General features: G+C 71.6%; 97 protein-coding genes and 1 tRNA gene (1 of these 98 cut by a window edge). 93 read left to right on the top strand and 5 right to left on the bottom strand.

Annotated features, from left to right (window positions below):
• The first annotated feature begins 575 nt into the window (after positions 1 to 575).
• The 32 genes from PKA89_RS09670 (at position 576) to PKA89_RS09825 (ending at position 13263) form a co-directional block, all read left to right on the top strand.
• Complete coding sequence (locus tag PKA89_RS09670) at positions 576 to 980, top strand: hypothetical protein (protein ID WP_324418961.1); 405 nt, start codon at positions 576 to 578, stop codon at positions 978 to 980.
• Entirely contained in the window at positions 980 to 1198 is a 219-nt protein-coding gene (locus PKA89_RS09675; RefSeq protein WP_324418962.1) for a hypothetical protein, read from the top strand. Before PKA89_RS09670 ends, PKA89_RS09675 begins: the two co-directional genes overlap by 1 nt.
• 51 nt (positions 1199 to 1249) lie before the next feature.
• Positions 1250 to 1696 carry a hypothetical protein gene (locus tag PKA89_RS09680; protein WP_324418964.1) on the top strand — a complete coding sequence of 149 codons (447 nt, stop codon included), beginning with the start codon at positions 1250 to 1252 and terminating at the stop codon, positions 1694 to 1696.
• Positions 1693 to 2013: a hypothetical protein gene (locus PKA89_RS09685; protein ID WP_324418966.1), complete on the top strand. Its 321-nt coding sequence runs from the start codon at positions 1693 to 1695 to the stop codon at positions 2011 to 2013. Before PKA89_RS09680 ends, PKA89_RS09685 begins: the two co-directional genes overlap by 4 nt.
• Positions 2010 to 2279 (top strand): hypothetical protein, encoded by a 270-nt coding sequence (locus PKA89_RS09690; protein ID WP_324418968.1) that lies wholly within the window; start codon positions 2010 to 2012, stop codon positions 2277 to 2279. Before PKA89_RS09685 ends, PKA89_RS09690 begins: the two co-directional genes overlap by 4 nt.
• A complete protein-coding gene (locus PKA89_RS09695; protein ID WP_324418970.1) occupies positions 2276 to 2968 on the top strand; it encodes a hypothetical protein in 693 nt (230 codons plus the stop codon). Before PKA89_RS09690 ends, PKA89_RS09695 begins: the two co-directional genes overlap by 4 nt.
• Entirely contained in the window at positions 2965 to 3297 is a 333-nt protein-coding gene (locus PKA89_RS09700; protein WP_324418972.1) for a hypothetical protein, read from the top strand. Before PKA89_RS09695 ends, PKA89_RS09700 begins: the two co-directional genes overlap by 4 nt.
• Positions 3290 to 3787 (top strand): hypothetical protein, encoded by a 498-nt coding sequence (locus PKA89_RS09705; RefSeq protein WP_324418974.1) that lies wholly within the window; start codon positions 3290 to 3292, stop codon positions 3785 to 3787. The genes PKA89_RS09700 and PKA89_RS09705 overlap by 8 nt, the downstream gene beginning before the upstream one ends.
• On the top strand, positions 3784 to 4101 hold the full coding sequence (locus tag PKA89_RS09710; RefSeq protein ID WP_324418976.1) for a hypothetical protein: 318 nt from the start codon (positions 3784 to 3786) through the stop codon (positions 4099 to 4101). The genes PKA89_RS09705 and PKA89_RS09710 overlap by 4 nt, the downstream gene beginning before the upstream one ends.
• Positions 4098 to 4739 (top strand): hypothetical protein, encoded by a 642-nt coding sequence (locus tag PKA89_RS09715; protein ID WP_324418977.1) that lies wholly within the window; start codon positions 4098 to 4100, stop codon positions 4737 to 4739. The genes PKA89_RS09710 and PKA89_RS09715 overlap by 4 nt, the downstream gene beginning before the upstream one ends.
• A gap of 35 nt (positions 4740 to 4774) precedes the next feature.
• The gene (locus tag PKA89_RS09720; RefSeq protein ID WP_324418979.1) at positions 4775 to 5020 is read left to right on the top strand and encodes a hypothetical protein; all 246 of its coding nucleotides are present in this window, start codon (positions 4775 to 4777) and stop codon (positions 5018 to 5020) included.
• Positions 5017 to 5391 (top strand): hypothetical protein, encoded by a 375-nt coding sequence (locus PKA89_RS09725; RefSeq protein ID WP_324418981.1) that lies wholly within the window; start codon positions 5017 to 5019, stop codon positions 5389 to 5391. Before PKA89_RS09720 ends, PKA89_RS09725 begins: the two co-directional genes overlap by 4 nt.
• Positions 5392 to 5449: 58 nt before the next feature.
• On the top strand, positions 5450 to 6046 hold the full coding sequence (locus PKA89_RS09730) for a hypothetical protein (RefSeq protein ID WP_324418983.1): 597 nt from the start codon (positions 5450 to 5452) through the stop codon (positions 6044 to 6046).
• Between the two features lie 2 nt (positions 6047 to 6048).
• Positions 6049 to 6363 (top strand): hypothetical protein, encoded by a 315-nt coding sequence (locus PKA89_RS09735; RefSeq protein ID WP_324418985.1) that lies wholly within the window; start codon positions 6049 to 6051, stop codon positions 6361 to 6363.
• A gap of 93 nt (positions 6364 to 6456) precedes the next feature.
• On the top strand, positions 6457 to 6714 hold the full coding sequence (locus PKA89_RS09740) for a hypothetical protein (RefSeq protein WP_324418987.1): 258 nt from the start codon (positions 6457 to 6459) through the stop codon (positions 6712 to 6714).
• Between the two features lie 164 nt (positions 6715 to 6878).
• Complete coding sequence (locus PKA89_RS09745) at positions 6879 to 7136, top strand: hypothetical protein (protein ID WP_324418989.1); 258 nt, start codon at positions 6879 to 6881, stop codon at positions 7134 to 7136.
• Positions 7133 to 7528, top strand: coding sequence for a hypothetical protein (locus tag PKA89_RS09750; protein WP_324418991.1), 396 nt, complete (start codon positions 7133 to 7135; stop codon positions 7526 to 7528). Before PKA89_RS09745 ends, PKA89_RS09750 begins: the two co-directional genes overlap by 4 nt.
• A gap of 3 nt (positions 7529 to 7531) precedes the next feature.
• Entirely contained in the window at positions 7532 to 7801 is a 270-nt protein-coding gene (locus tag PKA89_RS09755) for a hypothetical protein (RefSeq protein ID WP_324418993.1), read from the top strand.
• Positions 7798 to 8151: a hypothetical protein gene (locus PKA89_RS09760; RefSeq protein WP_324418995.1), complete on the top strand. Its 354-nt coding sequence runs from the start codon at positions 7798 to 7800 to the stop codon at positions 8149 to 8151. The genes PKA89_RS09755 and PKA89_RS09760 overlap by 4 nt, the downstream gene beginning before the upstream one ends.
• The gene (locus tag PKA89_RS09765) at positions 8148 to 8525 is read left to right on the top strand and encodes a hypothetical protein (RefSeq protein ID WP_324418997.1); all 378 of its coding nucleotides are present in this window, start codon (positions 8148 to 8150) and stop codon (positions 8523 to 8525) included. The genes PKA89_RS09760 and PKA89_RS09765 overlap by 4 nt, the downstream gene beginning before the upstream one ends.
• Positions 8522 to 8833: a hypothetical protein gene (locus PKA89_RS09770; protein WP_324418999.1), complete on the top strand. Its 312-nt coding sequence runs from the start codon at positions 8522 to 8524 to the stop codon at positions 8831 to 8833. Before PKA89_RS09765 ends, PKA89_RS09770 begins: the two co-directional genes overlap by 4 nt.
• The gene (locus PKA89_RS09775; protein WP_324419001.1) at positions 8830 to 9288 is read left to right on the top strand and encodes a hypothetical protein; all 459 of its coding nucleotides are present in this window, start codon (positions 8830 to 8832) and stop codon (positions 9286 to 9288) included. The genes PKA89_RS09770 and PKA89_RS09775 overlap by 4 nt, the downstream gene beginning before the upstream one ends.
• On the top strand, positions 9285 to 9524 hold the full coding sequence (locus PKA89_RS09780) for a hypothetical protein (protein WP_324419003.1): 240 nt from the start codon (positions 9285 to 9287) through the stop codon (positions 9522 to 9524). The genes PKA89_RS09775 and PKA89_RS09780 overlap by 4 nt, the downstream gene beginning before the upstream one ends.
• The gene (locus PKA89_RS09785; protein ID WP_324419005.1) at positions 9524 to 9724 is read left to right on the top strand and encodes a hypothetical protein; all 201 of its coding nucleotides are present in this window, start codon (positions 9524 to 9526) and stop codon (positions 9722 to 9724) included. The genes PKA89_RS09780 and PKA89_RS09785 overlap by 1 nt, the downstream gene beginning before the upstream one ends.
• Positions 9721 to 10134, top strand: coding sequence for an HIT family protein (locus tag PKA89_RS09790; RefSeq protein ID WP_324419007.1), 414 nt, complete (start codon positions 9721 to 9723; stop codon positions 10132 to 10134). Before PKA89_RS09785 ends, PKA89_RS09790 begins: the two co-directional genes overlap by 4 nt.
• A complete protein-coding gene (locus PKA89_RS09795; protein WP_324419009.1) occupies positions 10131 to 10565 on the top strand; it encodes a hypothetical protein in 435 nt (144 codons plus the stop codon). Before PKA89_RS09790 ends, PKA89_RS09795 begins: the two co-directional genes overlap by 4 nt.
• Complete coding sequence (locus tag PKA89_RS09800; RefSeq protein WP_324419011.1) at positions 10562 to 11227, top strand: MazG-like family protein; 666 nt, start codon at positions 10562 to 10564, stop codon at positions 11225 to 11227. The genes PKA89_RS09795 and PKA89_RS09800 overlap by 4 nt, the downstream gene beginning before the upstream one ends.
• Complete coding sequence (locus tag PKA89_RS09805) at positions 11224 to 11772, top strand: DUF1643 domain-containing protein (protein WP_324419013.1); 549 nt, start codon at positions 11224 to 11226, stop codon at positions 11770 to 11772. Before PKA89_RS09800 ends, PKA89_RS09805 begins: the two co-directional genes overlap by 4 nt.
• On the top strand, positions 11769 to 12173 hold the full coding sequence (locus PKA89_RS09810) for a hypothetical protein (protein ID WP_324419015.1): 405 nt from the start codon (positions 11769 to 11771) through the stop codon (positions 12171 to 12173). Before PKA89_RS09805 ends, PKA89_RS09810 begins: the two co-directional genes overlap by 4 nt.
• Entirely contained in the window at positions 12170 to 12334 is a 165-nt protein-coding gene (locus PKA89_RS09815; RefSeq protein WP_324419017.1) for a hypothetical protein, read from the top strand. The genes PKA89_RS09810 and PKA89_RS09815 overlap by 4 nt, the downstream gene beginning before the upstream one ends.
• 184 nt (positions 12335 to 12518) lie before the next feature.
• Positions 12519 to 12857 carry a hypothetical protein gene (locus tag PKA89_RS09820; protein WP_324419019.1) on the top strand — a complete coding sequence of 113 codons (339 nt, stop codon included), beginning with the start codon at positions 12519 to 12521 and terminating at the stop codon, positions 12855 to 12857.
• Between the two features lie 160 nt (positions 12858 to 13017).
• A complete protein-coding gene (locus PKA89_RS09825) occupies positions 13018 to 13263 on the top strand; it encodes a hypothetical protein (protein WP_324419021.1) in 246 nt (81 codons plus the stop codon).
• On the opposite strand, the gene PKA89_RS09830 is transcribed toward PKA89_RS09825, so the two are convergent.
• From PKA89_RS09830 to PKA89_RS09845, 4 genes are read right to left on the bottom strand one after another with little or no spacing between them, the layout of a single operon-like run.
• Complete coding sequence (locus PKA89_RS09830; protein WP_324419023.1) at positions 13233 to 13589, bottom strand: hypothetical protein; 357 nt, start codon at positions 13587 to 13589, stop codon at positions 13233 to 13235. The two genes, PKA89_RS09825 and PKA89_RS09830, sit on opposite strands and share 31 nt — an antisense overlap.
• Positions 13589 to 13852 (bottom strand): hypothetical protein, encoded by a 264-nt coding sequence (locus tag PKA89_RS09835; RefSeq protein WP_324419025.1) that lies wholly within the window; start codon positions 13850 to 13852, stop codon positions 13589 to 13591. The genes PKA89_RS09830 and PKA89_RS09835 overlap by 1 nt, the downstream gene beginning before the upstream one ends.
• On the bottom strand, positions 13846 to 14067 hold the full coding sequence (locus PKA89_RS09840) for a hypothetical protein (protein WP_324419027.1): 222 nt from the start codon (positions 14065 to 14067) through the stop codon (positions 13846 to 13848). Before PKA89_RS09840 ends, PKA89_RS09835 begins: the two co-directional genes overlap by 7 nt.
• Positions 14064 to 14393 (bottom strand): hypothetical protein, encoded by a 330-nt coding sequence (locus PKA89_RS09845; protein ID WP_324419029.1) that lies wholly within the window; start codon positions 14391 to 14393, stop codon positions 14064 to 14066. The genes PKA89_RS09840 and PKA89_RS09845 overlap by 4 nt, the downstream gene beginning before the upstream one ends.
• Before the next feature lie 129 nt (positions 14394 to 14522).
• Here PKA89_RS09845 and PKA89_RS09850 point away from each other — a divergent pair, with 129 nt between their 5' ends.
• From PKA89_RS09850 to PKA89_RS10010, 33 genes are all read left to right on the top strand, one after another.
• Positions 14523 to 16109 (top strand): hypothetical protein, encoded by a 1587-nt coding sequence (locus PKA89_RS09850; RefSeq protein ID WP_324419031.1) that lies wholly within the window; start codon positions 14523 to 14525, stop codon positions 16107 to 16109.
• 73 nt (positions 16110 to 16182) lie between these two features.
• On the top strand, positions 16183 to 16797 hold the full coding sequence (locus tag PKA89_RS09855; RefSeq protein WP_324419033.1) for a hypothetical protein: 615 nt from the start codon (positions 16183 to 16185) through the stop codon (positions 16795 to 16797).
• Positions 16794 to 16946 (top strand): hypothetical protein, encoded by a 153-nt coding sequence (locus PKA89_RS09860; RefSeq protein WP_324419035.1) that lies wholly within the window; start codon positions 16794 to 16796, stop codon positions 16944 to 16946. The genes PKA89_RS09855 and PKA89_RS09860 overlap by 4 nt, the downstream gene beginning before the upstream one ends.
• On the top strand, positions 16940 to 17104 hold the full coding sequence (locus PKA89_RS09865; RefSeq protein WP_324419037.1) for a hypothetical protein: 165 nt from the start codon (positions 16940 to 16942) through the stop codon (positions 17102 to 17104). Before PKA89_RS09860 ends, PKA89_RS09865 begins: the two co-directional genes overlap by 7 nt.
• 3 nt (positions 17105 to 17107) lie before the next feature.
• On the top strand, positions 17108 to 17563 hold the full coding sequence (locus PKA89_RS09870) for a hypothetical protein (protein ID WP_324419039.1): 456 nt from the start codon (positions 17108 to 17110) through the stop codon (positions 17561 to 17563).
• Positions 17560 to 17760: a hypothetical protein gene (locus PKA89_RS09875; protein ID WP_324419040.1), complete on the top strand. Its 201-nt coding sequence runs from the start codon at positions 17560 to 17562 to the stop codon at positions 17758 to 17760. The genes PKA89_RS09870 and PKA89_RS09875 overlap by 4 nt, the downstream gene beginning before the upstream one ends.
• Entirely contained in the window at positions 17753 to 18271 is a 519-nt protein-coding gene (locus PKA89_RS09880) for a hypothetical protein (protein WP_324419042.1), read from the top strand. Before PKA89_RS09875 ends, PKA89_RS09880 begins: the two co-directional genes overlap by 8 nt.
• A 164-nt stretch (positions 18272 to 18435) precedes the next feature.
• Positions 18436 to 18603, top strand: a complete 168-nt coding sequence (locus PKA89_RS09885; protein ID WP_324419043.1) for a hypothetical protein — start codon at positions 18436 to 18438, stop codon at positions 18601 to 18603.
• 29 nt (positions 18604 to 18632) lie between these two features.
• A complete protein-coding gene (locus PKA89_RS09890) occupies positions 18633 to 19085 on the top strand; it encodes a hypothetical protein (protein WP_324419045.1) in 453 nt (150 codons plus the stop codon).
• Positions 19082 to 19396 carry a hypothetical protein gene (locus tag PKA89_RS09895; RefSeq protein WP_324419047.1) on the top strand — a complete coding sequence of 105 codons (315 nt, stop codon included), beginning with the start codon at positions 19082 to 19084 and terminating at the stop codon, positions 19394 to 19396. Before PKA89_RS09890 ends, PKA89_RS09895 begins: the two co-directional genes overlap by 4 nt.
• A complete protein-coding gene (locus PKA89_RS09900) occupies positions 19389 to 19706 on the top strand; it encodes a hypothetical protein (protein ID WP_324419049.1) in 318 nt (105 codons plus the stop codon). Before PKA89_RS09895 ends, PKA89_RS09900 begins: the two co-directional genes overlap by 8 nt.
• The gene (locus PKA89_RS09905) at positions 19699 to 20739 is read left to right on the top strand and encodes a phage Gp37/Gp68 family protein (protein ID WP_324419051.1); all 1041 of its coding nucleotides are present in this window, start codon (positions 19699 to 19701) and stop codon (positions 20737 to 20739) included. Before PKA89_RS09900 ends, PKA89_RS09905 begins: the two co-directional genes overlap by 8 nt.
• Entirely contained in the window at positions 20736 to 21107 is a 372-nt protein-coding gene (locus PKA89_RS09910) for a hypothetical protein (protein ID WP_324419053.1), read from the top strand. The genes PKA89_RS09905 and PKA89_RS09910 overlap by 4 nt, the downstream gene beginning before the upstream one ends.
• Entirely contained in the window at positions 21104 to 21283 is a 180-nt protein-coding gene (locus PKA89_RS09915) for a DUF1508 domain-containing protein (protein ID WP_324419054.1), read from the top strand. The genes PKA89_RS09910 and PKA89_RS09915 overlap by 4 nt, the downstream gene beginning before the upstream one ends.
• 63 nt (positions 21284 to 21346) lie before the next feature.
• A complete protein-coding gene (locus tag PKA89_RS09920) occupies positions 21347 to 21763 on the top strand; it encodes a hypothetical protein (RefSeq protein ID WP_324419056.1) in 417 nt (138 codons plus the stop codon).
• 2 nt (positions 21764 to 21765) lie between these two features.
• Positions 21766 to 22017, top strand: coding sequence for a hypothetical protein (locus PKA89_RS09925; RefSeq protein ID WP_324419058.1), 252 nt, complete (start codon positions 21766 to 21768; stop codon positions 22015 to 22017).
• A 125-nt stretch (positions 22018 to 22142) separates the two neighbouring features.
• Positions 22143 to 22655 (top strand): hypothetical protein, encoded by a 513-nt coding sequence (locus PKA89_RS09930; protein WP_324419060.1) that lies wholly within the window; start codon positions 22143 to 22145, stop codon positions 22653 to 22655.
• An 80-nt stretch (positions 22656 to 22735) separates the two neighbouring features.
• Positions 22736 to 23023: a hypothetical protein gene (locus PKA89_RS09935; protein ID WP_324419062.1), complete on the top strand. Its 288-nt coding sequence runs from the start codon at positions 22736 to 22738 to the stop codon at positions 23021 to 23023.
• 49 nt (positions 23024 to 23072) lie between these two features.
• Positions 23073 to 23525 (top strand): HD domain-containing protein, encoded by a 453-nt coding sequence (locus tag PKA89_RS09940; protein WP_324419064.1) that lies wholly within the window; start codon positions 23073 to 23075, stop codon positions 23523 to 23525.
• Positions 23526 to 23534: 9 nt separating this feature from the next.
• Positions 23535 to 23608 (top strand) — tRNA-Met (locus PKA89_RS09945).
• A gap of 258 nt (positions 23609 to 23866) precedes the next feature.
• Positions 23867 to 24190: a hypothetical protein gene (locus PKA89_RS09950; RefSeq protein ID WP_324419066.1), complete on the top strand. Its 324-nt coding sequence runs from the start codon at positions 23867 to 23869 to the stop codon at positions 24188 to 24190.
• Complete coding sequence (locus PKA89_RS09955) at positions 24190 to 24408, top strand: hypothetical protein (protein WP_324419069.1); 219 nt, start codon at positions 24190 to 24192, stop codon at positions 24406 to 24408. The genes PKA89_RS09950 and PKA89_RS09955 overlap by 1 nt, the downstream gene beginning before the upstream one ends.
• Positions 24405 to 24707: a hypothetical protein gene (locus PKA89_RS09960; RefSeq protein ID WP_324419070.1), complete on the top strand. Its 303-nt coding sequence runs from the start codon at positions 24405 to 24407 to the stop codon at positions 24705 to 24707. Before PKA89_RS09955 ends, PKA89_RS09960 begins: the two co-directional genes overlap by 4 nt.
• Entirely contained in the window at positions 24700 to 25089 is a 390-nt protein-coding gene (locus PKA89_RS09965; protein ID WP_324419072.1) for a hypothetical protein, read from the top strand. The genes PKA89_RS09960 and PKA89_RS09965 overlap by 8 nt, the downstream gene beginning before the upstream one ends.
• Positions 25090 to 25106: 17 nt before the next feature.
• Positions 25107 to 25859, top strand: coding sequence for a hypothetical protein (locus tag PKA89_RS09970; RefSeq protein WP_324419074.1), 753 nt, complete (start codon positions 25107 to 25109; stop codon positions 25857 to 25859).
• Positions 25852 to 26103, top strand: a complete 252-nt coding sequence (locus PKA89_RS09975) for a hypothetical protein (RefSeq protein WP_324419076.1) — start codon at positions 25852 to 25854, stop codon at positions 26101 to 26103. Before PKA89_RS09970 ends, PKA89_RS09975 begins: the two co-directional genes overlap by 8 nt.
• 54 nt (positions 26104 to 26157) lie before the next feature.
• Entirely contained in the window at positions 26158 to 26583 is a 426-nt protein-coding gene (locus PKA89_RS09980) for a hypothetical protein (RefSeq protein ID WP_324419078.1), read from the top strand.
• 76 nt (positions 26584 to 26659) lie between these two features.
• Positions 26660 to 27184 (top strand): hypothetical protein, encoded by a 525-nt coding sequence (locus PKA89_RS09985; protein ID WP_324419080.1) that lies wholly within the window; start codon positions 26660 to 26662, stop codon positions 27182 to 27184.
• Complete coding sequence (locus tag PKA89_RS09990; RefSeq protein ID WP_324419082.1) at positions 27181 to 27645, top strand: hypothetical protein; 465 nt, start codon at positions 27181 to 27183, stop codon at positions 27643 to 27645. The genes PKA89_RS09985 and PKA89_RS09990 overlap by 4 nt, the downstream gene beginning before the upstream one ends.
• 2 nt (positions 27646 to 27647) lie before the next feature.
• Positions 27648 to 28112, top strand: a complete 465-nt coding sequence (locus tag PKA89_RS09995; RefSeq protein ID WP_324419083.1) for a hypothetical protein — start codon at positions 27648 to 27650, stop codon at positions 28110 to 28112.
• Entirely contained in the window at positions 28109 to 28570 is a 462-nt protein-coding gene (locus tag PKA89_RS10000) for a hypothetical protein (RefSeq protein ID WP_324419085.1), read from the top strand. Before PKA89_RS09995 ends, PKA89_RS10000 begins: the two co-directional genes overlap by 4 nt.
• Positions 28567 to 28848, top strand: coding sequence for a helix-turn-helix domain-containing protein (locus tag PKA89_RS10005; protein ID WP_324419087.1), 282 nt, complete (start codon positions 28567 to 28569; stop codon positions 28846 to 28848). Before PKA89_RS10000 ends, PKA89_RS10005 begins: the two co-directional genes overlap by 4 nt.
• Positions 28838 to 29044 (top strand): hypothetical protein, encoded by a 207-nt coding sequence (locus tag PKA89_RS10010; RefSeq protein WP_324419088.1) that lies wholly within the window; start codon positions 28838 to 28840, stop codon positions 29042 to 29044. The genes PKA89_RS10005 and PKA89_RS10010 overlap by 11 nt, the downstream gene beginning before the upstream one ends.
• A 217-nt stretch (positions 29045 to 29261) precedes the next feature.
• Here the strand turns inward: PKA89_RS10010 and PKA89_RS10015 are convergent, their stop codons facing one another.
• Positions 29262 to 29447 carry a hypothetical protein gene (locus PKA89_RS10015; protein ID WP_324419090.1) on the bottom strand — a complete coding sequence of 62 codons (186 nt, stop codon included), beginning with the start codon at positions 29445 to 29447 and terminating at the stop codon, positions 29262 to 29264.
• 195 nt (positions 29448 to 29642) lie between these two features.
• Between PKA89_RS10015 and PKA89_RS10020 the strand changes: the two genes are divergently transcribed.
• The 28 genes from PKA89_RS10020 to PKA89_RS10155 all read left to right on the top strand — a co-directional run.
• Positions 29643 to 30668, top strand: a complete 1026-nt coding sequence (locus PKA89_RS10020) for a hypothetical protein (protein ID WP_324419092.1) — start codon at positions 29643 to 29645, stop codon at positions 30666 to 30668.
• Positions 30669 to 30875: 207 nt separating this feature from the next.
• A complete protein-coding gene (locus tag PKA89_RS10025; RefSeq protein ID WP_324419094.1) occupies positions 30876 to 31169 on the top strand; it encodes a hypothetical protein in 294 nt (97 codons plus the stop codon).
• Positions 31166 to 31669, top strand: coding sequence for a hypothetical protein (locus tag PKA89_RS10030; protein ID WP_324419096.1), 504 nt, complete (start codon positions 31166 to 31168; stop codon positions 31667 to 31669). The genes PKA89_RS10025 and PKA89_RS10030 overlap by 4 nt, the downstream gene beginning before the upstream one ends.
• Positions 31666 to 31800: a hypothetical protein gene (locus PKA89_RS10035; RefSeq protein ID WP_324419098.1), complete on the top strand. Its 135-nt coding sequence runs from the start codon at positions 31666 to 31668 to the stop codon at positions 31798 to 31800. The genes PKA89_RS10030 and PKA89_RS10035 overlap by 4 nt, the downstream gene beginning before the upstream one ends.
• Positions 31797 to 32111, top strand: a complete 315-nt coding sequence (locus PKA89_RS10040; protein ID WP_324419099.1) for a hypothetical protein — start codon at positions 31797 to 31799, stop codon at positions 32109 to 32111. Before PKA89_RS10035 ends, PKA89_RS10040 begins: the two co-directional genes overlap by 4 nt.
• Positions 32111 to 32509: a hypothetical protein gene (locus PKA89_RS10045; RefSeq protein WP_324419101.1), complete on the top strand. Its 399-nt coding sequence runs from the start codon at positions 32111 to 32113 to the stop codon at positions 32507 to 32509. The genes PKA89_RS10040 and PKA89_RS10045 overlap by 1 nt, the downstream gene beginning before the upstream one ends.
• The gene (locus tag PKA89_RS10050; RefSeq protein ID WP_324419103.1) at positions 32506 to 32739 is read left to right on the top strand and encodes a hypothetical protein; all 234 of its coding nucleotides are present in this window, start codon (positions 32506 to 32508) and stop codon (positions 32737 to 32739) included. Before PKA89_RS10045 ends, PKA89_RS10050 begins: the two co-directional genes overlap by 4 nt.
• Positions 32736 to 32951: a hypothetical protein gene (locus PKA89_RS10055; protein ID WP_324419105.1), complete on the top strand. Its 216-nt coding sequence runs from the start codon at positions 32736 to 32738 to the stop codon at positions 32949 to 32951. Before PKA89_RS10050 ends, PKA89_RS10055 begins: the two co-directional genes overlap by 4 nt.
• A gap of 23 nt (positions 32952 to 32974) precedes the next feature.
• Positions 32975 to 33721 (top strand): hypothetical protein, encoded by a 747-nt coding sequence (locus PKA89_RS10060; RefSeq protein WP_324419107.1) that lies wholly within the window; start codon positions 32975 to 32977, stop codon positions 33719 to 33721.
• 3 nt (positions 33722 to 33724) lie between these two features.
• The gene (locus tag PKA89_RS10065) at positions 33725 to 33985 is read left to right on the top strand and encodes a hypothetical protein (protein ID WP_324419109.1); all 261 of its coding nucleotides are present in this window, start codon (positions 33725 to 33727) and stop codon (positions 33983 to 33985) included.
• Complete coding sequence (locus PKA89_RS10070) at positions 33982 to 34659, top strand: hypothetical protein (RefSeq protein ID WP_324419111.1); 678 nt, start codon at positions 33982 to 33984, stop codon at positions 34657 to 34659. Before PKA89_RS10065 ends, PKA89_RS10070 begins: the two co-directional genes overlap by 4 nt.
• 82 nt (positions 34660 to 34741) lie before the next feature.
• Positions 34742 to 35014: a hypothetical protein gene (locus PKA89_RS10075; RefSeq protein ID WP_324419113.1), complete on the top strand. Its 273-nt coding sequence runs from the start codon at positions 34742 to 34744 to the stop codon at positions 35012 to 35014.
• On the top strand, positions 35011 to 35313 hold the full coding sequence (locus PKA89_RS10080) for a hypothetical protein (RefSeq protein WP_324419115.1): 303 nt from the start codon (positions 35011 to 35013) through the stop codon (positions 35311 to 35313). The genes PKA89_RS10075 and PKA89_RS10080 overlap by 4 nt, the downstream gene beginning before the upstream one ends.
• Before the next feature lie 5 nt (positions 35314 to 35318).
• On the top strand, positions 35319 to 35780 hold the full coding sequence (locus PKA89_RS10085; protein ID WP_324419117.1) for a hypothetical protein: 462 nt from the start codon (positions 35319 to 35321) through the stop codon (positions 35778 to 35780).
• A 22-nt stretch (positions 35781 to 35802) separates the two neighbouring features.
• The gene (locus tag PKA89_RS10090; RefSeq protein WP_324419119.1) at positions 35803 to 36018 is read left to right on the top strand and encodes a hypothetical protein; all 216 of its coding nucleotides are present in this window, start codon (positions 35803 to 35805) and stop codon (positions 36016 to 36018) included.
• Entirely contained in the window at positions 36015 to 36671 is a 657-nt protein-coding gene (locus PKA89_RS10095; RefSeq protein ID WP_324419121.1) for a hypothetical protein, read from the top strand. Before PKA89_RS10090 ends, PKA89_RS10095 begins: the two co-directional genes overlap by 4 nt.
• On the top strand, positions 36668 to 37147 hold the full coding sequence (locus tag PKA89_RS10100) for a hypothetical protein (RefSeq protein WP_324419123.1): 480 nt from the start codon (positions 36668 to 36670) through the stop codon (positions 37145 to 37147). Before PKA89_RS10095 ends, PKA89_RS10100 begins: the two co-directional genes overlap by 4 nt.
• 58 nt (positions 37148 to 37205) lie before the next feature.
• Complete coding sequence (locus PKA89_RS10105; RefSeq protein WP_324419125.1) at positions 37206 to 37544, top strand: hypothetical protein; 339 nt, start codon at positions 37206 to 37208, stop codon at positions 37542 to 37544.
• A gap of 3 nt (positions 37545 to 37547) precedes the next feature.
• Positions 37548 to 38000: a hypothetical protein gene (locus PKA89_RS10110; protein WP_324419126.1), complete on the top strand. Its 453-nt coding sequence runs from the start codon at positions 37548 to 37550 to the stop codon at positions 37998 to 38000.
• An 84-nt stretch (positions 38001 to 38084) separates the two neighbouring features.
• Positions 38085 to 38318, top strand: coding sequence for a hypothetical protein (locus tag PKA89_RS10115; protein ID WP_324419127.1), 234 nt, complete (start codon positions 38085 to 38087; stop codon positions 38316 to 38318).
• Positions 38315 to 38707, top strand: coding sequence for a VRR-NUC domain-containing protein (locus PKA89_RS10120; RefSeq protein WP_324419128.1), 393 nt, complete (start codon positions 38315 to 38317; stop codon positions 38705 to 38707). The genes PKA89_RS10115 and PKA89_RS10120 overlap by 4 nt, the downstream gene beginning before the upstream one ends.
• Positions 38708 to 38772: 65 nt before the next feature.
• Positions 38773 to 40539 (top strand): hypothetical protein, encoded by a 1767-nt coding sequence (locus PKA89_RS10125; RefSeq protein ID WP_324419129.1) that lies wholly within the window; start codon positions 38773 to 38775, stop codon positions 40537 to 40539.
• Positions 40540 to 40892: 353 nt separating this feature from the next.
• Entirely contained in the window at positions 40893 to 41441 is a 549-nt protein-coding gene (locus tag PKA89_RS10130) for a hypothetical protein (RefSeq protein WP_324419130.1), read from the top strand.
• Complete coding sequence (locus tag PKA89_RS10135) at positions 41438 to 41683, top strand: hypothetical protein (protein ID WP_324419131.1); 246 nt, start codon at positions 41438 to 41440, stop codon at positions 41681 to 41683. The genes PKA89_RS10130 and PKA89_RS10135 overlap by 4 nt, the downstream gene beginning before the upstream one ends.
• A 233-nt stretch (positions 41684 to 41916) precedes the next feature.
• Entirely contained in the window at positions 41917 to 42324 is a 408-nt protein-coding gene (locus tag PKA89_RS10140; protein WP_324419132.1) for a hypothetical protein, read from the top strand.
• 72 nt (positions 42325 to 42396) lie between these two features.
• Positions 42397 to 42657 carry a hypothetical protein gene (locus PKA89_RS10145; RefSeq protein ID WP_324419133.1) on the top strand — a complete coding sequence of 87 codons (261 nt, stop codon included), beginning with the start codon at positions 42397 to 42399 and terminating at the stop codon, positions 42655 to 42657.
• Positions 42657 to 45011: a phage portal protein gene (locus PKA89_RS10150; RefSeq protein ID WP_324419134.1), complete on the top strand. Its 2355-nt coding sequence runs from the start codon at positions 42657 to 42659 to the stop codon at positions 45009 to 45011. Before PKA89_RS10145 ends, PKA89_RS10150 begins: the two co-directional genes overlap by 1 nt.
• Before the next feature lie 106 nt (positions 45012 to 45117).
• On the top strand, positions 45118 to 49373 hold the 5' portion of the coding sequence (locus PKA89_RS10155; RefSeq protein ID WP_324419135.1) for a hypothetical protein. It continues 2275 nt past the right edge of the window; 4256 of the gene's 6531 nt are visible here — the first part of the coding sequence; its start codon is at positions 45118 to 45120; its stop codon lies beyond the right edge, outside the window.

Here is a 49373-nt window from a genome sequence, read left to right on the forward strand (position 1 = left end):
CCCCCACCAACGGGCCCCCCCCCCCCCCCCTCCCCTTCCAGCCCCGCCCCCCGCCACACCGGCCTCCCCCCCAAGCCCATCGGCGCCGCAGCTACCCTCATCACAGCCGTCGGGATCTACCGCCTCACCCACCGACCCGACCGCTGACCCGGGAGGAACCCCATGGCACAGGGCAAGCGCGGCACCGCACAACCAACCGAGCGCCGCACAGGCAACCGAGCACACGACCGCGCCGCCAAACCCAAGACCCGCGCCCGCGACGAAACCCCCGAAGACCTCGCCGCCCCCTGCCCCCGCTGCAACGCCCAAACCGCCAACCGCTGCCCCACCCCCAACAAAAACCCCCACCCCCCCCCCACACCCCCCACGACCCCCTCCTCGTCACCAACCCCGACATCGCCCAACCCATCCTCGACGCCCTCGCCCTCGGCACCCCCATCAACATCGCCGCCGCCACCGTCGGCATCACCCCCACCACCATCTACCGCTGGCTCACCCAAGGCGAATCCGAACACCCCGACGACGCCCCGTACCGCGAGTTCCGCGAGGCGGCGACACGTGCGCGCGCCCGCGGGATGGCGTTCCACGTCGGGAACGTCACGCGGGTCGCGAAGGGCGGGATGCTGAAGAAGCACGTCGTGCGGACGCTGCGGGACGGGACGATCGAGGAGGAGAAGGAGTGGGCGCTGCCGGACTGGCGTGCGTCGGCGTTCCTTCTGGAGCGTCAGGCTCCGGCGGAGTTCGGGAAGCGGCAGACGCTCGCGCTCAGTGCGTCGGACTCGATCGAGCCGACGGTGGAGGGTGCTCGGGCGGCTGGTGGCGACGTGGGTGGGGCTCTGGGTCAGTCGGGGATCGAGCGGCTGGTGACGAACCTTCAGGCGTGGGCTGCGTCGCGGCCGGAGCCAGCGGAGCTGGAGGCCGGGCCGGATGACGGGTCGGCGCCGGTGGACGCTGAGGTCATGGATGAGGACGCCGGGTGATGCGCCGGGTGCTGGGTTGGTTGCGGAAGCCGGTCGTGCACGAGCGGTGGGCGGTGTTCGTGCTGGGCGTGCTGGCGTTCTCGCGGCCGGAGCGGTGGGTGCTGATCGTGCTCGCGCCGGTGGTGCTCTACCTCGTGCTGCCGTGGTCGCGGGCGCTGTCGTGGTTGCTGGTCCCGCCGGGCCCGGGGGAGGCATCCCCGTTCCGCCGGGATGGGTAGTAGCGTGAGCGGCGCTCAGGAACCCGAGCGCAACGAAGGAGCGAACCCCAGATGACCGCCATCACGCAGGTCGTGCTCACCGTCGTCCTCGACGACGGGTCTCGGCACGAGCTCGTCCGTCACCGCCCGCAGCCGACCGGCGGGAACCCGGCGTTCCTCGCCCGGCAGGTCGCGACCGGCGTGCGCGAGCTGTACGTCGAGGCCGCGGGGATCCTCACCGCGGTCCACGGCGACCAGTACCCCCCGGACGACCAGCCCGTCAGCAGCTCGCACTCCGACGTGGAGGTGCTGTACACCATCCCCGCCGGGGTGGACACGTGCACCTACGTCATCCGCGACAGCGACCGCCCGGTGAGCGTCACCGACCTCCACGTCGTCAGGCCCGACGGCAGCCCCTCGGTCCTGCCCCGGCACACCATCGAGGTCAGCGACGACACCGTCACCGTCACCTTCAGCTCGCTGACCTTCCGCGACCTGAACCTCGTGAGGACCCGATGAGCGCCGACCGGTACAGCGTGTGCCCCGCCTGCGTGGCCGGGCTCGCAACCAAGATCGCCGAGCTGAAGACCGAGCTCGCCGCCGCCTACGGGAAGGTCCCCGTCGACCTCTACGAGGCGAAGCGCGACCTCATCACCGAGCTCCAGAACCAGCTCGACACCGTCGGCAACGCCCAGCACACCCGCACGTTCCGCGAGGACTGGGAGTTCGAGACCCCTGACCTCGACAGCGTCGCGTGGTCCTACACCGGCGCGTGCACCCGCTGCGGCGCCACCGCGTCCGGGCGCGGCGAGGTCAAGCTGGAGCGCCCCGCATGACCATCCACCGGTTCACCTACGCCGCCCCGATCGGGTCCGTCTTCGCGCCCGGAGCGTTCGACTCCCAGCGAGGGAAGACCGTCCCCCTGACCCTGCCCGACGGGAGCGGCGGCAAGCGCGAGATCGGCACCGCCACCGTCCTCGACATCGACGACGAGACCGGCGACACCGTCACGCTCACCATCGACGTCGCCTCCGACGAAGCCGACGACGTCGTCTCCGCCGCCTGCGTCTGGTGGCCCGCCCCCGGGAGAGGACCCCGATGACCCCCCGTACCTTCCGCGTCACGCTGGAGCCGATCACCCACCGGCCGTTCACCCCGGCCACCGTCGAGGACCTCGGGAAGCGCAACCAACCCAAGCTCCTCATCGCGCACGACTGGTCCCAGCCGATCGGGAGGGTCGTCAGTGTCGTCACTGCCGAGCTCCGCCCAGACGGCCGGATCGACGCCGAGCTGACCGCGACCTTCAACCCACGCCTCGACGCCGAGCAGGTCGAGGAGTACATCGAGCTCCTCACCGCGCGCCCCGCCGAGTGGGGCGGACACCGCGAGTCCTCCCCTGACCGCCACATCCGGATCGTCGAGATCTGCCCCGCCACCGAGCCACCCGCCTCCCCCGTGGCGGGCCCCACGCTGTCCGGGACGGAGACACCCCCTCCGGTCGCCGTCCCGGACAGCCCCCGCCACTACGCCCAGCGCGACTTCATCCCCATCGCCATCTGGCGCGACGACCCCGCCGCCCTCGACGCGTTCCTCACGATGTCCGAGCGCCAGATCCTCAACGACGGCGTCCAGCTCGACGGCCTCACCCGCCAAGTCGCCACGTTCCTCCGCTACGAGCCGCCCGCCGACAACGACGGGCCCGCCAGCCGCTTCGTCTCGTGCCGACAGGAGGACGCGACCCTCGTCGCGCTCCACCGCGAGTGGCGCCTCGCCCCCGGGAGCCCCCCGTGAGGACGATCCACCTCTGCCAGCACGTCACCACCCACCCCAACCTCGTCGCGTCGGCCACCGTCGCCGGACACCGCCGCGCCGGGACCCTCGCGACCCTGTTCCGGTCCGTCTGGTTCATCTACCGCTACCGCGGGCAGGAGTTCGCCACCCGCGAGTTCACCCTCATCGACGACGGCGGCGCCCGCTGCCGCCGCGACGCCGTCATCGAGATCCTCGGTGCCGCCCCCGACGACATCGTCTACGCGTGCGAGCTGCACTCCGTGAAGATGGTCCACGCCGAAGCGACCGTCATCCGCCCCGTCACCCGAGGAGACCGCCTCGATGCCTGAGAACCTCCGCAACAGCGGCCACGGCCACATCTTCCCCCGCCCAGACAAGGTCGTCGCCCGCTGCGGCGGGCCCGCCCTCTGCGGCGACTGCCGAGCCGACCACGAGGCGAAGGCACGCGCCGAGGTCCTCACCCTGTCCGCCGGAGCCGACCCGATGGTCACCGAAGCCGCGCGCGTCCTCCACGCCCGCGACTGCGCCTGCGGGGTCTCGATCCTGACCCGCTGCCCCGCCGGAGCCCGAGCGATCGTCGCCGCGGCCGACCCCGCAACCAACCCGCCCGACCTGATCGACTGGCTCGCCTACCAGCTCGATGAGGGCATCGCCGACGTCGCGGTCGAGCTGCGGTGGGCGATCGCCGAGCTGATCCAGCTCGTGCGGGCTACCCGGCAGGCCGGGAGCCTGCCCGAGCAGCGCACCGCCGACGCCGCGCTCCGCGTCGTCGCGACCGCGTTCAACCGCCGCCCCGGCTACCGACAGGAGTGGTCATGAGCACCGACCAGACGCCCACCACCGGGCACGACCACACCACCTGTACCTGCCAGATGACCCCGCCCGAGACGTGGCTGTCGGGCGCGTCGTACGGCCACGGCGGCGGCATCGAGCCCAACTCACTGTGGGATCGCGACCCCGGATGCCCGGAGCATGGCGACGGCTCATCCGTCTGCCCCGAGTGTTGTGCCCCGCAGACCGTCGAGGAGGAGTTCGACCACCAGATCGGGTTCGAGGAGCAGGCCCGACCCGTCCACGTCGTGCGGCTCGCGTGCGGTCACGAGATCGTCACGCCCGGGCGGTGGGACCGATGACCGCCGCTGACCGGTCCACGCGCCAGCCCGCCCCCGACGTGGACGCGGCCACCCTCGACGCGATCGAGGCGCGGGCGCGGAAGTTCGACATCATCCGCGCGCTGGCCGAGGCGCTCGGGTTCTGCACCTGCTCGCGTGCGCAGACGAACCGTGCCGGTCACCACGACCTCTGCCCGTGGGTCGAGGGCGGCAAGATCGACCGGCTGGCCATGCGCCTGTCCGAGACGACGATCACCCCGCAGGAGACGTTCGCCCTCGTCGCGCTGGCTCGTGCCGGGCTGCGCGTCCCCGACCTGGAGGCCGAGAACGAGCGGCTGCGGGAGGGCTACCTCGAACAAACGCGACTACTCGACGACACGGCCGAGGCACTCGACCAGTCCGACGCCCGGATCGAAGCGGCAGAGCGTGGCGAGGTTGAGGCCGAGCGCGACGCAAGCCACCGGCAGGCCGAGGCTGCGGAGGCCCGCGCTGACGCCCTCCAGCGGCAGGTCGCCACAGCGTGGGACGAGGGTGCGCAGGCGATGAAGGTCGCCCGGCTGGTGCAGGGCGAGTCCCTGCCCGAGAACCCCTACCGCGCCCTCGACGCCGCTGTCCCGTCCGCGCCCACGGACACCGACACGGACGAGGCAGGTGCGTGATGGGCGAAACCTGCTACCGCTGCGGCGGGTCACTGGTGAAGCACCACGAGCGGACCGACTGGGCCTTCCTCGGGGCGCTCATCCGGTCCGTCACCGAGACGGCCATCGCCACCCGCCTCCTCGTCGGTGTGACCACCATCCGCTACGCCAAGCGCGCGGAACCGAACCCGATGTGGTCCGAGGTCAAGCTGTGCTTCGACTGCCACGGCGCGGTCATGGCGTTCATCGGCGTCGGGAAGCGACCCGAGGACCGGATGCCGAAGGAGCTGGAGACGCCATGAGCACCGCCGAAGACCGCGCATGGGACGCCGAGCGCGACGCTCGCACCCCCTGCCCCGACTGCGCCGCTGAAGGGTTCGCCACCAGCGACGCCGACTGCCCCGGCCACGCCGAGCGGGAGGTCCGGGCCGCGATCTTCCTCGACGGACGCCGCGTCGAGCTCGCCGACGTCCCCACCGTCGAGGGCACCCTGATCGACGTCGTCGTCGACGTCGGCGACGGCATGTTCAGCTACGTCGGCCGGGTCGAGGACGACGGCACCGTCACCGCGATCGCGTCCGGCGACCTCCGCACCCTCGCCCGGACATCAGAGGTCACCCGCGAGCAGCTCGACGAGCTGCGGGCCGAGTGGGACATCCCCGCCGAGCCCTGACCGCAGCTACCGTGGCGCGTGTCGCGCGTCGCGATACCAACCCCCGAGGAGCCCCACCTTGTCCAGCACCGAGAGCCAGAGCGAACCCCCGGCAGCCCTCCCCAAGGTCGACGGCGACCCGGCGCCCGGCGCCGCCCGGCCGACGACTGCCGTGTGCGTCGAGTGCGGCGGCGAGTACCCCTTCCCGGTCGAGCTGCACCACGACGAGGAGGAGTGCCTGACCGAGCGTGCGAAGCGGGCACCGGACTGGCACGGCGGCATCGACGTGAAGAGCGACTGCCGCCTTGGGCCCGGGCAAATCCTGATCCGCCGTCCCGGCGCGAAGGTCTGGAGCACGTTCCCCCCCGGCGATGGGGCTGGACACTCGTGCACCGCTGAGGCGCCGTGCGACGCCCGCCTCGAAGAGGAAGAGGACGCCCGCGAGGCCGAGGACACCGCCCGCAAGGAGTACATCGACCGCGTCTTCACGTACCACCCGCCCACCGGCGAGCAGGTCACCCAGTACGAGGAGATCCGTCGCATGGGGCGCCTCCTCGCCGACGCGATCCTCCGCCACGCCCCGGCAGGCCCGGACCGCGGCCGGGCGTGCGATGCCGTCCGTGAGGCCGTGATGTGGGCCAACGCTGCGATCGCAACCAAGCCCCCGGAGAGCTGACGATGCGCAGGGCCTCCGTGGTCTCCGACGCGTTCGGCCGGGCCGTGCCCGCCCAGCCGCGGCGCCCCCGGGTCGGGCCCGAGCGGTGGCGCCGGTACCGCGACCGCACCACGCCGCTCGTGCGGACCTTCCACCGCGACGACCTCTACGCCGACCCCGAGCTGCCGCAGCGGCACATGCGCCGCGCGATCGACGGCCACGCGAGTCGCTGGCGCCTCCTCCACGTCACCAGCGTCGACGCCGAGGTCAACGACTGGCACGCCGACCTCGTGACCCTCACCCTGACCCCCCGAAGCGACCGGCCCGTCGTACCCTGATCGTGGTCGGGTTGGACATGACCGTCCCCTCGCAGCCACCACGTCATAGGTGCACCGCACGGTGTCACCCCCCAACCGAATCTGGAGACGATGATGGCTGTCCGAGCGAAGTTCTACGTTGCGCAGTCCACCCGCTACGCCCACGGCACGAGCCGCCCCGGCTACGCAGACCCCGCCCCGTTCGGGGAGGTGATCCTCCGCCCCGTCACCCGCGGCGAGGACAACAAGGAGTGGGCCTCCTCCACCCCGTCCGGCGAGATCAAGATGACCGTGAACGGGCCCGCGCTGCCGTGGTTCGAGCAGCGTCTCGGGGCCGAGGTCGCGATCACGTTCGACGACGTCGCCGAGTAAGGTTCCACCCCGGGAGCTGTCGAGCCAGCCGCCCCCGGTCGAGGCCGGGTCCCCTTCTCGCCGTCGGGGGCCCGGCCTCCCGCGTGCTCAGGACACCCATCCCCGCTCACCCACCCGAGCGGGCATGATGGGCCGCGGAACCCAGCACGAAGGAGCGACCCACCATGGACGGACCCGCCCACTACCGCCGCGCCGACGAGATCATGGCGCAGATCGCCGAGCTCGCCGACAGGGCCGGGAGCATGACCCCGGTCGGGATGTTCGACGCGATGCTCGCGCAGGCCGCGGTCCACGCGCAGCTCGCCACCGCCGCAGCCACGATCGACGCCGCGACCTTCGACCGCACGACGTGGACCGACCGCGACGGCCGAGACTGGACCGGCGCCGAGCTCCCCGAGAGCTGGAGGACGGTGCTCCAGTGAGGGCCATCGAGGACGTCCTCCACGACGCCGAGCAGGGCTACCGGATCCCCACGGTGGAGCTTCAGTGGCTCGCCGCGCAGGCACGCACCACCGCCGCTCTCCGCCAGCGGCTTCGGGACCTGCCGCAGCGATGGGAGACCACCATCGAGGACCGGCTCGGGCAGCACCGCACCCCCGGCACCGTGACCGCCCGAGCCTTCGCCGAGGGATGCGCTAGCGACCTGCGAGACGCGCTCGACGCGACGGACGTGGTCGGCTGGCTCGACCGCCACAACGACATCTGGCGCGAGGGCGACGACGGGCTCATGCACAGTCACGAGACCCGCCCGTTCCCCCGCGAGCACGTCGAGAAGAAGTGGGGCCCCCTCCGGCCGCTACGCGCGGAGGGCTGACCCATGGCCCCGACGTCTCGCCACCGGCTCGTCCGGCTCACCCACACCCGCACCCTCGTGCCCGTGCTGGAGCTCCAGACCCCCGCCGGTCGCGTCACCGAGATCCGCCTCACCGAGTCCCAGCTCCTCGACCTCATCGCCGCCGCCGCGCACACCCTCGCCCTGCGCCGGACCGCGCAGCAGGCGAAACGCGAGACCGACGACGACATCGCCCGCTGGCTCGGAGAAGGCCGCGACGGCGACCCGCGCCTCCCCTCGGAAGGACGACCGTGACCCTCGCCGCAGCCGCCGCCCGCGCGCTCCACGACCAGACCTGCCCCGAAGGCCCCGAGTGCCGCGACCGCGAGCTGCACGCCGCGCCCAGCCTCCACGCGTGGTTCGACGGGCCCCGGTTCCTGCGCGACCTCCTCGCCGACCCCGCCGCGCGCAACGAAGTCGCCGAGCAGCTCTGGGGCGGCGACGCGCCCCACGAGGAGTGGCGGTGGCGCAACCCGAACAGCGCAGGCGTCTACGGCACCAGCGGCTTCGGCGTGCCCCAGCGTGACCGGTCCACCGTGCAGCTCTTCGACGACGACACGCTCCAGCGTCGCCTCACCACCGAATGGAAGGACGTCCCCCGATGACCCAGAACCGACCGCTCGTCTTCGATGAGCACCTGAAGCGGTGGGTGCCCGCCGAGCCCATCGGCTGGCAGGAGGAACACGGCCCCCTCGCGCGGCTCGTGCTCCGCGCCCTCGGGCGCCCCCACTGCGGCAAGCCCGGCCGCGACGGCAGGTACGCCCCCGGCGAGGCCCCGGCAGGCTCCGTCCCGCTCGTCTCCTACGAGCGCGCCGTGCACGAGCTCACCGAGGCGATCCGGCACACCGTCGAGTACGTCGGCGTCGAGGGCCTGCCGCCGATCGACGGGTGGTCGTGGTACGACGCGATGCGCAAGTACGCGCCCGACACCGCGGCCGAGTTCCTGCGCGAGTGGCAGAGCCGGAAGCCCGCGTCGTGACCCGCTGGCGCGCCCGGTTCGTCTTCGAGCCGAGAGACCTCTGGGTCGGCCTGTTCTGGGACCGCCGCCCGGACGGCTTCCACCTCTACGTGTGCCTCCTGCCCGTCCTCGTCATCCACGCCGTCCGGGGCCCAGCCCAGCCCCGCAGCGACCGCAGGAAGCGGATGCTCTTCGAGACCCTCCACCGGGTCTGGTGCATCGTCACCTTCCGGCACCGCGGCCATGTCAACCACGACGACGTCGGCGTCTACTGGGGCTGCGAGGGCTGGTGCCGCCAGCGGCTCTACGGACGGAAGTGGGACCAGTGACTTTCACCCATGCGGACGGCACGCGCACGACCACCGCCGCGGCGACCGAGCTCTACGCCCTGATCCTCGGGATGCACGAGAACGCTCAGGCCGGGTGGCGCGACTACCTGCGCCAGCTCGGGATCAAGCTCGCGCACCCCGACGACGGATGGGTCCACGAGCCCGGCCGGGTCTGGGGCCGCGTCGGCGACGGCCCCGGGTACCTCAGCGTGTCGTGGTACCCGCTCTTCGACGACCATCCCGAGCCCGGCGACCTCATCGCCCTCGGCTACCCGAGCAACCCCTACCTGCGGGTCGGGCGCCGCCACCGCGCGAACTACCGCCTCGTGCGCGTCACCAAGGTCGAGCGCCACCGCGGGCTGATCCCCGCCACCCACGTCCACTACGAGCCCACCGGCGCCGTCCTGCCCCCCGTCCCGCCGCCGTGGTGGCGGCGCGTCTGGAGGTCCTCGTGAGCGACGCCCACGTCCGTGAGCTGATCGCCGAGCTCCGCGCAACCAACCCCGGCGGGATCCTCTCCCGCACCCGGGCCGCGGACCTGATCGAGGCCGCGCTCGACCGGCCGTCCGAGCGCGTCACCGGTGGCCGGGCGCTGCCTGTCCCCGGTGGCGGGGCGGTCATCGCGAACATCGTCATCACCGAGCCGCCGCCGCGGGTCGTGTACGTGCCCGTCCCCCGCCGGGGGTGGTGATGGCCCGCCTCGCGATGTACCTCACCGGGTGCGCCCTGCCCGACTGCGACGCCATGATCCGCCCCGGCGACCCGATCGTCATGACCGACGACGGCGCCATCCACGACGGCTGCCCCGTCGCCCGCGACCCGCTCGCCGCCGCGCACCCCGTGTGCACGACGTGCTGGCTCACCCACCCCGAAGGAGCCTGTGACCGATGAGGAAGCCCCTCGGAGCCGATGCTCCGCCCCCGGTCGATGCTGCGCGCGCGGCGTGCGTGTTCTGCCGCATCGTCGACGGCGCCGAGCTCGCCGACGTCGTGTTCCGCGGCACCCGAGCGATCGCGTTCGTCCCCCACGGGCCGCACGCGCCCGGGCACCTCCTCGTCGTCCCCAAGGTCCACGTCGACGACGCCACCACCGACCCCAAGGTCACCGCTGACACCATGTGGTACGCCTCGACCATCGCCGACCAGCTCTCCCCCGGCGCCGCGAACATCCTCACCTCGATCGGGAAGCCCGCAACCCAGTCCGTCAAGCACCTCCACATCCACGTCATCCCACGCGGCCCCGACGATGGGCTACCGTCGCGGTGGCCGTGGCTCCCCACACCCGAAGGAGGCCCGTCGTGAGCGAGACGACGACCGCAACCAAGCCCGAGCTGAAGATCGTCCAGACCTTGTCCGGGCTCCTCGTCCTCGGCACCGACGACTACCAGCTCGCCGCCGCGCACATCCGCGCCGAGCTCCACGTCGACCGGTGGGGCGGCTCGTTCGGCGGGCAGTACGTCCGCCGGTACCGCGACGGGAAGGCGACGTGGACTGCCCGCTACAGCGACCCGCGCGCCGGGATCCACCTGCCCAAGGACGCCCAGCTCGGCGTGCTGTTCACGTCGCCGTGGTACGTCGCCCGCCGGGAGCCGTTCCCCGGCGACGACGGGCGCGAGTGGCTCCGCGCCCACTGCAACCGCGGCCACCACGAGGATCAGCCGAACACCGGCATCGGCCGCGCCACGCTGGCCGCGTGGGAGTCGCGCCACCAGCACACCCGGGGCAACGCATGAGCAGCGACTTCGTTGCGGACCTGCCGTGCCCGGAGTGCCGCGCCGGGAAGCACGGCAACTGCGACGGAACGTCGATGGACTCCGGCGAGGACGCGATCGGCGCGTGCCCCTGCGCGACCAGCGGCCACGCCACGCGAACGGACGACCCGCGCGACCTCGTCGGAGCTCTCGGTCGCGCGATCGACGCCGCCCGCGCCGCCGCAGGCCGGGTCGAGCTCCCCCACACCTCCCCCGCCGAGCCGGTACCTTCCCCGATCGGTGAGGACGCGGGGTCCGAGGGCACCGTTGAGCCGGGCGTAGGGGCGGTCACCTCCACGCCCGGCTCCGGTCGCCCCACACCGGGCGAGCTGATCGCGCGCCTGTCCCAGTACATCGACGACAGTTACCCGATCGACCTGTCCCCCGAGGCCGCGGACTGGCGCCGCATCGCCAAGGTCGGGGAGGAGTTCGGCGAGGTCATCGGCGCGTTCGGCGGCTCGATCGGGGAGAACCCCCGCAAGGGCGTCACCCACCAGCCCGGCGACGTCGACTACGAGCTCCTCGACGTCGCGCTCTGCGCGCTCGGGGCGTGGGAGCACCGCCACGGCAACGCCGGGATGGCGCTGCCCGCCCTCCACGACCACATCGCGCACGTCGCGCGCCGAGCCGGGATCACCCCGTGAGCGACCTCCTGCCCATCGAGGTGCCCGACCGCGGCGACGGGATCGAGCGCGGCGCCGTGTTCGGCGACGAAGGCAACCCGCCGCTGCACCGGTACCGCCTCACCCGCCGGTGGGGCCCCGGCGCGCCCGTCGTGTTCGTGATGCTCAACCCCTCGATCGCCGACCACCGGCAGGACGACCCCACGATCCGCCGCTGCATCGGGTACGCCCGCGGCTGGGGCTTCAGCGCCATGCACGTCGTCAACCTCTACGCCTACCGCGCAACCAAGCCGCCGTCGATGTGGGCAGCCGAGACCCTCGGCTACGACATCGTCGGCCCCGGCAACGACGACGCGATCCGCGACGAGGTCGAGCACGCCGGGCTCGTCGTCGCCGCGTGGGGCGTCCACGCCCGCCTCGACCGCGTCCGCCGCTTCTTCGAGCTCGCCGACGGCGACGTCGTCACCGCCCTGTCCGTTACCGCCGTCGGCGCGCCCGGTCACCCGCTGTACCTGCGCGCCGACCTCCAGCCCGAGCCGTACCGCCCGAAGGGGATCTTCCAGTGAGCCGCGACTACTCCGCCCTGACCCGAGCCCAGCTTGAAGCCCGCCTGAACGCGGCTGAGGACGTCGTCGTCCTCTGGTCGTGGTCCGCGGCCCGGTCCGAGACCGAGCGCGAGCGCGCCACGTTCGCGCTCTGGGAGCACTGGCTCGGGATCGGCGGCTCGTCCGACCCGAAGGCGAACCCGCACCTGACTGACGGCCTGATCGGTGAGCTCGCCCGCCGCCGCGCCGCCGCTGAGGAGCAGGCTCGGATGGCGCTGGCCGACCTCGTCGCCGACGTCACCGTCCACGCCTGCCCGCCCGACGGCGAGTTCGTCACCCCGTGCTGCGGCCGGTCCCCGTTCGAGCTGCCCATGACCGACCGGATGACCGTCGACGACACCGTCACGTGCACCGGGCCGTGACGTACACCACCGTCACCCAGCACCGCACCGGCGGCTGGATGTTCATGTGCTCGTGCGGCGTCGAGGGCGAGCACCGCGGCAGCGATCGCTCGCAGGCCTACCGCGACCGGGCCCACCACCTCCGCGACGAGCACCCGCAACCAACTCCCGAGGAGAGCTGACCATGGCATCGTCCGCCCCGTCAGCCCGGTACGGCGTCCCCTGCCCGCGGTGCAAGGCCGCGGCCGACGAGCCCTGCCGGGCCGCGTCCGGCCGCGTCACCGACACCCACATCGCCCGGATCGACGCGAGCGTTGACCGGCTCTACGGGCGCACACGTACCCCGGGAGGGTGAGGATGGACGTCATGACCGACCTCCACGCCGAAGCGACCGAGCGCGTCGCCCACACCCGCCGAACCCACCGCGAGGTAGCCGACGGCACCGCCGACCTCGCCTGCGAGTGCGGCTACCGCGCCCGGTACGAGCCCGACGAGCTGGAGCCCGGCGGCATCGGCTCCCGCGGCGCCCGGTTCGAGCAGCACGTCAATGAGGAGATCGCTGCCGCCGTCCTCGGGCCCGTCGACGACAAGGTCGTCCTCCTCGCCGCCGAGCTGTCGGCCGCGACCATCCGCGCGAACCACGCCGAGCACGACCTGCGCGCCTGCCGCGCCGAGCTCGGGCAGCTCAGGCCGAAGCGGTCGTGACGGCGAGGGCGCGCGCTCAGCTCCAGCACCACACGTGCCGGGGCTGCGGGGTCACGTTCATCGGGATCCTCGCGCCACAGCGGTACTCCAACCACTCGTGGCGGTGCCGCCCCGAACTGGAGCGCGTCGGCCTCATCGGGCTCGCCGACCGGGGCCTCGCGTGAACCCGCCGCTCCTGCCGTGGCGCGCCCGGACGTGCGACGGGAAGAAGTCGTTCCTGTCGGCGCAGCTCGCCGCGAACTTCGCCACCGGCCTCGCGTGGGCCGACGGCGGCGAGCCGGGACCGACGTGGGCCGTGTACGGCTGCGACGAGTGCAGCGGCTTCCACTTCACCCGCCACGCCCGGGCCAAGGTCGTCGCCGCAGCTCGCGAGGGTCAGCCCTCGGAGCCCTTCGCCGCAACGTAGTCCGGCCACGGGTCGTAGTGCCCGGACTGCCACGGGTGCTCCCGCGCGTTCAGGACCTCCCAGTGCTTCCGGTTCTGGTCGGTGAGGAACTCTTCCGTCCGCTCCCGTGACCACCCGGAGAACGTCTCGACCGCGGACCGCAGGCCCGACACCGAGTAGCGCGACGACGACGACTGCCCCCACCCGGACACCGCGAGCCGGAGCGCGTCCTCCTCGCAGATCCCGCCCCAGTAGGTCCGGCCACCGCGCCGGTAGGTGCCGCCGCCGTACCGGCCGATCGGCACCAGCTCGCGACGCTTCCGGCAGAACGAGCACGCCCCGCGCATCAGGACCCCTCCTCGGTCTCGACGGTCTCGCCCGGCACGTAGGCGAGCGAGGTGAAGACGCCGCGCGAGTCCCGGGGACCGTACGCGGTGTTGCTCGGCGAGTACAGCAGATCGCCGACGACCATGACCCTGCCGTCCTCCCAGCCGAGGTCGATGATGCGGGTCACGCGGACCCGCTGGACCGGGGAGGCGCCCGTGCGCCACTTCCGCAGCCGCGCGACCTTCCCGACGAGCTCGGGACCGACCGTGGCCGTGGTCAACATCCCGCGTCCTCGCGCAGCTTCGCGTCCGCCGCCGCGGCCCAGTAGGCGTCCACGCGTGCCTTGTGGGGCTCGCCGACCTCTTCGCCGCTACGGCTGCGGCACGGCTCGCCGGGAACAGCCTTGCAACGCGTGCAGTGGAGATCGTTCATCCCCAGTCGCATCACCTCGTCGAAGCTGAGGTGGGCGGTCAGCTCGGAGTTCGTCGCCGTGCTCATGCCCGCGCCGCCCGGTGGATGAGCGCGTTGCGGATGTTGCCGACGGACGGGCGGGCGACCGTGCCGTCGATGACGTCCTCGGCGACGACGGCCATGAAGAGCGCGTTCTCGATCTGCGCGGTGGTGGTCTCCGCGGCCCAGCGCCCGCACCGGGCGGCGGCGAGGTCGCCCTCTTCGACGGTGGAGGCGGCGACCCGGAGGACGGCGTCGTAGATGCTGAGGCCGGGGGTGTGGTCGAGCATGAGCCGGACGCTCGTGGCGAGGATGTCGAGGGCCTCGGAGTAGGAGTTGACGTAGAGGGCGGTGGTGGGCTGCGTGTCGTTCATGGGTCCAGAGTAAAGCCCCTTGACACGCGCAGTCAAGCAACTTGACGCAATCCATCCCCACGGACCCCGGATGCGCGCTACCGTGAGCGTCGCTCAACCATCTGAGCAACCCAGAGCGAAGGGAACCCCATGAAGAACAGGCTCACCGCGGCGCTCACCGCGACGGCTCTCGCGATCCCCCTCGCGGGCGCCGCCGTCATCGTGACCGCCGGGCCGGGCTCGGCCCACACCCCGAGCGCCTCCGGCACGTGTCAGGCCGTCACCGGCTCCGGCACCGCCTACGAGAAGGGCGACACCGTCACCGTCTACATCGACGGCGCCAAGGTCGCCGACGACAAGGCCGGGAACGACGGCAAGCTCAACGCCTCGGCGACCCCGCCGCAGGACGGCGAGATCCACGGGTGGAAGGTCGTCTTCGACTCGAAGTCGAACGCCTACGACCGCACCTACACCGGCGACGTCGGCCCCTGCGGGGAGACCACCGGCGTCGACAAGAAGATCGAGTTCTGCCACAACGGCAACGTCATCGACACCAGCGTCTTCGCGTTCTACCAGTCCGGCCACGTCGACCACGGCACCGACATCTACCCCTCCGGGTCGTTCACCAAGAACGGGAAGACGTTCTCGTGGCCCGCGCAGGGCGACCTCTCCCTCATCGCGACCGGCTGCCAGAGCGCGCCCGACCGCGAGACCCAGACGCGCGACGTCACCCTCCCGCCGAACTGCGAGGAGCTCACCGTCACGACCGAGCACCAGTCCCGCACGCAGGACGCCCCGACGTGGGACGGCAAGCGGTGGGTGCCCGGCGCGTGGGGCCCGTGGACCGTCGTCTCCAGCGACTCCCGCCCGGCGACCGTTCAGGAGTGCCCGAACCCGCCGCTGCCCGAGCCGCAGGTCGAGACCCGGCCCGGCGCCGGTGAGCCCGTCTGCTACCCCGACGGCGGCGGCACCGTGCCGACGTGGACCGAGCAGCGCAGCCGCGAGGCCCACTACGAGGGCCGTGAGCTCGTCTGGGGCGACTGGACCGACTGGACCAAGGTCCCCGAGTCCGACAGCACCCGCGACGCCACCAGCGAGGAGTGCCCCGCCGGTGAGCTGCCCGACGCCCAGACCGAGACCCGCCCCGCCGAGGGCACCCCGGTCTGCGCCGACGGCGTCGTCCCGACGTGGACCGAGTCCCGCCACCGCGAGGCCTCGTGGGTCGACCACGAGATCGTGTGGGGCGAGTGGTCGGAGTGGGAGAAGGTCGAGGACAGCGACGGCACCCGCGACGCGACGACCGAGGAGTGCCCGCAGCTCCCGGCCGACGAGGTCGAGACCCGTGACGTCCCGCAGTCCCCGGTCTGCACCGACGAGGGCGGCACCGTCGCCACGTACCACGACTCCCGCAGCCGCTCCGCGTACTACGGCGAGGACAACGCCGTCGTGTGGGGCGAGTGGAGCGGGTGGGTCACCGACAGCGTGACCACGCGTGACGCCACGGTCGAGGAGTGCCCGCCCACCCCGACCCCGACGCCGACGCCGACGCCGACCCCGCCGGGTTCCGGCGGCACCCCGCCCGCCGCTGCCCCGCCGGTGAAGAACCCGCCGATGCTGGCGCAGACCGGCTCGGACACCCTCCTCTACGGAGGCCTCACCGGTGCGGCGCTCATCGCGCTCGGCGTGCTCGGGCTCGCGTACGCGCACCGCCCCCGCCGCGGCACGCGCCTCGGCTGACCCACCCCGCCCCGGGGCGCCCGCAACCAAGCGGGCGCCCCGGGGCCCAACCCCCGTCGGAAGGGACACCACCGTGACCAAGATCGACCACGTCGTCTACCAGCCCGTCAAGGACCGCGCCCATGCGAGCACCGAGCTCGACACCCACACCGTCATCCGCCGCCTCATGGAGTTCGGCAAGGCGAAGAACGGGGTCGACAAGAGCGTCGACGACCCCGTGGACGTGAAGTCCGTCGTCCTCAGCGACCGCGCCGCGATCGAGAACTTCGCCGGGACGCTGCGAGAGGAGGCCCGCCGCAACCAGCGCACCGCGATCCAGCAGGAGGTCGACGACGTCGAGGAGCTGTGGCGCGAGCGTCTCGACCTCGCCATCGAGGCCCTCCTCTACATCGGCACCGAGCTGGAGAAGCGCGCCATGACCAAGGACCGTGATGACCCGATCGAGCAGCTCCAGCGCATCGCCTACGCCGTTGCCGACACCGTCAACCACGGCTCCACCGGCGCCACGAACCTGCGCACCAGCCTCGTGAACGCCCGCCTCCGGAGCCCGCTGAAGGCTGCGGCGCAGGCGGGCGCGATCCGTGACCTCCTCCTGTCCCTCGCCGACAGGCTCTACCCCATCCACGACGACCTCCTCGCCGGTGTCTCCGCCGCCGCTGAGCCGCCGCGGGACCGGCTGGGTCGGTGACCCGCTCGAAGCGGCAGCCCGCCGGGCCGGTGTGCTCGCCCGACTGCCCCCACCACCGCTACCCCGACCGGATGCGCGTCTACCACCCGACGGCCGAGCAGCGGCAGGCCCGCGCGCGACGCAACGGAGTGAGGATCTGGCCGTGGTGATCGCCCTGACCGCCGCCGCCGTGTTCGTCCTCGGCGTCCTCGCCGGGATGTCGCTGCGCCCGCGCAACCAACCCGTCCACCACGACCGGCCGAAGGTGATGCACCCTCGGACCGTGCCGTCGTCCCGGCGCGTGCTGCGCGCCACCCGGAGGAGCTGACCCATGGTCGCCAGAACCCGCGCTCACCTCGACCACGCCGTCTCGTCCACGACCGTCCGTGACGGCGACGGCCGGGACGTCATCACCACCCCGGACCTCCAGATCGAGCTCAACTGGGACGTCGGCGACGGGGAGCGAGCCCTGTCCGTGCTGGAGTCCGCGACTGACATCGTCGCGTGGCAGGTCGTCAAGGACTCCGGCATCGACCCTGACGTCGTGCTCCAGCGGCAGCTCGCGCGGGTCCGCCGCGCCCTCGACGAGGCCCGCACCCTGTACGAGCACCCGGGTGAGCTCGACTGGTCCCTCAGCGGGTTCGTCGAGACCAACGACGCCCTCGGGATCGTCCCCCTCGGGTATCGCCGCCGGGTCATCGCTGACGCCCTCGACCACGTCGAGCGGGCCCTCGACGAGCTCGACGCCCGCCTCAACCCGAAGCCGAAGGAGAGCACCGAGCCGTGAGCCAGCTCCAGTACGCAACCAAGCGGCTCGCCGACACCGTCGCCGAGGTCGAGGCCGAGCTCGCGCGGCGGGCTGAGCAGCCACCGCACACCCCGCCCCACCTTCAGCAGGACGCCACCGGCCGGTACATCCTCGTCGACGCGTACGCCGCGCTCGTGACCGGGTACGCCGCTCTGGAGAGGAGCCGTCGTGGTTGAGCCGTTCCGCTTCGCGCCGGTCGCGATCAGCCGCGAGGACCTCATGCCGAAGCCGAACATCCTCGACGAGGTGAGTGAGGCGCTCCGGGTGCTCGCCCGCGCCTCCGACGCCGCCCAGAACTCCTTCGAGAACCTCGTGCGCACCGCGGCCCGTCAGTACGACGCGCGCGTCGCGGACGTCCTCGGCGTGCCGGTTGCCGCTCTCACCGGGGTGCGGGTGCACCTCGCGTCGGCCATGCCCGACGGGCACGTCTACGTTGCGCAGATCCCTCCGCTCGGGCCCGGCCCGGACGAGACCGTCATCTTCATCGGCACCTACCGCAGGCCCGCCGCCGAGTTCCGTCCCAGCCTCGACGACATCGCCGAGGAGGCCCGGCTCATCGTGCGCAGCGGGATGGCCGACGAGCTTGCGTGGCTCGGGCAAGACCCCGAGTGGCTGGGCACCACCGAGCAGGTCCTCCGCCTCCTGCGCGACGGGCCCCGCGTCATCCCCGTCAACCCGTCTCCATGACGATCCACCGGTACCGGTCCGCCTGCGACGTCCAGCTCCCTGACAGACCGTTCCAGCGCCGGTGGTGGACACGAAAGACGCAGGAGGAGCGAGTCCGTCAGGCGCAGTGGGCGTACCCCGGTGGGCTCATCGCCGATCGGTGTCAGTTCGGCCCACGGCGGCTCGTGCTCGTTGGCGAGCTCGACCTCGACACGGTGCACGCCGTCCTCGAACAGGCGCACGCCGTCACGCTGTGGACGCTCGCCACGATGTACGGCATGGAGCAGTACCGGTACCACCACGAGGCCCCCGAGCCGGTCCGCTGGTCCATCCACGTCGACCCATCCCGTTGACCCGGGGCCACCGTGTATAGTCCCTTGACATGAGCGAGATTGGAACCCGCACCATGCACCCGATGATCCACACCGCGCCCGGCAACGTGCTCTGGGTCGACCTCCACGCCGACCCCCGCAGCCTGACGCCCAACGGACCCGGCGAGCTGCCCGGCCACTTCACCGACCTCCCCCGGCCGCTCTTCGAGCGCGTCGCCGAGCTCCTCGACTACGAGGGCGCCTCCTGCGACCTCGGTGACGCCTGCGCCGGTGCCCGCGAGCGGTCCATCATCGACGGCAAAACGACCTACGAGGGCGCTGCCGTCGGGGTGACCCTCCACACCACCGAGGACTCCTACGGCCGGGAGCGCGAGTCGGCCTCGTTCGAGGCCTGCGACGTCGTCTACGTCGTCGTCGACGGCGAGGAGCGCGTCACCGTCCTCTGCGAGGAGGACTCCTACGTGTGGGAGCGCGCCATCACCGGCAAGGACCTCGGTCGATGATCGGCCACATCCGCAGCGAGAGCGACCGCCACGCGCGGATCGAGGAGCTCAGCAAGCGTGCCTCCCGGATCTCCGCCGGGAGTGCGACCATCAACGACCTCTCCTCCCCGTACGGGTGGGACTTCGACGAGGTCGTCCGCGAGTGGGAGGCGCTGGAGAACGGGCACGACCTCGTGCACCCCAACCGCGACGAGTGCGGCGGCGTCGGCGCCTGCGTCCTCATGTACCGCGCCCACGAGCTCGAACAGCAGATGATCGAGCTCCTCAACGACCGTCGCGTCCGGCTCGCTCAGGCAGCCCGCCGTGGCTGACCGGATTGCCCTCCGCTCCGGCACCCGCGAGTGCACCGGCATCGCGCCGTGGCGCCCCCGCTGGCGCGCCCGGATCGCCGTCTTCGAGGTCGGTGTGCCCGAGCCGCTCCACGAGTACCTCGCTCGGCCCCGCTGGACGCAGCGCGGCGCCGAGCACGACCTCCCCCAGCTCCGCCAGCTCGCTGTCCGCCACGTCAAGCTCGCCCACCCCAGCGCCATGATCTGGGGCGACGAGCAGTGGTTCAACGACGCCCGCGACAGCCTCCTCGCCGAGCTGGAGCGCAACCAGAAGGGATGCACCGATGGGTGACGGCACGAACATCGAGTGGACCGACGCGACGTGGAACCCGGCCACCGGCTGCACCCGCGTCTCCCCCGGCTGCGACCACTGCTACATCGACCGGACCCCGCCGTTCCGGATGAACGGGCGCGCCTTCCACAAGGAAGGCGTCGGCGGCTCGACCGGCGTGCTCCTCCACCCGGACCGGCTCGACCAGCCCCTCCGCTGGACCCGCCCGCGCCGGGTCTTCGTGAACTCGCTGAGCGACCTCTTCCACGACGACATCCCCGACGAGTTCATCGCCGAGGTCTTCGCCGTGATGGCGCTCGCGCCCCGGCACACCTTCCAGCTCCTCACGAAGCGCCACGGGCGCCTGCGGTCCCTCCTGACCAACCCGTGCGTCATCGACGGCCCCAGCGGGCCCCTGACGTTCGAGGACGTCGTGCGGAACGTCGCGTGGAACATGCGCAACCGGTGGCTCGCCGAGCACCCCGGCAAGGTGCCATCGTTCCCCAAGGGCGACGCGTTCGCGTGGCCGCTGCCGAACGTCTGGGTCGGCGTCACCGTCGAGGACCAGACCCGCGCCGACCTCCGGATCCCCGCGCTCCTCCAGACCCCGGCCGCGGTCCGGTTCCTCTCCGCCGAGCCCCTCCTCGGCCCGGTCGACCTCACGCGATGGCTCGACGTCGAGGTCGAGTGCGGACGTCGCCCTGACGCGCTGGACTGGGTCATCGCGGGCGGCGAGTCCGGCCCCGGCGCCCGGCCGATGCACCCCGACTGGGCGCGGTCGCTGCGCGACCAGTGCACCGCTGCCGGGGTCGCGTTCCTGTTCAAGCAATGGGGCGAGTGGGCCCCCGTGCCAGCCGACACCGACGGCGCAGTCGGCTTCACCCCGCGCGGCTTCTTCACCTCGAAGATCGAGTACAGCTCCGACCGCTTCCCCTCGGGGTCCACGACTCCGGTCGGCGAGCTTATCAAGCGCGTCGGGAAGAAGGCTGCCGGACGTGAGCTCGACGGCGTCACCCACGACGGCTACCCCGCAACCAAGATCGTCGCGCCGTGAGCTCGTGGCGGCGCGTCCCGGTCAGCTCCGGCGCCCTCGTGGCGGCGTGCCCCGGCGTGCGGTCGTGGATGCGCGAGGCCGAGCCCGGCACGCACCTGACCGTGATCCGCACCCGCGAGCAGCACGAGCCCGGCGGGCCGTTCCTGACGCACGTGTCCATCAGCCACCGCACCAACGGGGACGACCCGCAGCCCGGCCGGTACCCGACGTGGGACGAGCAGAAGGAGGCCGTGTGGCGGTTCGCCCCCGGCTTGCAGATGGCGTCGTACCTGCCTTCCGAGGACGACGACGGCTACGTCAACGTCCACGAGACCACCTTCCACTGGTGGGAAGTCCCCGCCAGCCACACCGAGAGGACGAGCACGTGAAGCGCACCATCATCCGGATCAAGCGGGGCCTCGGAGGGCCCTACATCACCATCGAGGACACCAACCGCGAGATCCTCGCCACCACCGAGACGTACGACTCCAACGCCAACGCCCGCCGGGCCGCGCGGACCCTGAAGTCCCGCATCCTCTTCGCGACCATCCGCGACGAGCTCTGACCCGACACCGGGCCAGCGCAACCAAGTTAGAGCGAGAACCGAACCGAGAGAACGGAACCCACCATGAAGAAGCTCCTCATCGTCGCCGCCATGGGCACGCTCGCGCTCACCGGCTGCGGCGGCGCCGCAAAGACAGGCGAGTTCGCCGCCCCGGCGCCCACCGTCACCGTCACCGCCACCCCCAAGGCGGAGACCCGAGACGTCGAGGTCGTCCCGCAGGTCTGCCTCGACGCCCTCGACGCGGGCGAGAAGGTCAGCGGCGCCGGAGGCAAGGGCCTCACCAGCGCCGCCAACGTCCTCGGCGAGATCCCCAACCTCATCGACGCGATCCTCGCCGGAGACGTCGACGAGATCGACCGGATCACCGCCGTCGCCGAGAAGGAGACCACCAAGCTGAACAGCCTCGGCATGGACGACCTCGTGTCGGCCTACAACGAGAAGGCCGACGCCTGCCGCGCCACGGCGAAGGGGAGTGCCTGACCATGACCAGCCCCCACGAGGACCCCGCCAACGCTCCTCGTCTCGCGCTCATGCGCGAGATCGCCGTGCTCGAAGGCGAGGGCATCAACCAGTCGATCGAGGCTCGCCGCGAGAGGCTCCGCGAGCGCACGGCAGAGATCGAGGAGGAGCAGGCGCGGATCGACCGGGACGAGCGCGCCCTGTCGGAGCTGCGGATCGCGCTCGACCGCCTCGGTGGGCCCATCCCCGAGGAGAACGACGAGCCGCCCTTCTGACCCGGCGCGCACGAGCTGCGGGGCCCTCGACCGGGTAGTGGTCGAGGGCCCCGCGCATTCCCGCTGTGGCGCGCTACCGTGGACCCGTCCAACCCCGAAGTACCCCGAAGTGAAGGAGCACGACCATGGCTGCCACCGCGAAGCGCGGCGAGGAGTTCAACCGTCTTCTGGCCGAGCAGGGGTTCGTCACCCGCTCGATGAAGTACGGCTACCGCCCAGACGACGAAGCGAAGGCGGCCATCGACGCACGGGCCGCCCGGCTCGTCGAGCTGGCCGAGCTCTTCGGCCCCGCGATTCTGGGCGACTTGACGCCCGAGCGGTACGTCAACGACCGCATCGCGACGTGGGTCACGGCCAACCCGCTCGCCCTCACCACCCAGCGGGTGCAGGAACTCATCGAGGGGCCACCGCGCCCGCCGCACGTCTCGGCATCGGTCCGGACGGTCCGGGCGAAGATCGGGACTCCCGGCAGCGGCGGCTACCTCTACCAGTTCACCGCCGACGACGTCGCCATCACGGATGGTGGCGCGTTCGAGCTCGTCATCCCGGACTCGGTGGCTGAGCACTTCCGCCAGCAGGGACGCCGCGAGATCCAGCGCCAGTTTGCGGACCTCCTCGCGCTGAAGTCCCACCTCTGACCGCCGCAGTCAGGGGCTTGACGCGCCTTCCGGTGTTTCTCTCTGGACGGTTGTCACCCCCCTGTGCGATGCTCATATACATGAGCGCAGAGTTCGAGCGGTGCGAGCACGGCGGAACCGCCGCGTACTGCCCCGACTGCATCGCTGAGTCGCGGGCCGTCCACGACACCACGATGATCGACCGCCCGGTCATCGGAGCCACCATCACTGCCCAGTACGCAGGCGACTGCGCGTGCTGCGGCTTCCGGTACCCCGAGGGCACCCGCATCGTCTACGTCGACGACGGCGACATGGTCCTCGGCTGGGTGGGCGAAAAGCACCTCGCCCGCCAGAACGCCACCCAGTCCATCTACGCAGCCGCCTCGTAGGGCACCTCGGATCCGCCGGGGCGCCACCAGCCCCCGGAAGGAGACCCAGATGCCCATGCCCCGCCACCTCGCGTTCGCCGCGCAGACCCTCGCGTACGAGGCCCATGGCGAGCAGGTCGACAAGGCCGGGGAGCCGTACTTCGGCCACCTCGCCCGCGTCGCCCGTCGCGTCGCCGAGCAGCGCCCGGACCGCCCGGACCTGATCGCCGTCGCGTGGCTCCACGACCTCGTCGAGGACACGCGCCTGACCATCGGGCACCTCGCGAACTGGGGCTACCCCGCCCCGGTCGTCGAGCTCGTCCACGCCCTGACCCACGTCCGGAACGAGCCGCGCGCCGACTACGTTGCGCGGATCCGCGCCGCCGGGCCGGGCGCCGTGCTCGTCAAGCTCGCCGACATTGCGGACAACTCCGACCCCGCCCGGCTCGCCGTCCTCCCCGAGGGCGACCGGGCCCGGCTGGAGACGAAGTACGCCCGCGACCGCGCCGCGCTCCTCCTGTAGGCTGCACCGCGCGGTGTGGAGCAGCTCGGTAGCTCGTCGGACTCATACTCCGGAGGTCGTCGGTTCAAATCCGGCCACCGCAACCGAGTCAGGAGCGGCGTCCGTAGGGAGGCATCCCCACGGGCGCCGCTTCTCGTGCATGATGAGCCGCGGCGGGGTCGACCCGGTGCCTCCCGGCTCCGGCGCAGATCCCCTTCCGCCACCGGCAGCTTCACCCCCCCGGAGCCCCGGAAGAGCGGAGGCGGGTCCCCGAGCTGGGAACCCTGTCCCGGGCCGACCCCGCCACCTGAACCGGCCACCACGGGGAGAGCGAGAACCCGATGCGACGCATGTCCTGCGCGATGACCAAGGAAGCCGTCATCGCCCGCCAGAAGACCGTCACCCGACGCAAGGGCTGGACCATGGCGAAGGTCGGCGACCGGCTCCACCTCGTCACGAAGACGATGGGCCTGAAGAAGGGCGAGACCGCCGACACCCTCGGCTACGTGGAGATCGTCGACATCCGCCGCGAGCCCCTCAGCGAGCTCACCGCCGATGACGTCGAGCGCGAGGGCTACCCCGGGATGCGCCCGGACGAGTTCATCCGCCGCTTCTTCGAGCCGCAGGGCATCCGCCCCTCCGACTTCGTCACCCGCATCGAGTGGCGCTACATCGAGGCCCCGTGATGGCGACCACCTACACCGGTCGCAAGGCTGTCGTCCGGCGCGTCCCCACCCCGCCGATCCTGCGGCGCAACCCCCTCTCCCAGAGCGAGCTCTCGTGGCGCGCGTCCATCCCCGGCCGCGTCTACCTCGTCGGCGACGGGCTCCACTTCGACCAGTGGGACGGCGCCATCAGCTACGTCACCGACCCCGAAGCTTGGCCCCGGGAGGACCAGCCATGAGCGACCCCATCGACGCCCCGGACCTGCCGGTCGACTTCCCCCGCGAGGACGTGGTCCTCACCGCCGCCGACCACTACCGCAGGGGCCTGTGGTTCCTCAGCGTCACCCCGCAGACCGGCGACAGCTTCCACGAGGACTACGTCGAGAACCTCCTCGCCGCGAACGCCCACCTCCAGATCGCTGCCATCCGTGCAGCCAACTTCGAGGAGTCCCTCGCCGACGTCGCGTGGCTCGCGCCCGACCCGGACGCCAGCGGGCTCGTCACCGTGCCCCCGGCGCTCCGCCCACGCGATGAGTGACGAGCGCCCCGACGCTGCCGGGGTCCGGCCGCTGAAGGCCGCGGTGCACGACGGGAAGGTCTACCTCGACCTGAGCAGCTTCACCGAGGGCTTCCGCGCACGCGCCGACGCCGTCGAGGAGCAGGGCTACCACGACGTCGCCCAGCTCTACCGGCGCGAGGCCGACGAGCTCGACACCGCCGCCATCGAGTGGCTCACCGACGTCGACCCGCCCCGGCTGCCCCTGCCGCGCAGCATCAGCGGCGTGACGTCGATGCTGTCCGCCCAGCTCGTCGGGGAGGCCCTCAGCGAGAACGAGGACGTGAAGCTGCCGCTGACCCTCCCGGACGGGAGCCAGCTCGTCGTCGACATCCACGTCAACCGCACCGGCCCCCGGTGGTGACCGTGCCCGCACCCAAGATGACCGCTACCGAGGTCGCCGACGGCGTCCGCCGCCGGTACGGCTGCCTCAACGGCCACGCCCAGCTCCCGCCCGAGTGGGCTGCGCTGGAGGAGTTCTCGCTCTACCCCGGAGGTGGTCGCAGCCGCGCCGACCTCTTCCTCGTGAAGGCATGGCGCTCGGGCGGGCACCTCCGCCATGGCGTCGAGATCAAGGTCTCGCGCTCCGACCTGAAGCACGAGCTCGACGACCTCCGCAAGTCCGAGCCGATCCGTTCCGTGTGCCACGAGTTCTGGCTCGCCACCCCCAAGGGCCTCGTCCACGCCGACGACCCCATCCCGGCCGACTGGGGGATCTACGAGGTCACCCCCACCGCGACCACCGTGCGCCGCCGCGCCGCGCGCAACCAAACCCCGGAGGAGCTGCCCTACAGCGCGACCGTCGAGGCGTTCCGGCGGGCCGCGCGCGCCGAGGCCCGGATCCGGACCGCCGAGGACGGCGATACCGCCGCGCAGCTCGTCGTCGCGCTCCGAGAACGAGACGCCGCCGTCTCGTCCCGGATCCGCGCCCAGAACGAGCTCACCACCGCCCGGCAGCGAGCCGTCAGGGCCAGCACCGTCCTCGCCCGGTACGCCCCCAGCCTGCGGTGCTCCATGTGCCAGACCCCGGTGCACTTCCGCCGCGGGATCCTCACCCACGTCGAGCGCCAGCCCCGGTGCTCGTACCCCTACATCGACGAGAACTCGCTACCGGAGGACACCCCAGATGGCTGACACCGACCCGGACCTCAACCGCGGCCTCTACGGCAAGTACCTCGTGCAGCGCGCCGACGGCGACCCCGCCCAGAAGCACACCGACTGCCGGTACTTCGTGCTCGACCCCGAGCACGACCCAGCCGCGCTCGCCGCGCTCTCCGCCTACATCGAAGAGGCCCGCGACCTCGGCTACGTCCAGCTCGCCGACGACCTCGACGTCTGGCTGGAGCAGCTCTACGCGCACCACCCGCCCCAGTCGTAGCAGACACCGGCGCGCGGCCAACCCACTGCCCGGCCGCTCTCTACGCTGAACGGCATGAGCTACCTCGTGGAGGTCACCATCCAGCGCGGACAGGACGTCGCGCTGGCATGGACCTACCCCACGGAGGCAGCACCCGAGGACGTCTCCGCGTGGTCCGGAGAGGCCCGCTTCACCGACCTCCGTGGCCGGACCCTCGCCTCGTTCACCACCGCCTCCGGGCACGTCACCCTCGCCGCCGACGGGCGCGTCGAGCTGAACATCCCCGCCGCGACCACCGAGGAGTGGGAGTGGTGGACCGGGCGGCTCATCGTCACCCTCACCGACCCTGACGGTGCGCTCCACCCGTTCGTCGAAGGCATCTTCGTTGCGGCCGACGAGGTCACCACGGCCTCCGAGAACGCGCTCCCGATCGAGTACGCCACCAAGGCGCAGCTCGACGAGCTCGCCGCGCGGGTCACCGCGCTGGAGTCCGGCCCGTAACCCCATCCCCGGGGGACCCCCGCGCTCGGTACTGTGAGCAACGCACTCACCACCGAGCGAGAAAGGGGTGCGGCACGTGGACGACGACAGTCTCCATCGCAACAGCTTCACCATGCGGATCTCCCGCGAGGATGCGCTCAGCTACGGCTTCGAGCAGCCCACCCCCGAGGAGGTGACCACGGCCCGGGCCCGGCTCGTCGGGTTCCACGCCGAGCAGGTCGCCGCGCACGAGGAGACCAAGGTGTTCCTCTCGCGCGTGGCCGTCCACTCCACGGGCGACGACCTGACCGCGCGGCTCCTCCGTCTGCACCACCACGGCGAGGGCGACTGGGACCGCCGCGACTGCGTCGCCTGCGGGAACGGCGACCACCCCATCGCGTGGCCGTGCGAGACCGCCGGGCTCGTGCTCGACGAGCTCGGGGTCGTCATCCCCGCCGACGTCGTCATCGACGAGCCGCGGCCGATCGGCGAGCCCGACCCGGACAACCCCTACTGGCCGTACCCCAAGAGCCGTCAGGCGTTCCTCGACGCGTTCTTCCCCATGTCCTTCGTCACGCTGTCCGAGCCGATCACCTACCCCACCCGCGAGGAGTCCCCGTGACCCGCCGCTACGCCGACGGCACCACCGTCTCCGTCTCCAGCTCCCAGAGCGAGATCCGGAAGACCCTCACCGCCTACGGCGCCACCGGGTTCGCGTTCGGACAGGACGAGAACCGCTACCTCGTGATGTTCCGCGCCCACGACCGGAACGTCCGGTTCGCCGTGCCCGCCCCCACCCTCGACGACGTCGCACGCACCCCCGCTGGGAAGAACCGCACCACCGTCCAGCGCGAGGCGGCGCTCATCGCCGAGGAGAAGCGCCTCTGGCGCTGCCTCGCCCTCGCGATCAAGGCGAAGCTGGAGGTCGTCCAGTCCGGCATCGCGACCTTCGAGGACGAGTTCCTCCACGCCACCGTGCTCCCCTCCGGCCGCACCGTCGGCGAGGAGGTCGCGCCGCTCGTCGAGCAGGCGTACGTCGAGGGCCGGATGCCGTCCGAGCTCCTCCAGATCGTAGGGAGCTGACCGTGCAGTACCTCAACAACGCGCTCTACTTCGCCGGGTGCATCCTCGTCGCAGTCGGCTCCGCCCGGCCACGCGCAACCAAGCTGTCGATCAACCGGTGGCAGACCATCGGGTTTGCGCTCCTCGTCCTCGGGTTCTTCGCCGAGGCGGCGATCGACGAGCACTACGGCCCGACCATGCTGTGGATGCTCTTCGCGGCCACCGTCGCTGCGGGCATCCTCGGCTGGCTCATCCCCCGATCCGCTCTGCCCTGCCTCATCGGGCGGCACAGCGACCGCATCGTCAACGTCGTCTCCGCCGAGAGCCACGATGGGACCGTCGAGCTGCGCTTCGAGTTCGGCGCCATCACCGACAACGACCGCGAGCTCCTCCTCACCGAGCTCCTCCCCCACGGGCGCGTCGTCCGTGCCGAGTGCGCGAAGTGCGGCGCCAACGTCGCCAAGCACGCCGGGCCGGGTGCCGCGTGAACGGCTACGCGAGGTCGCTCTACGTCCAAGGCCGACGGTCCGCAACGAAGTCCCTGCGCGACGAGCTCGCCCGACACTCCCTCGACGACCGCCGCACGCACTCCGGCCGACTCGCGGAGGGCCTCGAACGCGCCCTGCGGATCATCGACCCAGCCCCAGAGCTCCCCGACGGCCCGTGGGAGCAGCTCGTCGGCACCATCGTTCCCGACGCGGGGATCGACGCCGTCTCGGTCGGGCTCGCCGTCGGCGACCCATCCCTCCACCCGCCCGGGTCGGAGGAGTATCCAGACCCGTACCCGATCCGCTTGCGGGTCGAGGACGGCGGCGACGACGTCACAGCCACCGCCTACCTCAGCTTCGACGACGCGCTCGACCTGTGCCGCCAGCTCACGCTCGCGGTGCAGACCGGCAGGGAGCGCATCCGTCGCAACGAGACCAAGAGAGGAACCCCGCAGTGACCCCAGAGGAGATCAAGAAGATCGCCGACCCTGCCGCGCGCGCCAAGGAGTCCGAGGGCTTCCTCGATCGAGGACGTGACGCCCTCGCCACCGTGAAGAAGATCCGCGACGACGCCATCGCAGAGCTCCTCGTCAAGGGAGGATCACAGCGTGAGGTCGCCAAGGCTGTCGGAGTCTCTCCGACGACGGTCGCTGGGATTGCCGCTGCGCAGGGCATCGTCGTCCAGAGGGTCGCAACGAAACGCGCGGAGCCGAAGGGCGGGAAGCGTGCTTCGTGACCTGTGGCGCGCGCGGTGCCGGTGGCGCCTCGCGAAGCACCGCCCGGTGCGGGTCATCACCGGCATGGAGCCGATGGGCTCACTCCCCGACGGGCCGCTCAGCTACGCCATCACGTCCCAGTTCCACCGGTGCGGCAACTGCGGCCTCCGGCTGAACGAGGACCACTACACGCTGCGCGAGGTCGAGGACGCCTGACGGCGAGCGCACCGAGCCGCAGCGAGCTCGGACGTGTGCCGGTGCCCGCACCGCCACACCCGGGTGAAGTTCTCGTCGATGACGCCTTCCCACATGGCCCGGTCCTCGGGGTGTCGGACGCCGCGCATCAGGACGGGCACGGACCGATCGTCCCGGTGCCGCCCCGCGTAGGGGTGGAGGCGCCGCTCGATGTCGGCCACGGTCAGCCCGTGGCGCTTCACAGGGCGCCCTCGCGCATGGCGGCGGCGTAGACCTCGCCGTAGATGCGGCTGCACTCGTCCTCGTCGGCGCCGTTGACGCGGGCAGCCCGGGCAGCGTCGACGGCCTGCGCGGTGGCGTCGATGGCCGTGCGGCTCGGGGTGACGGGGTGCTTGTAGTCGCCGGGGCGGGTGAGGGAGTTCATGACCGGGGTTCCTTGTCGGTGGGTTGGTGTAGGGCCTTGACGACACCCATAGTGGGACCTCCCCATGGGCCTGTCAAGCCACTTGACTGAACTCGCTTCGGCAGGGCACCCCGGAACCTCACCCCACCCAGTCCGCCCGAGAGAGGAGGATGGGTCGCGTCAGCTCCACCGCAGACCCCCACCGAAAGGCCGCAGATGTCCACACCCGCCGCGTACCGCTTCGACCCCACGAAGCCGAAGACGGTCTCGAACTACCCGCTCCTCGCCAACCGGAAGTGGCACCCCACCCGGAACCTCCCCATCCTCGGCGGTGTCAACCACATCACCGCCGGGGTCACCGACCAGTCGGCCCCCGACACCTCCGCCGAGGGCACCATCCGCTACGGCCAGACCACCACGGTCGACGCCTCGTGGACCGGCATCCTCGACAGCGACAGCATCGTCGACTGCCTCCCCGACGACTACACCGCGTGGGCGCAGGGCGTCTCCGGACACTCGTTCAACAGCCCCTTCGTGTCGCTGGAGATCGGCTGCGGAACCACGAACTGGGCTGCGATCGGCGAGGCGTGGCGCGAGGCCGTGATGACGAACATGGTCATCTACTGGGCGCCGCGCGTCGAGCACTACGGCTGGCCGATCGAGTACCAGTTCGACCGCGACAAGATCGACTGGCTCATCGCCAAGGAGCTCGCCGTCGGGTTCACCGACCACCACGTGCTCAACCCCTCGCAGCGGTCGGACCCGTTCTGGTACAAGGGCCACAACACCTTCCCGTACGCCGAGTTCCTCGACCGGCTCCGCAAGGCGCTGAAGGACGGGGTGCCGAAGCCGACCACGCCGACCTACCCCGGCGGCAGCGGCTCGGCGAAGCTCGCGATCGACGGGCGCATGGGCCCGCTGACCGTCACCAAGTGGCAGCGCGTCATGGGCACCACCCCGGACAGCGTCATCAGCTACCCCCGCTCCGAGCTCGTCGCCGCGGTGCAGGTCTACCTCAACGCGGCCGGTCGCCGGGACAAGCACGGGCGCAAGCTCGTCGTCGACGGCAAGGGCATTCTGCCGAACCTCTCCCGCAACGCCGGGCCGTCGAACACGATCGCGGCGCTCCAGCGGCACCTCGGGACCACGATGGACGAGATCCTGTCCTACCCCCGCAGCAACGCCGTGATGGCGCTTCAGGAGCGGCTCAACAAGGCGAAGGACGGGTCGAAGAAGTTCTGACCCGCCCCCCGCAACCAAGAGGGCCCCAGCTCGTCTCCGAGCTGGGGCCCTCTGCGTCGGCCCACCGTTGACCTCTCGCACGACACAGCGTAGAGCACCCCGCAGACCCGCCGAATGTGTAGACCCTTGACCGCGAGCGCCGAAGATGGTCTATGGTGTCCGTCATCGGGTCCGCGAGCGAGGCGGACCCCCAACGGAAGGACCCCGATGACCACGGTCACCGAGAAGGCGCTGCGGGACGCAGCCATCCACGACGCCACCACCCGCGACGACATCGTCGCCTACGAGGTCGCCACCGGGAAGACGTTCAAGCGCGAGCTCCCGGCCCTCCTGCCCTCGACACCGAACGTCGAGCCCACCCACGACCTCATCGACCCGGCCGTGCAGCAGCTCGTCGAGCGCATCATCGGCCGCACGATCGTGCCCGCCATGAACGTCTCGTTCGCCCGCTCCATGCTGAAGCGGTGGGCCGTCGCGCAGATGCGGGAGGCGACCCGATGATCGACCGCATCTTCATCAACCGAGGCCCGCAGGACGTGCTCGACCTCGTCGCCGAGCACGAGCGGATCCGGAAGGAGTACGAGCAGACGCGGCAGCGGCTCGTCGGACGAGCCCGGGAGATCGAGCAGCAGATCGACGAGCTGAACCTCAGCCGTCGCCCCGAGCTGCCGACCCCGGCCCAGCGCGAGGGCATCCGCAACGCCCTCGACGAGATCCGCAAGCGCACCGTCCCAGAGAGCCACCACGGCGACGCCTGCGCCCCCGGCACGGACCGGCCCAGCCGAGACGTCGTCGTCGACGGGCACCGCGGCTGGCTCTCCGTGCAGCACCACAGCCCCTACAGCCAGACCCGCCGCGGCGGGAAGCTGTGGAACTTCACCGACGACGAGGTCACCGCCACCATCGCGCTCATCGAGGAAGAGGGGTTCACCGTCACCAAGCACTGGAAGCACGACGAGGGCCTGAGCATCGAGGTCGCCCCCGGAAGGAGCACGTCGTGACGAACGAACCCACGCTCGACCAGTCACGCTGCGACATCGGGGACCACGTGCGGTGCACGGGCTACACCGAGGACGAGCGCGACCCCGAGACGTGCATGTGCTCGTGCCACATCCCGGCGGAGCAGTCGTGACCTTCCGCCGCGCGACGCTGCCGACCTCCGACGAGGGGCCCGCAACCAAGATCGTCGTCGAGCACATCCTGTCTCGGCACGCCATGGTCGTCGCGCTCGCCTCGGCCAAGGGCTACCTCGCCGACGACGACGCCCGCGGCAACCGCCCGTCGAAGCGCGAGTGCGAGGCCGCGATCCGCGAGATCCTGTGGGAATCCGGCCGCGACTTCCGTCAGCGGCTCGTCATCGAGCACGACGTCGACGCCCGGATGGCGTGGGCCGAGGACCTCGTGATGACCCACTTCGCGACCGTCTTCGAGGGAGGTGCGTGATGGCGACCCAGCACGACGTCCGCGTCGTCCCCCTCGGGTACGACGGCGAGATCGGCATTGAGTGCGACCCCTGCGGGTTCCGTGGGAAGCCGCTCGTCGGAGTCGACGGCATGTGGCCCACTCCGGGGCAGTTCCTCGCGGCGTACCTCGACCACGTCTCCCCCGGCAAGATCGGCGTCCGGATCAACACCAACACGAAGACGCCCCGCTCGAAGGCCGCGATGCACGCCGTGTACGCGACCTTCCGGCTCCTCGGAGTCCCGGCGATCCGCGGCGGCTCCGTCGTGGTCGTTGGCGGCTCCAGCGATCAGATCGAGGCGATGCCGGTGCAGATGCGGGAGGACTTCCGCAGCTACGCCGCGGGAGCACAGTGGCTCGACGCGGAGGAGCGGATGTGAGCGAGACCCGCAGCTCCGTCACCGTCGGCTCCCGCGCGAAGGTCTGGATCGGCTCCGCCCGGCGCGGGTACTGGTTCCGCGGCATCGTCATCGGCATCGACACCCACCCCCGCTTCACAGGCGTCCTCATCCGCCGCGACGGCGCCGACGAGGACGACCCTGAGGGCACCGCCTACGCCACACACGAGGAGACCCTCCCCGACGACGAGGGTGGTGTCATGGACTCATGAGCGACATCGTCCACGTCAACCCCGACGGGCGGCGCCTGTTCACCGCCACCGTCGGCGCGCAGCCGATCGTCTTCCAAGCTGCGACCGAGCAGGAGGTGCAGGACTGGCTCATCGCCCAGCTCGGCGCCCCCGCGAAGCTCGTCCCCGTCCGAGACGTCGGCCACGCCGACCGCACCGAGGTCACCCAGTGGGGCCTCACCGATCGCGTCTGACCCGCCCACCGAAGGAACCCGCCATGCCCGACATCCTGACCCCTGTCATCGACGCCGCCCCGGGGGAGGACCTCACCTACCCCGAGGCCTTGCGCCGGTCCGCGAAGCTCTACGACGAGGAGCTCGACGTCCTCAGCGCCGACGACGACCGTCGCGGCGAGGTCCAGCTCCGCCGCGACTCGTTCGCCGCCGCCGCCGAGCAGTGGGACCCCTGCCCGTACGCCCCGCAGGGCGGCTGCACGAGCGAGGACTGCACTGCCGTCCCCGTCGGCGGCTTCGCCCACCCTCGCACCGAGCGGCCGAACCTCGCCCTCGCGATGGACGGGACCAAGGACGGCGAAGCGCAGGCGTTCCTCTACAACCCCGCCACCGGCACGGCGATCCCCGTCAACCTCGGTGATGACGTCGTCGAGGAACTCGACGACGGGAAGCCCGCGCTCCTGAACTCCGCCCGCGCCCGCACCGAGGCCCGCGCAACCAAGTCCGAGCACGAGGAGCCGGAGCGGATCCCGAACCGGCTCATCTATGCCGACGAGGTCCGCGAGGGCATGGGCGTGCTCTACCCGAAGCCCTGCCCCAACCGAGGCCTCGGCGCGCTCCTCGGCGACAAGCACACCCACGGTCAAGGCATCGCCCGGGTCCTGCGGATCCGGCAGGGCGAGGGCGCCCAGTCCTCCATCTACTCCGCGATCGTCGTCGACGAAGAGGGCGAGCAGCAGCCCATGGTCTGGACCACCGTCGAGCTCGTCCGCGTCGTCGTGGAGGGCTGAACCATGGTCCAGATCAACGACCCCGCCGAGAACAACGCTCGCCTCGTCGCCGCGTTGCTCCAGTTCGACGACACCTACCCGACGCGGTACCAGACCAGCCCGGAGTTCCGCGCCGCGATCGACCACATGGCCGGGCTGGCGCCGGACCTCCTGCGGCTCGCGGCCGAGCGCGCCGACCGCGGGGCAGCGATGCGTGAGCAGTTGCTCCGCGGCAGCTACCACGTCGGTCCGTCGGCCGCGTTCCCCGGCTTCCCGCAGTCGTGAGCCCGGTCCCGCTCCTACCGCTCGGGCAGAGCCCCTTCTACGGAGGGTTCGGTGCGGGGCGCGTCACGCACGACGACGTCCTCACCACCGGACCCCGCTACGTCCGGTCCCGGCAGGCGACTCGCTGGCACCGCCTGCGCGCCGCTGCCCGCCATGACGCGCTGATCGACGACGACGGGAAGGTGCTGCGCCACGAGTACGTTGCGTGGCACCACTGGTGCGGCACGACCACGTTCTCCAGCCGCGGCCTCGGCGTCGACGACCTCCCTCAGAAGGAGCCCATCTGCGGCACGTGTGAGGGCCGCGCGATCGGCGCCGGGCACGGCAGCGAGCTTGTCACCGTCGAGGACGGGGTCAAGCTCCTGTTCACCCCGCACATCGACCCGCCGAAGGTGTGCCCCGGCTCGGGGAAGATCAACCAGCACCTCTGGGTCGAGATCCCCGGGTCCCGATCGGTGGGGCTGTGCGTGCCGTGCGGACAGACCGTGCCCACCCGGGCCGGTGGCGGCTCGCCGTGGTACGGGTCGAACTGGTACGGCCCGCAGGTACACGAGCCCGGAGACGACCTCGTCGATCCGTGCATGGCCCACGGGTGGACCTCCCTCGTCCTCGTGCGCGGCACGTACGGGATGGGCGTGACCTGCCGCTGCCGCCTCCCCCGACGGGAAATGTGAAGTGGCTTGACACAACCGTGGGCCGTCCCCCATGATGGGCGAAGACGGGCCGAGCGAGGGCCCCCAACCGAAGGAACCCGACATGGCGAACAGCACGTGGGCCATCACCCACCTCCTCCACGAGGACTGCGACGACTGCCTCGCCGAGGCGCGCAACGCAGTCACCATGGCGCGGGTCACCGGCTCGGTCGGCGCGACGTCGAAGCGCGACCACCGTGAGCCCGCTGCGATGGCGGTCGTACCGGGCACTCCGCTCGACCAGTGGCCCGCGGCAGGCGAACTCGTCGTCGACCACTCCGCCACCGTCACCCGCGTCATCGCGCTCCTCGACGCCGACACCGAGCTCGTGCGATGACCACCACCGAGCAGGCCCAGTCCCACTGGAACGCCGCTGCCGGGATGCACGAGCGCCGCCTCCGCGGCCTCGTCACCGCCACCGGCGCCAACGTCACCGACTCCGCCGACCCGACCGCCTCGTTCGACGTCCACCACCCCGGCGCCGACACCATCCTGCGCGTCGTCGTGACCGCCGACGCCATCAGCGTCGCCCGCGTCCTGCCCCGCCGGGGCAGGATCATGGGCGCCGCCCAGTTCCGAGGGCTCGCCCTCGACATCACTGCCGCCGCGATCGTCGCGATGGCGAAGGAGCTCTGACCCCCATGTCCGTCGGCCTCACCACCCCCGGTGGCGGCGACCTCGTCGCGCAGCTCGTCGGCGACGGCTACAAGCCGTGGATGTCGCCCGTCGAGGGCGGCTGGGAAGTCCTCGTCGAGGGCGTCCCCGCCATCCGCGTCGTGACCGCCGCCGGGCCCTTCCCCGCCGACTCCAGCACCGCGGTCGGCGACTGGGTCGCGACCCGCGCCCACGACGGCAGCGAGATCTACCGCGGCTCCAGCTACGTCGAGCTCGTCGACGCCATGACCGGGGCGTGGGCGACCGAGGCGACCTTCGGCCCGATCCACGCCACCGAGTGGCGCCTGATCGCCGTCAACCCCGGCCCGCGGACCGACACGTGCCCCTGTGGCGCCCCGCTCGACCGCTGGTACCAGACCCTCCCCGACGGCGACTCCGAGTCCCGCGGCGACTGCACGAACGCGACCTGCCGTCGCTCCACCTTCTGACCCCCGAACGGAGAACCACCCCATGGCACAGCTCATCGTCACCATCGACCTCGACGGGCCCGCGATCGCGGACGACCCCGTCGCCGAGATCGCGCGGATGCTCCAGACCGTCGCGCAGGACCTCGGCACCGACAGCACCGAGCTCGGCGCGGCCGTCGCCGGGGACCAGTTCGCTGGCGACCGCGGCCGGATCCGTGACGCCGTCGGCACCACCCGCGGATCGTGGGTCATCCGATGAGCCTGCGGAAGACCGTCGAGCCGACCCTCGACGAGTACGGCGACGAGACCCACCCGTCCTACGGGCGCATCCGAGTCACCCGCGCGCAGGGCGCCCCCCGGCCGCTCTTCGACTCCGAGACGCTGCACCAGCACACGATCACGCTGACCATCAGCCACGCGACCCGCAAGCGCGACCTCCAGCGCGACTGGATCCACGAGGGCCGCGTCGTCGCCGAGGTCTCGATGAGCGAGGCCCAGTGGGCGCAGATGGTCTCCTCGATCGGCGCCGGGCCGTCCTCGTGCACGCTGCGCGTGGCCGACGGCGACTACATGGTCCCCGACGCCCCGTTCAGTGCCCGGCTCGCGCTCACCGCGGCCGAGACCCGGACCGCAGCCAAGCGGGCCCTCGCCGACGTCGAGGAGAAGCTCGCCGCCGTGCAGGAGAAGCCGACGAAGGCGAACGTGCGGGCGCTGGCGATCGCCGTCGGCAACCTCCCGGCGAACCTCCAGTTCGCGGCCGACTCCATCACCAAGCACACCGAGGACGTCGTCACCAAGGCCCGCGCCGACATCGAGGCGATGGCGATGGCGGCAGCCGACCGGTACCGCGTCGACGTGCGCGAGCTCGGCACCGGCGAGGCCGCGATCCCGCAGATCGAGGCCGGGCAGTGACCGCCGACCCGCGGGCCTCCGCCGCCCGCGTGGCCGTGCGCGAGCACCTCTACGCGCACGGCCACGAGGACCTCACGCAGGTCACCGTCGACGAGGTCGTCGACATCGTCCTTGCCACCCTCCCCGAGTACCGGCCCGGGCAGCTCGCCGCGATCCGGCTCGCCGAGGAGCCGGAGGGTGAGCTGCGGGAGAACTTCGAGCAGCTCGCGCAGCTCCTCGTCGACAACGGCCTGCGACCCGTGTTCCTCCTCGACGCCGACCTCACCGTCGTCCCCGATCCCGAGGACCTCTGGCGCGCGTCGTGGTCCTCCGACGCCGCCGGACGGCTCCACCAGCTCACCGAGCAGCTCGCCACCGAAGCGGGCGCCGCCACCGACCCTGCCGACGAGCACGGCCTGCGTGTCGCCGCCACCCGGCTCAGCGGCCTCATCCCCGAGCTCCTCGACCTCTCGACCAACACACCGCCCGTCGAGTAGCGCCTTGACCCGCAAGGTGCTACACAAGATCCGTAACCAACCTGACAGGGAGCGAGCCATGTCACCCACCACCACCGCCCTGCCCGAGCAGCTCGACATCCTCGAAGCCCTCGGCGTCACCGACGAGATCGACGACAAGCGCGTCGACGGCCACCGGATGCTCACCACCAAGGGGAAGGGGTGGCGAGCGAAGTGGACCGGGTCCCGGTGGGGCTGGGTATTCCAGCGGCAGACTGCCCCCTTCGGGTGGGAGACGTGGGAGCCCGACCTCCCGTTCGGTGTCGAGCTCGTCGAGACCGAGGCCGACGCCCGGGACTACCTCACGAGGTGCGTCGCCGTCCACGGCGACGACCCGCAGTGGCTCGTCCAGCGCAACCGCCGCCGCCGCGCCGCGTGACGGATGCCCACCCCCGAAGCACTCGGCGACCTCGCTGAGGCGCTCGTCCCCGTCGCGGCCCGCCTCGTCGGCGCCGTCCACGACGAGGGCATCACCGGCGTCTCCCGCGTCCTCGCCGACCTCGACCCGAACCACCGGACAGCCCTGTGCGTCGTCCTCGCCGCCATGGTCGACCCCGACCGCACCCCCAGCGAGCTCCTCGCGTGGGTGACGTGGGACGAGACCCCAGCCGAGGCCTACATGCAGCCGTCACTCCTCGCGGTCAGCTCCGAGCCACCAGCCCCGGCGCTACCGACCGACCCCCGCGAGTGGCCCGACGAGGTCTGCCTCGACTACCACCGCATGTCCCGCCGGAAGAACCTCCCCCAGCCCGTCGACTACCGCATGGAGATCGGCGCCAAGGAGTGGGACCGCCGCCGCGCAGCGCGAGCCCGCGAGCAGCGTCGAGCCTCCTGACCGGCATCCCCGGATGCCCCGACGGTGAGCTACCGTCGGGGCATCACCGTAAGCACCTACACATCCACCCCTGAGAGGCACCCAGTGAGCATCGCCCGCGTCAAGAACATCAAGGACGCCGAGAAGCGCGCCCGCGCTGCGGCGAAGCTTCTCGCGCCCACCGAGGAGAAGGTCCGCGACATCCGGGCCGTCATGGACGAGGCAGCGCAGTCCATGCTCAATGACGGCGCCACCTTCGCCGACGTCGCCCGCGCCATCGGCATCACCCGCTCAGCCGTCGCCCAGCGGTTCAGCAAGCCGGAGCGTCCGAGCGCGTGAGCCCCAGCGAGGCCGACCTCCAGAGCTGGATCATCGAGGCCGCGACCACACTGGGCTGGCTCGGGTACCACACCCACGACTCCCGGAACTCGGTCGAAGGCTTCCCCGACCTCGTGCTCGTCCGAGGCCGGATCATCTACCGCGAGCTGAAGATCAGCACGCGCCCGTCGGCCGTCACCGTCCCCCAGCGACGGTGGCTCCACCAGCTCCGCCACGCCGGAGCCGACGCCGACGTGTGGACGCTGGACGACTGGCCCAACCACATCACCCGCGAGCTGTCGTCCCGGACTTCGTTGCGCGCCCCGCGCGCGCTGCCGCCGCCGCCGACCCCCGAGGAGATCGCCCGGTACGAGCTGAAGCGCCGCCGCTCCCGCATCACCCGCCGCTGACACCCGGCCCGCGGATCCCCGCAGGTCACCACCAGCCCCACGCGTAGCCGCTTACCCTTTGGCGTGTGGGAGTGATCGCTGAGGCAGGCCGCGAGGCCGAGACCGTGGGGGTGACGTCGCAACTCGCGGCGCGCCTCTTCGGCGACCTCATGTCGATGCCGCCGGAGATCCGGCAGGAGTGGTTCCTCACCCTCGACCAAGCCGACATGGCCCAGCTCATGGCCGTCGCGAAGCGCGAGGGCGGCTCCACCTACGCGATGTGGCAGGACGACCCCTGCGGCTTCTACGAGGTCGTCCTCGGCGAGACCATCTGGACCGGGCAGCGCAACGTACTGAACGCGCTCGTCACCCCCGGCATCAAACAGGTCTTCGTGCCCGCCGGGTTCGGCCTCGGGAAGACCCACGTCGCCGGGGGCGCCGTCGCGTGGTTCGCGTCCGTGTGGCCCGTCGGGACCGGCGTCACCGTCACCACCGCGACCCGAATGCGGCAGGTCCAGCGGCAGCTCTGGCCCCACGTCCGGCGCCTCCAGAAGAAGGCCCAGCTCCCCGGGCAGTGCGACACCCTCCAGTGGAGGATGCCGAACAAGGACGGCGTCATGATGGACGTCGCCTACGGCTTCACCGCCCCCGAGCACGACGAGGCCGCGATGCAGGGCATCCACGCGCCCCGCCTCTTCCTCGTCGTCGACGAGGCCGGTGGTATCGGCCCCACCATCGGCTCCTCGACGCGCAACCTACTCACCGGTGACGCCCGGATGCTCGCCATCGGGAACCCGCCGACCGACAACGAGGGCTCGTGGTTCGAGGGCGGCTCGATGAACGGTGAGGACCCGGCCCGCACCGACACCATCACGATCAAGCTGCGCGCGTGGGACTCCCCAGCCGTCAAGGGCGAGTACGTCGTCTGCCGCTCCTGCCCGGCCGAGGTGCCGAAGCACTCGCTCGGGCAGCACCTCGTGGATCAGGCGTGGATCGACGACGCGATCCGCGAGCACGGCCGGGACGCCCCGTACGTCATCGCCAAGGTCGACGCCGGGTTCCCCAAGGGCGGCTCCGCCCGCACCATCCCCTCCAGCTACGTCGAGTGCGGCATGGAGGCGCTCGGCATGTTCGAGCCCGACGAGAGCGAGCTCCTCGCCGCACCGGCGTCGCTCGACCGCGACGGGCGCCCCTACCCCGACCAGCCCCGCATCGGTTCGTGGATCCGCCTCGGCGTCGACGTCGCCGCCGACGGTGGCGACGAGCTCGTCATCGCCCGCGACGAGGGCGGCATCGGCCGGATCCGGCTCATGGAGTCGGGCTCGTCCAACGAGAACTCCACCGACGTCGCCGGGAAGGTCCTCCACGAGATCCACGCCGCGGAGCAGCTCAACGCCGCGCTCGGGTCTCCTCGGCCCGTGCACGTCAAGATCGACTCGATCGGTGTCGGCTGGGGTGTCGCGGGCATCCTCGAAGCGTGGGGCAGCGAAGGCCTCCACGGCGCGACGATCATCCGCGTCAACGTCTCCGAGAACCCTGACCGGCCGGATAACCCGAAGTCGCAGTGGCGTCCCTTCCGCAAGCGCGACGAGCTGTGGCTCAACGGGCGCGAGCTCCTCACGCCCGACTCGGCAGGCATCCCCGCGTGGACGCTCGACATCGACACTAGGACGCAGGCTCAACTCTCGGCGCCGACCTACTCGACGAACGCGTCGGGTCGGACCGTGGTCGAGTCGAAGAAGAGCATGAAGGAGCGCGGGATCAAGTCGCCCGACCGGGCTGAGGCGCTCCTCCTGTCGGTGTACGAGCCGGTCACCCGGAAGAAGAAGAAGCGAGGCAGGTTCCTCGGATGAAAGGAGAACCGTTGTGCCGCAACACCTTTGGGTAGCCGCGACCGAGGTGTCAGTGCCTCGATCCGCCGCTGCCAAGGTAGCGCGCAGGGGAAAGTTCATCCTTCCGGCCTCGGTCGAGGTCGGTGTCGTCGAGGTGTACTGCCGCCGATGCCGACGAACCCTCACCGACGAGCGAGAGGCGCAGTCCAACTGCGTCCTCGGGCCCCAGCACATCGGCGGGCCGAGGAAGCGCGACGACGACCCAGAGGAGCGCGTCGGCGCCTAATAGGTCAAGCACCTTGACAGACGCGCAGGTTGGCCCCATGATGAGGGGGTCGGGCCGAGCGAAGGGCCCCCAACCGACGGAGGAACCCGTGACCACCAGCACCGCACCGAAGACCTTCCAGAAGGCGACCCTCCAGAACGCCGAGGAGCGCCGGGACCCCATGACCGGCCTCCTCTTCAACCCGGAGAGGTCCACCGAGATCGTCGGCTCAGAGGCCTACGAGCGGCACGTCGCCGAGGGCTGGACCGTCGTCGAGACGTGGAACGTCTGGACCTGCGCCTTCTGCGGCATGAACGACAGCGACCGCGAGCACGCCGCGTGGGAGGCCGAGCACTTCGGCCCGATCACCCACCTCGACCGGTACGGCCACGTCTCGGTGCGCCCGGAGCAGCCCGCCCCGATCGACAACTACGCCCGCAGCGCCGCTCTCGGGATGCTCGACAGCCTCGACTACTACGGCAACCGCAACCCGGCCGCGGCTTCGCCCGGTGGACCCGCGACCCCGGCGTGGTACTCCAACCGGCTCGGCAAGGTCCTCAACGCCCGCGGCGACCAGCTCCCCGGCACCTCCGCCGACTGGTGGGGCTTCCGCTGGCAGGCCTACGCCCGCCACCTCCTGCGCGCCGAGCAGCAGTGACCCCGACCACCACCGGGCCGCGTGTGGGTGACACCTTCACCCACACGCGGCTCATCGAGCCCACGTGGCGCCCCGGCCCCGGCGAGAAGTACGCCTCCGCCCCCAAGGCCCGCTGCGTCGTCACCCGCGTCACCCGCGACTTCGTCTACTACCGCTACGAGAGCTCGCCCCGCCCGAACGGCGCGTTCAAGATCGACCGCGCTACCTTCGCCCGCACCTACGGAGACCCCCAATGGCGATGAAACGACGCGTGTCCATCCGAATCGAGGTCGAGCTCGACGCCGACACCGAGCTTCAGCTCGACCAAGCGGTCGCGGCCCTCGCGGGTCGGGCAGAGCGAGCCATCGTCTCCCACCCTCACGTCAGTCGCTTGATCCATGCTGGCGTGGTTCGCCGCCGCCGCTGATCCCCGCCAGCCAGCGTCCGTGCCTACGGTGTGCGCGGACCCATCACCCTCCGGAAGGACCCCACCACCATGAAGATGTCCGTCGCGTGCGCGAAGGGCTGCGGCCACACCATCGAAGTGGACGAGCAGACCATCAACAACGCCGCCCTCCTCGGCACCCAGCTCGTCTTCGAGCACGACGTCTGCCCCGGTGACGACCCGGTCCCCACCGCGGCCACATCGGTCGAGCGGCGCTTCCGGCTCCAGCTCATCGCCATGGAGATCACCGGCGACGAGCCCGACCCGACGACGGACTACGTTGCGGAGCTGCCCGGTGTCGAGATCGTCGCCGGGCTCGGCGAGGTCTTCACCGGGACCAACTTCGCCGAGGTCGTCAACGGGCCCATGACGAGCTGGCTCTCCACCTCGTGGCAGCGGTTCCAAGAGACCGCCGCGTTCGCCGACCTGCCGGGAGCGAGCACCACACCGCAGGGGTAGTCCGTACGCTTGCGTCCAGCGGGTGACCGGTTCACCCGCTGGACGCGAACCCGGACCTTGGAGGACCCTGCCGTGTCGGAGCAGCAGAGCGAAGTCGGCGCCGCGATGTGGGGCGGGCGACGGTGGCCGGAGGGGCGCCCGAAGGTCGCACGCGAGAGCGTGGTCCGGGCCCTGCCTGACGGCCTCGTCGCGGCCCTCGTGTCGCTGTTCCTCGTCGTCATCGGCGGATCCCTCATCGGCATCGGCGCCGGGCTCCTCTGGGGCCTCGGCGCAGGCCTCCTCGCCACCGGAGCCGTCGTCCTCCTCGTCGGCCTCCTCCTCGGGGTGAAGTGATGGGTCTCTGGGACGCGTTCCGCGGTGGTCGACCCGAGACGAAGGGCGCCATCGACCGGCGCTACTCCTCGTCGCCGAACTTCGTCTTCCAAGGGGTGCCGTACTCCCCGATCGACGGTGACGACGTCGACAAGGTCGTCAAGGAGCAGTACAACCGCGTCATCTGGGTCTACCGCGCGATCGACGCCCGAGCGTCGAACGCGGCGAAGCTGCCGATCGACGTCAAAGACGGCCTCGGCGACGACGCGCAGAAGATCCACAACCACCCCCTCGACCGGCTCTTCAACCGCCGCGCCAACCGCTACGAGGACGCCTACAGCTTCCGCTACCGGTTCCACACCCTCGCCGACCTCTCCCGCAAGGGCGTCTTCGTCGAGGTCCTCGAAGACCGCATGGGCACCCCCCGCGAGCTCGTCCTCCTCAACCCCTCGCAGGTCTTCCCCGTCCCGCACCCCGACAAGTTCGTCGAGCGGTTCGAGATGCGTCTGGCGGGCGGCGAGGTCTTCGACCAGCTCATGCCGTACGAGAAGGGCAAGGGTGGCGTCCTCTGGATCAAGCGGCCCCACCCGACCGACCCCTACCGCTCCCAGACGTGGCTCGAAGCCGCGGGCATCAGCATCGAGCTCGACTACTACGCGCGGCTCTTCAACCGGAACTTCATGTTCAACGACGGGCGCCCCGGCGGCGTCCTCGCGCTCGGCGGGAAGAGCGGAGCCGACGACGACGACGAGGATGTCGACCCCGCCGACGCGCAGGCGCTCCTCGCCCGTCTACAGGGCGGACCGGCCAACGCCGGGCGCATCGCCCTGTGGGAGGGCAACGTCGAGTACACCGACCTGTCGACCAGCCCGCGCGACGCCCAGTACGTCGAGTCCCGCGGCCTGACCCAGCGCGAGATCCTCGTGGCCGCGGGCACCCCGCTGTCCGTCATCGGCGACGCGTCCGGCCGCACCTTCGACAACGCCGACGCCGAGGAGGAGAACTTCTGGCGCCACACGATGCCCGGCGAGCTGCGGCTCTTCGCGACCGGGTTCGAGCCGCTCACCGACGACGGCATCGACGGCGACGAGGAGTTCATCGTCCACGACCTGTCCAAGGTCTCCGTCCTCCAGCGCGATGAGCGGGCCCGGAAGAAGGTCCTCGACGACGACGAGGCCGCAGGCCGCATCAGCATCGACGAGTGGCGCAAGGAGACCGGCCGCGACGAGATCGGCGTCCCCGGCACGAAGGTCCTCTGGAAGCCGTCCGGCAAGGCCCCCATCGGCGACGAGGAGGACGTGAACGCCCTCCTCGGTCAGGGGCAGGAGCAGGCGCCGCCCGGCCTCCCGCCCGGCCCCGGCGGCGACCAGCTCCAGATCGGCGCCGCCCCCGACGGCGCACCCACACCGGACCTGCCACCGGACCCGACGACCGAAGTCGACGACTCCGAGATCGCGGCGCTACTGGAGGGAAAAGCCTTCGGGCCTGACCTCCAGACGAAGGGCAGGCCCGAACCCGGCTACCTCAACCAGATCCGTGCCGCCCACGATGCGCTCCTGACCGAGTGGGAGACGCAGGTCAAGGACGCGATCCTCGCCGTCCTCGACCGGCAGCAGGCCGTCGTCCTCGCGCGGATGACCGGCGCCAAGGCGCGCCGCCACACCCGGCACTGGACGCCGCTGCCCGTCGGCCACGAGATCAAGGCGCTCGACCCGAGCTACATCCTCGACCGCGCCCGCTGGATCGGTGAGCTCGTCACCGCCATCCGCGACATCGTGCGCGCCGCCGCCGCCGCCGCTGGCGCTGCCGTGTTCGAGCAGCTCGACGTCGAAGGCGAGTTCGACCTCACCACCGTCGTCGACCAGATCGTGACCCGCAGCGTTCAGGTCATCGCCGAGGCGATGGACGCCCGATGGGGCAAGCTCCACGAGATCATCACCGACGCCGAGGAAGCCGGGGAGCCGCTCGACCGGATCGCCGAGCGCGTCCGCGACGCCTACACCCGCTCCGACACGTGGGCCGAGACCGGCTCCCGCGCGGTCGTCGGCGCCATGAACGCGGCGTCCCTCCTCGGCGCCGGACAGGCCGGGGCCGTCCGGAAGCGGTGGCTCGCCACCGACGACGAGCGCACCCGGCACACCCACCGCGAAGCCGAAGGTCAGGTGCAGCCCATCGGGCAGCCGTTCATCGTCGGCGGTGTCGCACTCATCTGCCCGGGCGACCCCACCGGCGGCGCGACCACGATCAGCGAGTGGATCAACTGCCGGTGCACGATGATCTACCAGCTCGCCAAGCGCGACTTCGAGGCCGAGCTCGATCAGGACCTCGCCGACCTCGACTCCCTCGAATGGAAGCGGCTCGCCGCAGTCTCCTGACCGAGCCCAGCACTCGCGACGCACCCCGTACCCTCGCAGCAGAGGTCCAGCGCAACCAAGAGGAGGCGTCGCGGTGACGACGTTCACGCGAGTCGACGGGTCGTCCATGACCCTCGCTCAGGCGTTCACAGCCCACGGCGAGATCGAGCAGAAGTCCGCCTTCGCGGTCGCGCTCCTGACCACCGAGCTCGGAGCGGGCGCCCCGCCCGAGCTCATCGCCGACGCGATGGAGTACCTCGCCGACGACAGCAACCGGCGCGAGGAGAAGCGGAAGTTCTCCAAGGGCGAGCGCGACGACGCCGCCGACGAGGGCGATGCGCTCCCCGACGGGTCGTTCCCCATCAAGAACCGCGACGACCTGAAGAACGCGATCAGCGCCTACGGCCGGGCCAAGGACAAGGACGCCGCGAAGCGGCACATCATGAAGCGCGCCCGCGAGCTCGGCGCCGCGTGGATGCTCCCCGAGGACTGGACCTCCGAGGGCAAGGCCCGCTCCCGCCGCGGCTTCTCCCGGGCCGCGGCCACCGCCGATCGGCTCTTCTCCGCCGCGTGGGACCCCAACGCGCACCCGCGCGACGAGAACGGCCGGTTCCTCGACACCCCCGACGTGCAGCTCTCCAACGGCGCCCACGGCCGGGCCATCCGGCAGGTCGGCGACAGCATGGCCGTGCAGCTCGACTCCGGCACCATGGTCAACGTCAACGCCCGCGACGTCCGAGGCCCCGGCCCGGCGAAGCCCGACACCCCCGACGCCCCGAACGCCCCCGACACCCCGGACGCGAAGAGCACCGCGATCACCGGCGTCTCCGACGAGTTCACCGGCACCAGTGGCTTCGCCGCAGCCCGCGTCAAGGTCCGCGACGACATCATCGAGGCGCACGGTGGGGAGCGCGGCGCCCGCGGCTACAACCTGCGCGTCGGGTCGATGGTCCTCGACAAGAACGTCAACGGGAAGTGGGTCGCCTACAGCGACGGCGCCCCCTCCGACATGCTCGATGCGGTCCGCTCGGACCCGAACGGGCGCTTCCGGTTCCGCAGCGCCAACGTCCCGATCGAGGACGCGAACGCCGGTCCCCAGAAGCCCGACACCCCCGGCTCGCCCCGTACCGGGCGTCCCGAGGTCGGCGAGCGCGTCTCCACCGAGTTCGGGCCCGGCGAGGTAACCGACTCCTCGGACCGCCGCGTCGCCATCAAGCTCGACAACGGCGACACGATCAACGTCGTCACCGGCACCCCCGGGTACGACCGGATCAAGCGCGACAACCCGCCCAAGGCCGACGTCCCCGACGGCGCAGCCCCGGCCACGCCCGCCGCGAAGAAGCCGAAGGCGCGGAAGGGCGACCACTTCGTCACCCTCCCCGATGGGACGGTGGAGAAGCGGAACTCGAAGACCCGCACCTACACCCACGCCGTGGTCTACGAGCAGGACAACGCCAAGGCAGCCCAGAGCCTCCGCGAGCAGGCCGCAGCCCAGCGCGCCAAGGGAGAGGACCTCCGCAAGAAGGCCGACACCGGCAAGATCACCGAGACGCGGCGCCCGTGGGGCGGAGGCGCCGAGTACGTCGACGTCTACGTCGGCGGCGAGTACGTCGCCGGTGGCCCGATCGGCTCCAACCTGCCGGACTTCGAGCGCCCCACCGACGACGAGCTGCGCGCCAAGCTCCGCGGCTACGCCGACGGGCGAGACCGTGAGGCGGAGCGTCTCGACGCCAAGGCCGACAGGCTCGACGCCGGACCCGACAAGTCCTACAGCGTCCTGCGCTGGAGCGGCAGCGAGCAGAACGCCCGCAGCGGCTCCCGCTCGAAGGAGTTCGCGCACCTCGCGGAGACCGGGCGTCTCTACGTCACGCCGGTCGACCCGCCCGAGGACGGCGCACCCGGACCGGACCGCACCCCGGACCGTGGTGCAACCAAGCCCGAGCCGGACCTGCCGAAGCTGCCGGAGAGCGACGCCGCCAACGACACCCCGGAGCAGGCGCGCGCCCGGAAGCTCTTCGCCGACAACAACCCCAGCGACGCCGTCATCACCGGCATCACCGAGGACACCGGCGACCTCGACGGGCGCGAGCTGCCCGAGGGCGCGAAGCTCTACAAGGCGACCATCAACCGGGTCCGCGGCGACAAGAAGGGCATCGACTCGCAGGAGCAGTGGATCGCCCTGAACGAGAACGGAAACCCCGTCGGCTCGGTCACGACCCCGCAGGCGCAGCGCCGGTTCATCGTCGAGGGCCTGCCCGAGAAGACCGACACCCCGCAGGGCGAAGACCTCACCAAGATGACGCTCGACGACATCGCCAAGGCCGCGGCCGAGGCGTTCATGAACGGCGACATGGACCGCGTCATGGCGCTGAAGGAGGAGGTCGACCGCCGCAAGCGCGAGGACCGCAACGCCACCCCGACGCCGAGCAACCCCGACGAGCCGACCGACCCGACCACGCTGGGCAACGAGCAGCTCCAGTCGGAGATCGAGCGGTTCCGGGCGATGAAGGAGCGCGACGGCAAGCTCTCCGAGAACAACCAGCAGGCTCTCGACGCGATGGAGGCCGAAGCCGCGGCCCGGCGCGAGGCCGGTGCCATGCCCCCCGAGGGAGCCGCCCCCACGCCCACTCCCGACCCCACCCCGACGCCGACCCCCACGCCGAGCACCGACGCGTGGGACGTCACCACGATGACGGAGGCCGACGCCCGCCGCCGCCTCGAAGCGCAGGGGTACGACGCCGCCGAGGTCGACGCCATCGTCGAGGACTTCCGCCGCGACAAGGAAGCCATCGACATCGCCCCCGACGGCACCCTCGACCGGCTCACCATCAAGCCCGACCGGCTGAAGGAGGGCGACGAGGTCATCCTCGACGACGGCACCCTCGACACGGTGTCCTCGGTGAACCGCCTCGACGACGGCCGGGTCGAGGTCACCTTCGAGGGCATGGGCCCGAACGACCCGCCGGAGACCTACCAGTCCCGGCAGAACATCGACGTCGCGTGGGACGCAACCAAGTCCCGCGACCCGCGCGTCGCCGCGCTGAGGGAGGGTGGCACCACCCCCGACACCCCGTCCGGCGACCTCCCGGAGCGGATGAAGGACCCGGAGTCGCGCGGCTGGTCCCTGACCCGCAACGACGACGGCACGATCCGCATGGAGCGCGACGGCGTCACCGCCACCTTCAACCCGCAGGACGGGATCGTCACCGCCGACACCGAGGCTGTCGACGCCAGCGACCTGCGCGAGGGCGACTACCTCATCGACACCAACCTCGGTCCCGTCAAGGTCACCGGCCCGGGCAAGTTCGACGAGCAGGGCGGCTTCTACGACGTCCCGACCGAGAGCGGCAACCGCCGCTTCGGCAGCGGCGGGCCGGCCCGGCCGGGCATCCCCGCCGGCCCCGCGAGCGGGGCGGCCGCGGCCCCCGCACGCTCCCGCCCCCCCCGCGGCCCCGGCAGCGGCGGGCGCACCGAGCGGATCATCCCGGCCGACCGCGGCAGCGGCGACGCCGCGACCCCGGAGCTGCCCGACCCGCACGAGGCCCGGCCCCTCACCGGGAAGGACGTCCGCGTCGACCTCACCCGCTCCCCGAACCCGGTCTACGGCACGCTGGAGGGCGTCACCGACGACGGCTCCCTCCAGATCCGCACCGCCGAGGGCACGCTCCTCACGCTCGCCCCCGACCGTGTCAAGGGCGTCGCCGAGGGCAAGGCCCCCGCCGACCGCGGCGCGCCGCACCCCGTCGGGTCCCGCGTCTCGGTGATGGGCACCGTCTACTCGCGCGACGACACCGGCGTCACGAGCACCCGTGAGCGCGTCGACGGAACCGTGGTGCGCGCCACCGCGGTCGACGGGAGCGGCGGACTCTACGACATCAGCGTCCGCACCGACGACGGCGAGATCGTCGTCGTCCGCGCCAGCAACCGCTCACGCGGCGGCAAGGACGGCGTGCAGGAGCCCGCGATGGTCACCCCGCCGCCGCCCGGTGACCCGCTGCCCGAGGGCAGCAAGGTCAACGTCAAGCTCAGCGGCTACCCCGGCGACCAGCCCGTCGAGGCGACCCTCAACGGCTACGACGAGAACGGGCTCGCCCGCGTGCAGTTCGCTCGCGGCGAGGAGCAGCTCGTCCCGGCCCACCTCGTCACCGCAGCCCCCACGGCGCCGGAGCCCACGCCTGCCCCGACGCCTGACCCGGCGCCGCGCCTGACCACGCGTCCCGACGGGCTCCAGCCCGGCGACGTCGTCCTCCTCGGATCCGACCGCAGCATCCGCCGCACCGTCGAGTCTGTCGGGCCCTCCGCGGAGGGGAACCCCGACCTGCGCGACATCAAGTTCGTCGAGGAGAGCGACCCGATCCCGTTCGGAGTCGACGCCGAGCTGAA

Origin of the sequence: Phycicoccus sp. (assembly GCF_035325325.1) — a bacterium.
Lineage (GTDB): Bacteria > Actinomycetota > Actinomycetes > Actinomycetales > Dermatophilaceae > Phycicoccus.

Excerpts from the sequence above, each read along its gene's own strand:
- PKA89_RS09670 (WP_324418961.1), top strand. The coding sequence starts at position 576 with ATGGCGTTCCACGTCGGGAACGTCACGCGGGTCGCGAAGGGCGGGATG.
- PKA89_RS09675 (WP_324418962.1), top strand. The coding sequence starts at position 980 with ATGCGCCGGGTGCTGGGTTGGTTGCGGAAGCCGGTCGTGCACGAGCGG.
- PKA89_RS09680 (WP_324418964.1), top strand. The coding sequence starts at position 1,250 with ATGACCGCCATCACGCAGGTCGTGCTCACCGTCGTCCTCGACGACGGG.
- PKA89_RS09685 (WP_324418966.1), top strand. The coding sequence starts at position 1,693 with ATGAGCGCCGACCGGTACAGCGTGTGCCCCGCCTGCGTGGCCGGGCTC.
- PKA89_RS09690 (WP_324418968.1), top strand. The coding sequence starts at position 2,010 with ATGACCATCCACCGGTTCACCTACGCCGCCCCGATCGGGTCCGTCTTC.
- PKA89_RS09695 (WP_324418970.1), top strand. The coding sequence starts at position 2,276 with ATGACCCCCCGTACCTTCCGCGTCACGCTGGAGCCGATCACCCACCGG.
- PKA89_RS09705 (WP_324418974.1), top strand. The coding sequence starts at position 3,290 with ATGCCTGAGAACCTCCGCAACAGCGGCCACGGCCACATCTTCCCCCGC.
- PKA89_RS09710 (WP_324418976.1), top strand. The coding sequence starts at position 3,784 with ATGAGCACCGACCAGACGCCCACCACCGGGCACGACCACACCACCTGT.
- PKA89_RS09715 (WP_324418977.1), top strand. The coding sequence starts at position 4,098 with ATGACCGCCGCTGACCGGTCCACGCGCCAGCCCGCCCCCGACGTGGAC.
- PKA89_RS09725 (WP_324418981.1), top strand. The coding sequence starts at position 5,017 with ATGAGCACCGCCGAAGACCGCGCATGGGACGCCGAGCGCGACGCTCGC.
- PKA89_RS09735 (WP_324418985.1), top strand. The coding sequence starts at position 6,049 with ATGCGCAGGGCCTCCGTGGTCTCCGACGCGTTCGGCCGGGCCGTGCCC.
- PKA89_RS09740 (WP_324418987.1), top strand. The coding sequence starts at position 6,457 with ATGGCTGTCCGAGCGAAGTTCTACGTTGCGCAGTCCACCCGCTACGCC.
- PKA89_RS09745 (WP_324418989.1), top strand. The coding sequence starts at position 6,879 with ATGGACGGACCCGCCCACTACCGCCGCGCCGACGAGATCATGGCGCAG.
- PKA89_RS09755 (WP_324418993.1), top strand. The coding sequence starts at position 7,532 with ATGGCCCCGACGTCTCGCCACCGGCTCGTCCGGCTCACCCACACCCGC.
- PKA89_RS09765 (WP_324418997.1), top strand. The coding sequence starts at position 8,148 with ATGACCCAGAACCGACCGCTCGTCTTCGATGAGCACCTGAAGCGGTGG.
- PKA89_RS09785 (WP_324419005.1), top strand. The coding sequence starts at position 9,524 with ATGGCCCGCCTCGCGATGTACCTCACCGGGTGCGCCCTGCCCGACTGC.
- PKA89_RS09790 (WP_324419007.1), top strand. The coding sequence starts at position 9,721 with ATGAGGAAGCCCCTCGGAGCCGATGCTCCGCCCCCGGTCGATGCTGCG.
- PKA89_RS09800 (WP_324419011.1), top strand. The coding sequence starts at position 10,562 with ATGAGCAGCGACTTCGTTGCGGACCTGCCGTGCCCGGAGTGCCGCGCC.
- PKA89_RS09820 (WP_324419019.1), top strand. The coding sequence starts at position 12,519 with ATGACCGACCTCCACGCCGAAGCGACCGAGCGCGTCGCCCACACCCGC.
- PKA89_RS09830 (WP_324419023.1), bottom strand. The coding sequence starts at position 13,589 with ATGCGCGGGGCGTGCTCGTTCTGCCGGAAGCGTCGCGAGCTGGTGCCG.
- PKA89_RS09835 (WP_324419025.1), bottom strand. The coding sequence starts at position 13,852 with ATGTTGACCACGGCCACGGTCGGTCCCGAGCTCGTCGGGAAGGTCGCG.
- PKA89_RS09840 (WP_324419027.1), bottom strand. The coding sequence starts at position 14,067 with ATGAGCACGGCGACGAACTCCGAGCTGACCGCCCACCTCAGCTTCGAC.
- PKA89_RS09845 (WP_324419029.1), bottom strand. The coding sequence starts at position 14,393 with ATGAACGACACGCAGCCCACCACCGCCCTCTACGTCAACTCCTACTCC.
- PKA89_RS09850 (WP_324419031.1), top strand. The coding sequence starts at position 14,523 with ATGAAGAACAGGCTCACCGCGGCGCTCACCGCGACGGCTCTCGCGATC.
- PKA89_RS09870 (WP_324419039.1), top strand. The coding sequence starts at position 17,108 with ATGGTCGCCAGAACCCGCGCTCACCTCGACCACGCCGTCTCGTCCACG.
- PKA89_RS09890 (WP_324419045.1), top strand. The coding sequence starts at position 18,633 with ATGAGCGAGATTGGAACCCGCACCATGCACCCGATGATCCACACCGCG.
- PKA89_RS09895 (WP_324419047.1), top strand. The coding sequence starts at position 19,082 with ATGATCGGCCACATCCGCAGCGAGAGCGACCGCCACGCGCGGATCGAG.
- PKA89_RS09905 (WP_324419051.1), top strand. The coding sequence starts at position 19,699 with ATGGGTGACGGCACGAACATCGAGTGGACCGACGCGACGTGGAACCCG.
- PKA89_RS09920 (WP_324419056.1), top strand. The coding sequence starts at position 21,347 with ATGAAGAAGCTCCTCATCGTCGCCGCCATGGGCACGCTCGCGCTCACC.
- PKA89_RS09925 (WP_324419058.1), top strand. The coding sequence starts at position 21,766 with ATGACCAGCCCCCACGAGGACCCCGCCAACGCTCCTCGTCTCGCGCTC.
- PKA89_RS09930 (WP_324419060.1), top strand. The coding sequence starts at position 22,143 with ATGGCTGCCACCGCGAAGCGCGGCGAGGAGTTCAACCGTCTTCTGGCC.
- PKA89_RS09935 (WP_324419062.1), top strand. The coding sequence starts at position 22,736 with ATGAGCGCAGAGTTCGAGCGGTGCGAGCACGGCGGAACCGCCGCGTAC.
- PKA89_RS09940 (WP_324419064.1), top strand. The coding sequence starts at position 23,073 with ATGCCCATGCCCCGCCACCTCGCGTTCGCCGCGCAGACCCTCGCGTAC.
- PKA89_RS09950 (WP_324419066.1), top strand. The coding sequence starts at position 23,867 with ATGACCAAGGAAGCCGTCATCGCCCGCCAGAAGACCGTCACCCGACGC.
- PKA89_RS09955 (WP_324419069.1), top strand. The coding sequence starts at position 24,190 with ATGGCGACCACCTACACCGGTCGCAAGGCTGTCGTCCGGCGCGTCCCC.
- PKA89_RS09960 (WP_324419070.1), top strand. The coding sequence starts at position 24,405 with ATGAGCGACCCCATCGACGCCCCGGACCTGCCGGTCGACTTCCCCCGC.
- PKA89_RS09965 (WP_324419072.1), top strand. The coding sequence starts at position 24,700 with ATGAGTGACGAGCGCCCCGACGCTGCCGGGGTCCGGCCGCTGAAGGCC.
- PKA89_RS09970 (WP_324419074.1), top strand. The coding sequence starts at position 25,107 with ATGACCGCTACCGAGGTCGCCGACGGCGTCCGCCGCCGGTACGGCTGC.
- PKA89_RS09975 (WP_324419076.1), top strand. The coding sequence starts at position 25,852 with ATGGCTGACACCGACCCGGACCTCAACCGCGGCCTCTACGGCAAGTAC.
- PKA89_RS09980 (WP_324419078.1), top strand. The coding sequence starts at position 26,158 with ATGAGCTACCTCGTGGAGGTCACCATCCAGCGCGGACAGGACGTCGCG.
- PKA89_RS10015 (WP_324419090.1), bottom strand. The coding sequence starts at position 29,447 with ATGAACTCCCTCACCCGCCCCGGCGACTACAAGCACCCCGTCACCCCG.
- PKA89_RS10020 (WP_324419092.1), top strand. The coding sequence starts at position 29,643 with ATGTCCACACCCGCCGCGTACCGCTTCGACCCCACGAAGCCGAAGACG.
- PKA89_RS10025 (WP_324419094.1), top strand. The coding sequence starts at position 30,876 with ATGACCACGGTCACCGAGAAGGCGCTGCGGGACGCAGCCATCCACGAC.
- PKA89_RS10030 (WP_324419096.1), top strand. The coding sequence starts at position 31,166 with ATGATCGACCGCATCTTCATCAACCGAGGCCCGCAGGACGTGCTCGAC.
- PKA89_RS10045 (WP_324419101.1), top strand. The coding sequence starts at position 32,111 with ATGGCGACCCAGCACGACGTCCGCGTCGTCCCCCTCGGGTACGACGGC.
- PKA89_RS10055 (WP_324419105.1), top strand. The coding sequence starts at position 32,736 with ATGAGCGACATCGTCCACGTCAACCCCGACGGGCGGCGCCTGTTCACC.
- PKA89_RS10060 (WP_324419107.1), top strand. The coding sequence starts at position 32,975 with ATGCCCGACATCCTGACCCCTGTCATCGACGCCGCCCCGGGGGAGGAC.
- PKA89_RS10065 (WP_324419109.1), top strand. The coding sequence starts at position 33,725 with ATGGTCCAGATCAACGACCCCGCCGAGAACAACGCTCGCCTCGTCGCC.
- PKA89_RS10075 (WP_324419113.1), top strand. The coding sequence starts at position 34,742 with ATGGCGAACAGCACGTGGGCCATCACCCACCTCCTCCACGAGGACTGC.
- PKA89_RS10080 (WP_324419115.1), top strand. The coding sequence starts at position 35,011 with ATGACCACCACCGAGCAGGCCCAGTCCCACTGGAACGCCGCTGCCGGG.
- PKA89_RS10085 (WP_324419117.1), top strand. The coding sequence starts at position 35,319 with ATGTCCGTCGGCCTCACCACCCCCGGTGGCGGCGACCTCGTCGCGCAG.
- PKA89_RS10090 (WP_324419119.1), top strand. The coding sequence starts at position 35,803 with ATGGCACAGCTCATCGTCACCATCGACCTCGACGGGCCCGCGATCGCG.
- PKA89_RS10095 (WP_324419121.1), top strand. The coding sequence starts at position 36,015 with ATGAGCCTGCGGAAGACCGTCGAGCCGACCCTCGACGAGTACGGCGAC.
- PKA89_RS10105 (WP_324419125.1), top strand. The coding sequence starts at position 37,206 with ATGTCACCCACCACCACCGCCCTGCCCGAGCAGCTCGACATCCTCGAA.
- PKA89_RS10110 (WP_324419126.1), top strand. The coding sequence starts at position 37,548 with ATGCCCACCCCCGAAGCACTCGGCGACCTCGCTGAGGCGCTCGTCCCC.
- PKA89_RS10140 (WP_324419132.1), top strand. The coding sequence starts at position 41,917 with ATGAAGATGTCCGTCGCGTGCGCGAAGGGCTGCGGCCACACCATCGAA.
- PKA89_RS10150 (WP_324419134.1), top strand. The coding sequence starts at position 42,657 with ATGGGTCTCTGGGACGCGTTCCGCGGTGGTCGACCCGAGACGAAGGGC.